Annotated in this window: 55 protein-coding genes and 1 tRNA gene (1 of these 56 running past the window's edge); 27 read left to right on the top strand and 29 right to left on the bottom strand. The window is 45.4% G+C overall.

The window, feature by feature from the left end; genetic code table 11:
• From R3D86_10955 to R3D86_10965, 3 genes are all read left to right on the top strand, one after another.
• A partial coding sequence (locus tag R3D86_10955; protein MEZ5758728.1) for an ATP-binding protein occupies positions 1 to 171 on the top strand: 171 nt, incomplete at its 5' end.
• Between the two features lie 140 nt (positions 172 to 311).
• Entirely contained in the window at positions 312 to 1,001 is a 690-nt protein-coding gene (gene phoB / locus R3D86_10960; protein MEZ5758729.1) for a phosphate regulon transcriptional regulator PhoB, read from the top strand.
• A gap of 408 nt (positions 1,002 to 1,409) precedes the next feature.
• Positions 1,410 to 1,655, top strand: coding sequence for a hypothetical protein (locus R3D86_10965; protein MEZ5758730.1), 246 nt, complete (start codon positions 1,410 to 1,412; stop codon positions 1,653 to 1,655).
• 19 nt (positions 1,656 to 1,674) lie between these two features.
• Here R3D86_10965 and R3D86_10970 read toward each other — a convergent pair whose 3' ends face one another.
• The 7 genes from R3D86_10970 to R3D86_11000 all read right to left on the bottom strand — a co-directional run bounded on the left by R3D86_10970 (position 1,675) and on the right by R3D86_11000 (position 9,552).
• Positions 1,675 to 2,712: a FemAB family PEP-CTERM system-associated protein gene (locus R3D86_10970; protein MEZ5758731.1), complete on the bottom strand. Its 1,038-nt coding sequence runs from the start codon at positions 2,710 to 2,712 to the stop codon at positions 1,675 to 1,677.
• A complete protein-coding gene (locus tag R3D86_10975) occupies positions 2,713 to 3,606 on the bottom strand; it encodes a DUF3473 domain-containing protein (GenBank protein MEZ5758732.1) in 894 nt (297 codons plus the stop codon). It lies immediately after the preceding gene.
• A gap of 23 nt (positions 3,607 to 3,629) precedes the next feature.
• Positions 3,630 to 4,703, bottom strand: coding sequence for an XrtA-associated ATPase (locus R3D86_10980; protein MEZ5758733.1), 1,074 nt, complete (start codon positions 4,701 to 4,703; stop codon positions 3,630 to 3,632).
• Positions 4,704 to 4,711: 8 nt separating this feature from the next.
• A complete protein-coding gene (locus tag R3D86_10985; GenBank protein ID MEZ5758734.1) occupies positions 4,712 to 6,142 on the bottom strand; it encodes a TIGR03016 family PEP-CTERM system-associated outer membrane protein in 1,431 nt (476 codons plus the stop codon).
• 34 nt (positions 6,143 to 6,176) lie between these two features.
• Positions 6,177 to 7,127: an XrtA-associated tyrosine autokinase gene (locus tag R3D86_10990; GenBank protein ID MEZ5758735.1), complete on the bottom strand. Its 951-nt coding sequence runs from the start codon at positions 7,125 to 7,127 to the stop codon at positions 6,177 to 6,179.
• A gap of 21 nt (positions 7,128 to 7,148) precedes the next feature.
• Positions 7,149 to 8,741 carry a GNVR domain-containing protein gene (locus tag R3D86_10995; protein ID MEZ5758736.1) on the bottom strand — a complete coding sequence of 531 codons (1,593 nt, stop codon included), beginning with the start codon at positions 8,739 to 8,741 and terminating at the stop codon, positions 7,149 to 7,151.
• A gap of 154 nt (positions 8,742 to 8,895) precedes the next feature.
• Positions 8,896 to 9,552, bottom strand: coding sequence for a polysaccharide export protein (locus tag R3D86_11000; GenBank protein MEZ5758737.1), 657 nt, complete (start codon positions 9,550 to 9,552; stop codon positions 8,896 to 8,898).
• A 665-nt stretch (positions 9,553 to 10,217) separates the two neighbouring features.
• On the opposite strand from R3D86_11000, the gene wecB reads away from it, so the two are divergent.
• Entirely contained in the window at positions 10,218 to 11,315 is a 1,098-nt protein-coding gene (gene wecB / locus R3D86_11005; protein ID MEZ5758738.1) for a UDP-N-acetylglucosamine 2-epimerase (non-hydrolyzing), read from the top strand.
• A gap of 49 nt (positions 11,316 to 11,364) precedes the next feature.
• Entirely contained in the window at positions 11,365 to 11,910 is a 546-nt protein-coding gene (locus R3D86_11010; protein ID MEZ5758739.1) for a hypothetical protein, read from the top strand.
• Positions 11,911 to 11,975: 65 nt separating this feature from the next.
• Here R3D86_11010 and R3D86_11015 read toward each other — a convergent pair.
• Positions 11,976 to 12,049, bottom strand: a tRNA-Gln gene (locus R3D86_11015).
• A gap of 161 nt (positions 12,050 to 12,210) precedes the next feature.
• Here R3D86_11015 and R3D86_11020 point away from each other — a divergent pair.
• Positions 12,211 to 13,029 (top strand): YdcF family protein, encoded by an 819-nt coding sequence (locus R3D86_11020; protein MEZ5758740.1) that lies wholly within the window; start codon positions 12,211 to 12,213, stop codon positions 13,027 to 13,029.
• 33 nt (positions 13,030 to 13,062) lie between these two features.
• Here R3D86_11020 and R3D86_11025 read toward each other — a convergent pair whose 3' ends face one another.
• The 7 genes from R3D86_11025 to R3D86_11055 form a co-directional block, all read right to left on the bottom strand.
• Complete coding sequence (locus R3D86_11025) at positions 13,063 to 14,352, bottom strand: nucleotide sugar dehydrogenase (GenBank protein ID MEZ5758741.1); 1,290 nt, start codon at positions 14,350 to 14,352, stop codon at positions 13,063 to 13,065.
• 99 nt (positions 14,353 to 14,451) lie between these two features.
• Positions 14,452 to 16,863 (bottom strand): YjbH domain-containing protein, encoded by a 2,412-nt coding sequence (locus R3D86_11030; protein MEZ5758742.1) that lies wholly within the window; start codon positions 16,861 to 16,863, stop codon positions 14,452 to 14,454.
• Positions 16,864 to 16,914: 51 nt separating this feature from the next.
• On the bottom strand, positions 16,915 to 19,026 hold the full coding sequence (locus R3D86_11035) for an SLBB domain-containing protein (protein MEZ5758743.1): 2,112 nt from the start codon (positions 19,024 to 19,026) through the stop codon (positions 16,915 to 16,917).
• Positions 19,011 to 19,709 carry a polysaccharide biosynthesis/export family protein gene (locus R3D86_11040; GenBank protein ID MEZ5758744.1) on the bottom strand — a complete coding sequence of 233 codons (699 nt, stop codon included), beginning with the start codon at positions 19,707 to 19,709 and terminating at the stop codon, positions 19,011 to 19,013. Before R3D86_11040 ends, R3D86_11035 begins: the two co-directional genes overlap by 16 nt.
• A 146-nt stretch (positions 19,710 to 19,855) precedes the next feature.
• Positions 19,856 to 20,707: a 4-(cytidine 5'-diphospho)-2-C-methyl-D-erythritol kinase gene (locus tag R3D86_11045; GenBank protein MEZ5758745.1), complete on the bottom strand. Its 852-nt coding sequence runs from the start codon at positions 20,705 to 20,707 to the stop codon at positions 19,856 to 19,858.
• Positions 20,708 to 20,728: 21 nt separating this feature from the next.
• Positions 20,729 to 22,432 (bottom strand): tetratricopeptide repeat protein, encoded by a 1,704-nt coding sequence (locus R3D86_11050; GenBank protein ID MEZ5758746.1) that lies wholly within the window; start codon positions 22,430 to 22,432, stop codon positions 20,729 to 20,731.
• A gap of 63 nt (positions 22,433 to 22,495) precedes the next feature.
• Positions 22,496 to 24,145 (bottom strand): electron transfer flavoprotein-ubiquinone oxidoreductase, encoded by a 1,650-nt coding sequence (locus tag R3D86_11055; GenBank protein ID MEZ5758747.1) that lies wholly within the window; start codon positions 24,143 to 24,145, stop codon positions 22,496 to 22,498.
• Between the two features lie 135 nt (positions 24,146 to 24,280).
• Here R3D86_11055 and R3D86_11060 point away from each other — a divergent pair, with 135 nt between their 5' ends.
• A complete protein-coding gene (locus R3D86_11060; GenBank protein ID MEZ5758748.1) occupies positions 24,281 to 25,303 on the top strand; it encodes a D-cysteine desulfhydrase family protein in 1,023 nt (340 codons plus the stop codon).
• On the top strand, positions 25,300 to 26,208 hold the full coding sequence (locus R3D86_11065) for an MBL fold metallo-hydrolase (GenBank protein MEZ5758749.1): 909 nt from the start codon (positions 25,300 to 25,302) through the stop codon (positions 26,206 to 26,208). Before R3D86_11060 ends, R3D86_11065 begins: the two co-directional genes overlap by 4 nt.
• 3 nt (positions 26,209 to 26,211) lie before the next feature.
• On the opposite strand, the gene R3D86_11070 is transcribed toward R3D86_11065, so the two are convergent.
• Positions 26,212 to 27,348: a DUF819 family protein gene (locus tag R3D86_11070; protein ID MEZ5758750.1), complete on the bottom strand. Its 1,137-nt coding sequence runs from the start codon at positions 27,346 to 27,348 to the stop codon at positions 26,212 to 26,214.
• A 101-nt stretch (positions 27,349 to 27,449) separates the two neighbouring features.
• Here R3D86_11070 and R3D86_11075 point away from each other — a divergent pair, with 101 nt between their 5' ends.
• A complete protein-coding gene (locus tag R3D86_11075; protein ID MEZ5758751.1) occupies positions 27,450 to 28,418 on the top strand; it encodes a dipeptide epimerase in 969 nt (322 codons plus the stop codon).
• Between the two features lie 5 nt (positions 28,419 to 28,423).
• Positions 28,424 to 29,065 (top strand): N-acetylmuramoyl-L-alanine amidase, encoded by a 642-nt coding sequence (locus tag R3D86_11080; GenBank protein MEZ5758752.1) that lies wholly within the window; start codon positions 28,424 to 28,426, stop codon positions 29,063 to 29,065.
• Between the two features lie 76 nt (positions 29,066 to 29,141).
• On the opposite strand, the gene R3D86_11085 is transcribed toward R3D86_11080, so the two are convergent.
• Positions 29,142 to 29,267, bottom strand: a complete 126-nt coding sequence (locus R3D86_11085; GenBank protein ID MEZ5758753.1) for a hypothetical protein — start codon at positions 29,265 to 29,267, stop codon at positions 29,142 to 29,144.
• A 36-nt stretch (positions 29,268 to 29,303) separates the two neighbouring features.
• Entirely contained in the window at positions 29,304 to 29,585 is a 282-nt protein-coding gene (locus R3D86_11090) for a metalloregulator ArsR/SmtB family transcription factor (protein ID MEZ5758754.1), read from the bottom strand.
• A gap of 150 nt (positions 29,586 to 29,735) precedes the next feature.
• Between R3D86_11090 and R3D86_11095 the strand changes: the two genes are divergently transcribed.
• Positions 29,736 to 30,287 carry a hypothetical protein gene (locus tag R3D86_11095; protein ID MEZ5758755.1) on the top strand — a complete coding sequence of 184 codons (552 nt, stop codon included), beginning with the start codon at positions 29,736 to 29,738 and terminating at the stop codon, positions 30,285 to 30,287.
• Positions 30,288 to 30,314: 27 nt separating this feature from the next.
• Here the strand turns inward: R3D86_11095 and R3D86_11100 are convergent, their stop codons facing one another.
• A complete protein-coding gene (locus R3D86_11100) occupies positions 30,315 to 31,250 on the bottom strand; it encodes a cation diffusion facilitator family transporter (GenBank protein ID MEZ5758756.1) in 936 nt (311 codons plus the stop codon).
• A gap of 116 nt (positions 31,251 to 31,366) precedes the next feature.
• Between R3D86_11100 and R3D86_11105 the strand changes: the two genes are divergently transcribed.
• The 3 genes from R3D86_11105 to moaB are packed head-to-tail and all read left to right on the top strand — an operon-like array spanning position 31,367 to position 34,530.
• Complete coding sequence (locus R3D86_11105) at positions 31,367 to 32,185, top strand: uracil-DNA glycosylase (GenBank protein ID MEZ5758757.1); 819 nt, start codon at positions 31,367 to 31,369, stop codon at positions 32,183 to 32,185.
• 1 nt (position 32,186) lies between these two features.
• Positions 32,187 to 34,019: a lytic transglycosylase domain-containing protein gene (locus R3D86_11110; GenBank protein MEZ5758758.1), complete on the top strand. Its 1,833-nt coding sequence runs from the start codon at positions 32,187 to 32,189 to the stop codon at positions 34,017 to 34,019.
• Positions 34,003 to 34,530, top strand: coding sequence for a molybdenum cofactor biosynthesis protein B (gene moaB / locus R3D86_11115; protein MEZ5758759.1), 528 nt, complete (start codon positions 34,003 to 34,005; stop codon positions 34,528 to 34,530). Before R3D86_11110 ends, moaB begins: the two co-directional genes overlap by 17 nt.
• Before the next feature lie 30 nt (positions 34,531 to 34,560).
• Here the strand turns inward: moaB and R3D86_11120 are convergent, their stop codons facing one another.
• From R3D86_11120 to R3D86_11135, 4 genes are all read right to left on the bottom strand, one after another.
• Positions 34,561 to 35,724: an isoaspartyl peptidase/L-asparaginase gene (locus tag R3D86_11120; protein MEZ5758760.1), complete on the bottom strand. Its 1,164-nt coding sequence runs from the start codon at positions 35,722 to 35,724 to the stop codon at positions 34,561 to 34,563.
• Between the two features lie 96 nt (positions 35,725 to 35,820).
• Positions 35,821 to 36,672, bottom strand: coding sequence for a hypothetical protein (locus R3D86_11125; protein ID MEZ5758761.1), 852 nt, complete (start codon positions 36,670 to 36,672; stop codon positions 35,821 to 35,823).
• A gap of 79 nt (positions 36,673 to 36,751) precedes the next feature.
• Positions 36,752 to 37,315 (bottom strand): TIGR04282 family arsenosugar biosynthesis glycosyltransferase, encoded by a 564-nt coding sequence (locus R3D86_11130; protein MEZ5758762.1) that lies wholly within the window; start codon positions 37,313 to 37,315, stop codon positions 36,752 to 36,754.
• The gene (locus tag R3D86_11135) at positions 37,315 to 37,953 is read right to left on the bottom strand and encodes a glycosyltransferase (GenBank protein MEZ5758763.1); all 639 of its coding nucleotides are present in this window, start codon (positions 37,951 to 37,953) and stop codon (positions 37,315 to 37,317) included. Before R3D86_11135 ends, R3D86_11130 begins: the two co-directional genes overlap by 1 nt.
• Before the next feature lie 39 nt (positions 37,954 to 37,992).
• Between R3D86_11135 and R3D86_11140 the strand changes: the two genes are divergently transcribed.
• Positions 37,993 to 38,631, top strand: coding sequence for a ribonuclease HII (locus R3D86_11140; GenBank protein MEZ5758764.1), 639 nt, complete (start codon positions 37,993 to 37,995; stop codon positions 38,629 to 38,631).
• Positions 38,632 to 38,685: 54 nt separating this feature from the next.
• Positions 38,686 to 39,840, top strand: a complete 1,155-nt coding sequence (locus tag R3D86_11145) for a site-specific DNA-methyltransferase (GenBank protein MEZ5758765.1) — start codon at positions 38,686 to 38,688, stop codon at positions 39,838 to 39,840.
• Positions 39,841 to 39,957: 117 nt separating this feature from the next.
• Here R3D86_11145 and R3D86_11150 read toward each other — a convergent pair whose 3' ends face one another.
• The gene (locus tag R3D86_11150; GenBank protein MEZ5758766.1) at positions 39,958 to 40,800 is read right to left on the bottom strand and encodes an alpha/beta hydrolase; all 843 of its coding nucleotides are present in this window, start codon (positions 40,798 to 40,800) and stop codon (positions 39,958 to 39,960) included.
• Between the two features lie 263 nt (positions 40,801 to 41,063).
• Between R3D86_11150 and cysK the strand changes: the two genes are divergently transcribed.
• Positions 41,064 to 42,041, top strand: coding sequence for a cysteine synthase A (gene cysK / locus R3D86_11155; GenBank protein ID MEZ5758767.1), 978 nt, complete (start codon positions 41,064 to 41,066; stop codon positions 42,039 to 42,041).
• 1 nt (position 42,042) lies between these two features.
• On the opposite strand, the gene R3D86_11160 is transcribed toward cysK, so the two are convergent.
• Positions 42,043 to 42,828 carry a hypothetical protein gene (locus R3D86_11160; protein ID MEZ5758768.1) on the bottom strand — a complete coding sequence of 262 codons (786 nt, stop codon included), beginning with the start codon at positions 42,826 to 42,828 and terminating at the stop codon, positions 42,043 to 42,045.
• A gap of 128 nt (positions 42,829 to 42,956) precedes the next feature.
• Here R3D86_11160 and R3D86_11165 point away from each other — a divergent pair, with 128 nt between their 5' ends.
• The 9 genes from R3D86_11165 to R3D86_11205 all read left to right on the top strand — a co-directional run bounded on the left by R3D86_11165 (position 42,957) and on the right by R3D86_11205 (position 51,953).
• Positions 42,957 to 45,620 (top strand): DUF2339 domain-containing protein, encoded by a 2,664-nt coding sequence (locus tag R3D86_11165; GenBank protein MEZ5758769.1) that lies wholly within the window; start codon positions 42,957 to 42,959, stop codon positions 45,618 to 45,620.
• A gap of 45 nt (positions 45,621 to 45,665) precedes the next feature.
• Positions 45,666 to 46,010 (top strand): RidA family protein, encoded by a 345-nt coding sequence (locus R3D86_11170; GenBank protein ID MEZ5758770.1) that lies wholly within the window; start codon positions 45,666 to 45,668, stop codon positions 46,008 to 46,010.
• Between the two features lie 12 nt (positions 46,011 to 46,022).
• Positions 46,023 to 46,415: a hypothetical protein gene (locus tag R3D86_11175; protein ID MEZ5758771.1), complete on the top strand. Its 393-nt coding sequence runs from the start codon at positions 46,023 to 46,025 to the stop codon at positions 46,413 to 46,415.
• Positions 46,416 to 46,460: 45 nt separating this feature from the next.
• On the top strand, positions 46,461 to 47,384 hold the full coding sequence (locus R3D86_11180; protein MEZ5758772.1) for a glyoxylate/hydroxypyruvate reductase A: 924 nt from the start codon (positions 46,461 to 46,463) through the stop codon (positions 47,382 to 47,384).
• Positions 47,385 to 47,478: 94 nt separating this feature from the next.
• Positions 47,479 to 48,042 (top strand): elongation factor P, encoded by a 564-nt coding sequence (efp, locus tag R3D86_11185; protein ID MEZ5758773.1) that lies wholly within the window; start codon positions 47,479 to 47,481, stop codon positions 48,040 to 48,042.
• Positions 48,042 to 48,863 carry an inositol monophosphatase family protein gene (locus R3D86_11190; protein MEZ5758774.1) on the top strand — a complete coding sequence of 274 codons (822 nt, stop codon included), beginning with the start codon at positions 48,042 to 48,044 and terminating at the stop codon, positions 48,861 to 48,863. The genes efp and R3D86_11190 overlap by 1 nt, the downstream gene beginning before the upstream one ends.
• The gene (locus tag R3D86_11195; protein MEZ5758775.1) at positions 48,863 to 49,348 is read left to right on the top strand and encodes a hypothetical protein; all 486 of its coding nucleotides are present in this window, start codon (positions 48,863 to 48,865) and stop codon (positions 49,346 to 49,348) included. The genes R3D86_11190 and R3D86_11195 overlap by 1 nt, the downstream gene beginning before the upstream one ends.
• A gap of 173 nt (positions 49,349 to 49,521) precedes the next feature.
• Positions 49,522 to 50,856 carry a hypothetical protein gene (locus R3D86_11200; protein ID MEZ5758776.1) on the top strand — a complete coding sequence of 445 codons (1,335 nt, stop codon included), beginning with the start codon at positions 49,522 to 49,524 and terminating at the stop codon, positions 50,854 to 50,856.
• Positions 50,856 to 51,953 carry a peptidoglycan -binding protein gene (locus R3D86_11205; GenBank protein MEZ5758777.1) on the top strand — a complete coding sequence of 366 codons (1,098 nt, stop codon included), beginning with the start codon at positions 50,856 to 50,858 and terminating at the stop codon, positions 51,951 to 51,953. The genes R3D86_11200 and R3D86_11205 overlap by 1 nt, the downstream gene beginning before the upstream one ends.
• Position 51,954: 1 nt before the next feature.
• On the opposite strand, the gene R3D86_11210 is transcribed toward R3D86_11205, so the two are convergent.
• The 3 genes from R3D86_11210 to R3D86_11220 form a co-directional block, all read right to left on the bottom strand.
• Entirely contained in the window at positions 51,955 to 52,812 is an 858-nt protein-coding gene (locus R3D86_11210) for a DMT family transporter (GenBank protein ID MEZ5758778.1), read from the bottom strand.
• 72 nt (positions 52,813 to 52,884) lie between these two features.
• Positions 52,885 to 53,514 carry a pyridoxamine 5'-phosphate oxidase family protein gene (locus tag R3D86_11215; protein MEZ5758779.1) on the bottom strand — a complete coding sequence of 210 codons (630 nt, stop codon included), beginning with the start codon at positions 53,512 to 53,514 and terminating at the stop codon, positions 52,885 to 52,887.
• Between the two features lie 101 nt (positions 53,515 to 53,615).
• Entirely contained in the window at positions 53,616 to 54,797 is a 1,182-nt protein-coding gene (locus R3D86_11220; GenBank protein MEZ5758780.1) for a DcaP family trimeric outer membrane transporter, read from the bottom strand.
• Positions 54,798 to 55,076: 279 nt separating this feature from the next.
• On the opposite strand from R3D86_11220, the gene R3D86_11225 reads away from it, so the two are divergent.
• Positions 55,077 to 56,498: a PLP-dependent aminotransferase family protein gene (locus R3D86_11225; GenBank protein ID MEZ5758781.1), complete on the top strand. Its 1,422-nt coding sequence runs from the start codon at positions 55,077 to 55,079 to the stop codon at positions 56,496 to 56,498.
• On the opposite strand, the gene R3D86_11230 is transcribed toward R3D86_11225, so the two are convergent.
• Positions 56,481 to 57,671, bottom strand: the 3' portion of a protein-coding gene (locus R3D86_11230; protein MEZ5758782.1) for an ABC transporter transmembrane domain-containing protein. 603 nt of this gene lie beyond the right edge of the window; only the last 1,191 of its 1,794 coding nucleotides appear in the window; the start codon falls outside the window, past its right edge — the gene reads right to left on this strand; it ends in the stop codon at positions 56,481 to 56,483. The two genes, R3D86_11225 and R3D86_11230, sit on opposite strands and share 18 nt — an antisense overlap.

Below are 57,671 nucleotides of genomic sequence, written 5' to 3' on the forward strand. Positions count from 1 at the left end.
ACTGAACGGTTTTACAGGGTTGATACTGCCCGCTCCCGAAGCCTTGGAGGCACCGGTCTTGGACTTGCCATTGTTAAACATATTATCCAGCGCCACGAAGGAAAACTTAAAATCGAAAGCGAAGTCGGGCACTATACGAAAGTGACAGTTTTGTTACCAGAAAAGCAGTAAATAGTTTTTGACGGGAAGTATTAAGCCTTAGCACCTGTCATATTAATGTAACAATTATATTGGCTGAATGTCATATTAATGTAACAATAAAATGGCATACAGACACCGTAAAAAGAAACCGATTGACAGAGTATTAAAGTATGTCTGCAAAAATTCTTCTTGTTGAAGACGACGCAAGCCTGACCGAACTTATCAGATACAATCTGGAATCAGAAGGCTATGATGTTATGGTTGAAGTTGATGGCGAACAGGGGTTACTGAGTGCCATTGAAAATACACCTGACCTGATCCTGCTGGACTGGATGCTGCCAAACTTATCCGGCATTGAAATCTGCCGCCGCATTCGTCGTGATAAAAACACTCGCAACACACCGGTTATCATGCTCACTGCCCGCAGCGAGGAAAATGACCGTATTCGCGGCCTGGATACAGGCGCCGATGACTATATCACCAAACCCTTTTCGCCCAAGGAACTGATCGCTCGCATAAAAGCCATGTTCAGACGCATCAGACCGGCCCTCAGTGAACAATCGCTTGAATATGGCGGCATCGAAATGGACCTGTCCATGAGAAAAGTCTGCCGTGATGGCGTGCCAATTCATCTTGGCCCTACTGAATTTAATATCCTGAAATTCTTCATGGAAAATCCGCAAAGGGTATTTTCCCGTGAACAGCTTCTTGATATGGTCTGGGGCAACGATATTTATGTGGAAGCCAGAACAATTGATGTTCATATCCGCCGCCTCAGGAAAGCCCTGAACGACGGGAACAAGAAAAATATTATCCGTACTGTGCGCAGTGCCGGATATTCACTTGATACAAATATTTAATATTAAGCTGTAAAATTATAAAACCCTCCCAACAATCAGGACTGTGCTGATGATATTTTTCAGCACGGTCTTTTTGTATCTGGTCAGCAAATCGTGATTTTAACCATAAAATAATTAAGAAAAGAGTGCCATCAATAAGCCACTTTTATCCATTATTATATATACTTATGCCACATTTCTAACTGTCAGCATTAAGAAATGCTTGCAATTAAGATATTAATATGTATGGTTAATTTTAATTAACAAATATAGTTAACATATGGTTTATCTTATAAGTTATTGTAAAATAACAATAAAATTACAATAAACGTATGAATATGAATCATAGTTAATGGGCTGTTAACCATTTTCGTTAATACTTTAAAATAAAAATAAGCAAAATTGGGTGTTAATAATATGGAACTCGAAATGAGAGAGAAAAAACAGATTTTTGAAAATGATTCATCCAAATTATCAGCCAGAATGTCTGTGTTTGCCTGGATCATTTGCGCGATGCTGGGCTGGGCCCTCGCCTTTACATCCTTTTCTTCCCTAACGGGGGGCGGCGATGACGAAACCACTACCATTACTGCTAAGAATGAACCAAGTGCAGAAGAGGCAGCGTCAATGGAAAATATTCTTCCGGCTGCCGGGAAAAAGCCGTCTAATCAATAGACTTATTTATTGGAATAAATCAGCCGAGTGAGCGGGCAATGAATGGGCCGACGAAGTTTGCCACCGGTAACGGCAGCTTCTGCCAGGTTTTAATCATCAGCTGATATTTAGGGTTCAGCGGATTAACTTCGGGGATGTCGTCCCCTTCCCTTAGATAATATTCATATTCAAGTGGTGTTGGATCAAAACCCCAGTTTTTCTTGAAACTAAATGCCCCTGTGCCATTTTTGCTGCGACCGAAATCAAACAGGGTAACACCGCGCGCTGAAACCGCATGTTCCATGACGGACCAATACATAAAATCATTGGCCGCATAGGTGCGTGCATCCACCCCGCCACCACCGTAATAGGGGATAATTTCATTTTTAAAATAAAAGCTCATAACGCTGGAAATGGCCTTTCCTTCCGGTGAACAAACCGTGAGAATTTCGCAGTCATCCTTAAATTCATCTTTTAACGCTTTAAATAAAGCTATTGGAAAGACCGGAGTGCCAAGGTTCCGGACACTGGTTGAATAGAGATGATATAGCCTGTCAACCGTCTCATCGATTTCATATGTCAAACCGAAATTGATGCCTTTTCGCACCATAGCTCGCTGTTTGCGCGGAATTGCCAGCATATTTTCTTCGTTATCTGCGCTTAAATTTTTCCGAAAAGTAGAATATGTTTCCGCCTTGATCGGCCAGTCATCATGACATCTTTGGACCTGACGGTATTCCATGGCATCAACAGCCAGATCATCCGCAATCTTCTTGGCATACGCATCCAATAGCTTTAGTGTTTCAGCATCATCAAACAATGGTCCGCCACCGACGGAAAATGCCACAGAAACCAGTGAATTGCCAAACAGCCGGCTTTTAATGTGAATAAGCGGCAGAATACCACAGATTGCCCCATCCTTTTCAGCATAAAGATAATAATAATCGTGGCCCATACTTTTATGGACACTCCGCCCCCAGGCCGATAGGTGAAAGACGCTCCCATGATCATGCATCATCACATAACGATCCCAGTCCGTGCAGCCGGCCAATATGTTTAAGCGTTTAATTTCAGTCACTTATACATTGCCTTTAAGAAAAATATCGTCCATTCGTCCCCATTTGAAATCAAGAAGCAATTGTTCAATCTTGCTTTCCATTACTTCAAGGTTTGTATAATGACGAAATCTGGATTTGAAACCGGCCTGCTCCTGTCTTGGCTGGTCCGGGTCAATTTCCCACGGGTGAAAATAAAATATACAGGCCTGTTGATCACGATTATTGACCCTGTCCATAGCCATTTTTGAAAGGCCATAGGGCAATAGCCGGAAATACCCGCCACCGCCACAGGGGAATTTCTTATTCATGACCTCGAATGTGGTCACAGGCATTTCCAGAAAATCACTGCCGTTAATCGGCTTAAAAGCAAACCGTGGCGCATTCGGCATACCATAATGATCGTGACGGATCGGGTAAATACTTGAACTGTAAAGATAGCCCGCTTCCTTCAGGCAATCCAGTGCCCAGATATTACGCTCGCCGATTGAAAAGCTTGGTGCACGATAGCCTATAACAGCCGCACCGATTGTATCTTCAAGCAGTTTTTTTGACTTTGTAATATCCTCAACAAATTCCTTGCGGGAAAGATCTGTCACACGGTGATGACCAATGCTGTGACTGGCCACTTCATGACCCTGATTATGAATTTCCCTGATCAGCTCCGGATACCGCTGACACACCCATCCCAGCACAAAATAGGTTGCTTTAACGCCATAATTATCAAACAGCTCAAGGGTTTTTCTTGTATTTCTGTCAACCCGGCATGGCAGATTATCCCAGTCATCCCTGGAAATATCATTTTCAAAAGCGCCAACATGGAAATAATCCTCCACATCAACGGTCATGGCGTTGATAATGGCAGATGATTGTTCTACTGGTTTTTCTTCTGATATAGCCGGCGCTGGTGAGGCCATAATAAATCCGATCCTCTCTTGAGTTAAGCGTCTAGCAAATCTTCAACTATTCCGATGGTCCCTTTAATGGTCCTGTCATGAATTTTGATATTCTTTTCAAGACGAACGACCCGTTTTCTAAGCTTAATCAGCTCGGCAGACGCTGTCAGTCCTGCTTCCTTGGCTTCTTCGATCGCTTCTTCAGAAATATTGATTTGGGCACCGTTATTATAGGATCCGTTGCTGTTCCCGTTTGATCCAAGCGTGCCGTTCTGGGCCAGTCGCGCACTTGCAGAAGCGGCATAATTATCCTGCTCCATATCCTCAAGCACTTCTTTAACCACTTCCCCGTCAATAACGTCCAGTTCCTCTATTGCCCCAAAAAGCAACAGACGGGTACAGAGTGTATTCAGTTTACGGGGAACGCCGCCGGAATATTTATATATTTCTGCGTGTCCATCTTCTGAAAATGCAGGGTTTCCCTGCCAGTTAACCAGACTGAGACGGTGTTCAATATATTCTTTGGTTTCCTCGGCTGTCATTGGTGACAGATGATGGGTGGCAATCACCCGCTGGCGCAACTGTTCCAGTGCCGGGTCGAACGCCCATTTATCACGAAATTCAGGCTGACCAACCAGAAAGCTCTGCAGGAGCGCTTTATTGCCTTCCTGAAAATTGGACAGCATACGAAGCTCTTCAAGGGCCTGTGTCGTCAGATTCTGTGCTTCATCAATAAGAAGCAGCGTGGTTTTCCCCATTTTATTATTGTGACGCAGAAATTTTTCAATTTCAGTAATCATAATGGCTTTATCCGTAACTTTAATGTCAATGCCAAAGGCGGCAGCCACCATTTTCAGAATATTATCCGCATCAAGTTGAGATGTCACAATTTTTGCCGTGACAAATTCGGCTGGATCCAGGCTTTGCAAAAGCCGCCCGACCAGGGTTGTTTTACCCGACCCGATTTCACCGGTAATGATAATGAACCCCTCACCCTGACTGATACCATAGGACAGATAAGCCATCGCTTTATGGTGCGTGCTGCTGTCAAAATAAAAGTTTGGATCAGGCGTTAGCTGAAACGGCTTACCAGTTAAATTATAAAATTCTGAGTACATGTTTATTCCTAGAAAGTAACACCAATGGCGACACTAACATAATTTGACATGCGGGGAACATAGTTAAAAAACAACTGATTACGTTTTGTATGAATATACTCAATTGTTCCTGTTATATTCTGGGAAATGGTATAATCAAATCTGCCGCTATAAGCGATAAACACGTCCTTGCCAGGGTCCGTGAAAAAGTCATCTTCCATCAGATTGGCCGCTGCGTTAAATGATAATCTTGGGCTTAATCGTCTTGTCCAGTCAATACCGATAGCACGGCGAATATAGGTTGAAGCCACATCGTTGGATGTATTTTTGGAGTAGCTTGCACTTACACCAATCGTTGAACGTCCTCTAACACCGACAATACCGGCATTCCACTGCTTTTGCCTGTTAAAGTTATTGTTAATAACGTCCTGCTGAACGGGAACAGACGGGTTATTATCCCCGTTTATTACGTTGTTAAGGGCAATATCCTGAAATGAGCTGTACCGGTCAAAATAGTTCACAGTAAGATCAATTCTGTCTGTCAGACGATAGCTTCCTGAAAAATTGAATGTATTTCCGTAAAACTCTTTACCATAAGTCGCGGTAAGTACGGTTCTTGGCCCTGGTGTCAATCGACCACCAGCACGCCAGATGACACCGGAAAACGTCCCGCCGGCAAAGTCCGAATTCCGCTTAAGAAAACCGACCTGACCGATAAAGGCAATCTGTCTTGTCCACTGATAATCACCACTGGCCAATGAAGTATAGATATCATTGTCCGTTGTATTACTACCTCTCTCACGACGGAAAGAGTTGGCCCAACTCCAGGTGAATTTTGTAAATCTGGTGCCACTGGCCAATGTTGAGGACACTTCATGAAACTGGGCGGATGATTCACCAAGATCAACACCGGTAAGGGTTATGTTCCGTGAAAGATCAATATAACTATATCTGTATCTGTTTGTCAGAGTGGCAAAATTACCGTTAATTCTGTTTACCGTATATGGAGAAACATCAATAATCGATAAAGTACCCCTGTTTGTTGTCCGGGCAAGGCTGACTGTGGAGAAAGCCGCTCTACGGTCAATAAACTGTTCAGTCATCGACGCATTAAAATCAATAAAAACAAAATCACGGACCAGTTCGGACCCTGCCGTCGCCTGTAGGTTATGACGGAACTCATCCTTATCACCCGACAGGCTCGGATAAAACAGATGGGTAAGCCCATAATCCAGATTAAGGTTGAACCTTGGGCCTGTCGTATCAATTCTGGTACCGACAGTGGTCTGGGTCACAAAGTCACTTTGCGCAAACGCAGCATCAAGATTAACGTCATCCGTATAAATCTCGGCAACGTTAAGATAAGGCGTAATTTGCCAGTCTGCCGCAAATGATGTTGAAGTGCTCCCAAGGGCTCCTATTGCCGCTGTTACTATGGCTGTTCCGACTTTATTTTTCATTTTTATAGTGTCCTGACAGTTCTTATTATCTTTGTTATTGATTATACCCGTAACCGTAATATGAACCAAATCTCTTATTTCCGGTATGGATCTGAGCCTTATTGAGAATCAGATTAATATTTTTACAATTTTTGATCAACTGCAGCGCTTCCTTGACTTCCTCTTCAGAAGTTCTGTCAGCTTCAACAACAAATAAAATCTGTCCCACATGCATCGCCAACACGGATGATGCACTGCTTGCCAGAACAGGCGGACTGTCAATGACGATAACACGGTCATGATAGCGCTGGGCAAGTTCATCAATCAGATTACCCATTTTTTCACTGGCCAGAAGCTCTGTCGTAAAGGAATGTTTCTTACCAGCCGGCAGAATGCTCAAATTCTTAATGTCGGTTTTCAAAATGCATTCGGCAAGATCAATACTGTCATCTCCGATAACATCTATCAGGCCTTTACCACCTTTAACCCCGACCGTGTTCATAACATCCGGTTTGGCAACATCAGCATCAACCAGAAGCACATTAAGGTCTTTTTCCTTTGCCATACTCAGCGCAAGACTTAGGGCGCAATATGTTTTCCCTTCATCTGGCTGCGAACTGGTCACCATAATAATATTGCCGTTTTCGATAGCATTTTCACCACCCGTAAATGCATTGATCAGAAGGCTTCTTTTAATCAGACGAAATTCCTCTGCAACGAGCACATTATCATTATTCAGGGTCAGAATATTTTTCTCGTTAAGCCGATCATGATCAATTTTGATTGCAGGATTGATCTCTTTCAAGCTTTCACGGGAAGTATCTTCACGCTTCAATGTAGGTTCCACCTTATTATCCCGAACACTGTAACTGGCCGGTTTAACAAGTTCGCCATTCGCTGCTTTTGTCTGAGACTGAATGTCAGGAGCCTGTTTATTGTCTGCAAGTTTTCTTGCAGCACGCTCAACAAGGCTTTCCTTTGTTTTCTTTTTTTCGTTCACGTTCATATTCAAATCTTCTTTAAAAAGTTAAACTACACTAGCGTTCATTCGTTCAAGAACTATGTAAACAAAGACACCAGCAACGAACAGTCCTCCAAACATGACAGAGGACGCGACCATGCTACGTTTACGCAGAATTTCATCCTGCTTAGATAAAATCGCAGAGACACTTCCCAGAACCGGCAGATTAAAGACATCACGCAGTTTCTGTTCGGAAGAGAAAGTGCTGTGGAACTGGTTCATAATGAACGCCACACCACATCCGGCAATAATGCCAACCACCATACTGACAACCACCAGGAACAGACGGTTCGGGCTGGCAGGCGACGTTGGCATTGTCGCAGGTTCAATCAGGCTATAATTAATGCCCTGTGAGGTATCTTCAAGAACCTGTGACATACGTGTTTCTTCACGTTTGCTGAGAAGCGTATTATAATTGTCTCTCAAAATATCATAATCACGGTTAAGTCTTGTCGCTTCTGCCTCAACTTCAGGCACACGCTGTGAAAGCGCCAATAGATTGCTTACAACGGCTTCCCGCTGAGCTTTACGGGCATCAAGTCTGGCCATTTCACCATCAATATCAACAAGTTTAATACTGAGCTGGTCAAACAGCGGGTTTGGTCTTAAGCCATCCATTGATGAAAGGGCAGATGTATCACCGTCATTCATCGCTTTTGCAAGACCTTCTTTTTCCTCAACAAGCTGATCCTGCAGCGCCTTGATCTGATTTTGCAGGATGACAACATCAGGATGCTGTTCTTTATATCCTTTGACATAAAGCTCATCCAGCTGTGTAACCATTGACGCAATTCTGGTTTCAATCGTTACGCGCTGGGCACCGCTGATCGGTCCTGCACCAAAGGATGAAACAAATGGCGGCAGTTCATCACGATACTGAATGATCTGATCTTTTTGACTTTTCAGTTCGTCTATCTGCAACTGAACATCGGTGACTTCCTGTCTGGCAGCACTCAGGCTTTGCATATATGACTGACCGGAAGTGGACAGGAAGGACATATTGGCCTGTTCAAATTCGGAACGTCTTTTTTCCGCTGCTTCCAGTTTCACTTCAAGATCACTGAGCTGCTTCTCAATGAATGACATAGCTCCTGACAGTTCGCTGGAACTGTCAATAAGCTGACCGCCCATAAACGCATCAAGGAAGCCCTGAACGACACCATGTGCAAAAACAGGATTTTCGCTTGCATAAGACATGCTGAACAGGGTTGTTGATTCGGGTTCAATCTTGAAGTTGTTGGCAATTTCCCTGACCATGCCATTAAGCTGGTCATCTGTAAGTTCACCGGTCGGGCTGACAAGATTTTTGATATTTGTACCCAGGATAACCTTCTTTACATTATCAAGTCCAAGAAGCGTCTCACGCATACCCAGAATCTGATTGTAAATATTGTTATTGACTGTCAGATCTGACATCAGAGGCGTAAGCACACGGTCAGAGTCAAAATGCAGTCTGGCTTTTGATTCATACTGGTTTGGAATTTGCGATACATATAGCCAACCTAAAATTGACACTCCCCATGCTATAGCAAGTGCAACTTTTCTGTTGCGCCAAATCCCGTACAAGATTGATATAAACTGAGTATAAATTTCGTTCATCTTTGTGTACTTTCAATTAAAACTCTATTGCCTTCAAATCAATTCTTCTTAACCTGACCATCGCAGTCATAACTATCCATCAAGAAAAACTTACTTCATTTCCATCTACCCGGTCGCAACACGACCGGGGTCATTTATATAAAATTTCTAAAGCCTAAAAGAAGCTTTCAGGAACGATGATAACGTCACCTGGTTCAATTTTAACGTTCGCTGATACATCACCATCTTTAAGAAGGTCATCAAGACGAACTGTATATTCTCTCTGGCTGTTATTTTCGACACGTGCGAGTGTTGATCTGTTCCCTGCGGCAAATTCTGTTAGTCCACCGACAGCAATCATAACATCAAGTAGAGTCATATTTGCCTGATACGGTATTGCCTGAGGAGCAGTCGCAGAACCGACAACACGTACCTGTTGTGCGAATGGTCCCTGAAAGCCGCTGACCAGAACAGTCACAATCGGGCTTTGCAGATATTGATCAAGACGTGCTTCAATATCACGGGCCAATTGTGTTGGTGTTTTCCCTGTAGCAGGCATATCATCAATCAATGGCATTGAGAAGCGGCCATCCGGACGGACAGTAACCGGTCTTGATAGCTCCGGGTTTCTCCATACGAAAATTTCAAGTGTGTCTAGCGGGCCGACAATATACTGTGGACCAGGACCTTCATTAGCCGTCACAAACTGAGCTGACGGAAGTTCACCTGAGCCTCCCCCACCACATCCGGCGACAACAAACATACAAAGAGATAGACAAATCTTAGCAACATTTGCTGCTGTGTTATTCATATTTTTCAAAAGGCTTTGCACGATTAAATTCCTTCTTTATTATTTTTAATATTAAAACCCGCACCATTTTCAGCTAAGGTAATACAACTGTTATTAATCTAACTTTCTTAAATCTTTATAAATTTTTCAAAATTCACGCAGATTTATTTTAAAATAAGATCTGATGATGTTACTTTGCATAAATAATAATATTTTGTTAAATGGTTGCTGAATGTGATTTTCGGATAATATGACGTCCGTTTTTTTCACGACATCATTCTTCGATATCAATTATGGCTCTCAGTCAATTCACCCAAAAACTGCAAATAAACCATATGTCATCTAACTCAACTCAAATACTATTACAAACACCAGGAACACCCCGTCCTTATTTTTTGGCAGAATACTCAAAGTTTTCTAATCTGCCGCGGAATATAAAATACCATAATTTCATGCTTAATGCAGGAATTAGCTTAAAATAGCAAAAAAAAATATTTTGTTAACCATGTTTTGTGCCATTTTGGGAATTTAACCTATTTTATTAACCATAAAGAACGTAAAATATTTTTCAAAAAAAAGAATCACTTCAAAAAAACATATTTTTTTAACCCTTAAATGCCTATAACATTAAAGTAACAATAATCAGGTAATTCTTAGGAATTCTCCTATGAAATATACCGATAAATAAACAAAGGAAATGATAATTAATGCCTCATAACATCCATCTCATCGCGGCGGCGCGGCCTAATTTTATGAAAATTGCCCCACTCTATCATGCGCTTGCCGATCAGGACTGGTGCAAGGTCAGCATTATACACACAGGGCAGCATTATGATGCCAATATGTCCGATGATATATTCGCCGATCTTATGTTGCCTGAGCCGCACTTTCACCTGGGCGTCGGGGGTGGCACTCATGCGGAGCAGGTCGGCAAAGTGATGATGGCGTACGAAGATATCTGTATGAATGTTGAAAGACCAGATCTGCTGATTGTGGTGGGTGATGTAAATTCGACAGCCGCCTGCGCAATGGTGGCAGCAAAGCTGCATATAAAGGTTGCCCATCTGGAAGCGGGACTGCGTAGTGGTGACCGCTTAATGCCGGAAGAAATAAACCGCTTGGTGACCGATGCCATTTGTGATTATTTATGGACCCCTTCCCCCGATGCTGATGAAAATTTAAGACACGAAGGTCATCCGGAAAGCCGGATTATCAGGGTCGGTAATATTATGATGGATTCATTTGAACTGCTGCGTGATAAAATCGATGCTGAAAATGCGCCGGCGAAATATGGTCTCGAACCAAAAACATATGGGGTAGTTACCCTTCACCGTCCATCCAATGTTGATAATCCTGGCATACTTAAAAAACTGGTTGATGGTTTGGTTGAAAATTCTAAGAAAGTAAAACTGATTTTTGCTGTTCATCCAAGAACGAAAAAAAATCTAATTGCTAATAAATTATGGAATGATTTTCAGATGCATGAAAATCTGATCCTGATTGAACCGATCAGTTATGTTCCCTTTATGAGCCTGGTAAAATCGGCAAAACTCGCCATAACAGATTCAGGCGGCATTCAGGAAGAAACAACCTATCTTGATATTCCCTGCCTGACTTTGCGGGATAATACAGAACGTCCAATCACGGTCACAGAGGGAACCAACAAACTGATCAAACCTGAAGCACTGTCAGAAAATGTGGACAAAGTCCTTTCCGGTGACTGGATACACGGAACCAAACCCGATAAATGGGACGGAAATACGGCCAATCGTATCAGGGACATCATTTACAATTTATTAAATTGATTACTGTAAATTTGTGCCATTAACCTCAGGAAATGAGATACGAATTAAAATGATCAGAAAACTGTTATTACTGTCTTTCACTTTTTGTCTGTCTGTTATATTGCCAATATCATTGGGCTTAACAGACACCAATCGCCGTTTTCCAAGCGAAGATGGTGCCTTTACAGCAGGCCCATATTACAGCAGCACGACAAAAAGCTATTTTGAACTGATCCGCAATAACGGTCAAACCTGGAACGATGCACAGGCACTGGCGTCTGCCCATAAATTTAAAAACACGTCCGGGCGGCTTGCGGTTATTGACCGGCCGGAAGTACACCGTTTCCTGGTGGGGAAATTCGCATTTATGCAGGATACATGGATCGGCCTGCGGTTTTTTTGTGAAGATTCTATTCTTGTCTGGACAAATGGAATTTCCGGAAAAGGCAGTTATTTTTCCAACTGGTCTCAAACCACTCAAAAAACAAATCTTTCCTGCCCACAGACCGGCTATCTTTATACCTATATCAATGAGAATGCTTTTGACTGGGATCTGGCCAACTGGCAGAAAACAGCAAATTACGTCCTGATAGAATATCCGACCGGAAAGAAATAATTTTCTGACTTCGCGAGTAAGCCAAAAATTTATGATCTTCTAAAATGAGGAAAGTCTGAAACTGTTGGCTGGGGTGCCAGGATTCGAACCTGGGATCACGGGATCAAAACCCGATGCCTTACCGCTTGGCTACACCCCAAAAATGAACAGTTTTCTTCAAGGTGGTGCGAACATAGTGAGTTTCAGTTAAACTTGCAATAATGTTTTTTACTTATTTTGCTTTTTTTTGACTTTAAATTTATCTGATAAATACTTAGGCTTTTAAATCAGTCGCATAAGATACATATTTAGGATGACAAAGTGGCAATCGATAACCTGATTTCAAGAGGCATATGGATCATATTACAGCCAGGCAATTTTCTGATCCTGTTGTTGATAACCGGACTTTTTCTTGTTCGGCTCAGCCACATTAAGCAAAGCTATCGAACTGTAGGAATAGGTTTAATCGGTACAGCAACAATTTTGCTCACTGTTATCGGCTTTTCAAATTTATCAAGCTGGGTCATGTGGCCGCTGGAATGCCGGATGGATGATTTTCGCAACAAACTGGATCAGCAGCCCTATGCCGGCATTATTGTCCTTGCCGGCTCTGAAAAACCATCCATCAGTACAGCATCCGGACAGCCAACCTTAAATCACGGCGGCGAAAGGTTATTCGCCGCTGCCTATCTTGCCAGAAAATATCCCACTCTACCCATCATCCATAGCGGCGGTACTCGCTTCGCAGACAATGACATGAGTGAAAATGATGTCGCAAAATTATTTTTTGAGCAGGAAGCAATTGATATTTCTCGACTAAGGTTTGACAGTAAATCCTATAACACCAGCACCAATGCCATAGAAAGCAAAGCCCTTATAAAACCGGGAGAAACCGGTAAATGGCTACTGGTGACCAGTGCTTTTCATATGCCCCGCGCCGTTGGTGCCTTCCAAAAAGCGGGCATAAATTTTCAACCTTATCCGGTAGATTATAAATCGACGCTTAAATATGATGGGTTATTTGAATTTAGTTTTTCAGAAAATATGATGCGATTTGATCTGGCTATACATGAATATATTGGGCTTTTTGCCTATTATATTACAGGACGCTCAAGCAGCTTTTTTCCGTCCATGCCATAAAAAAGGCCGGATGATCCGGCCTTTAGCATCATTTTATAATTGCCATTTTCTGATATATTTTGGCTTCTCAATATTTTGCCACATTGCTTTAATATCAGCAATAAGTCCGCCTGGCTCCAGCAACCGTTCAAATTCACTGCCCGGTATATCCTTATAGCTGTCATGGGCGACGACACCGACCACCGCCGTATAGGAATGATCTTTAAGATCGGCAAGGTTCGGTTTTAGGTCAATATTGAAAAATTTCTTGGCTTCGACCGGGTCAGCTGATGCATCGTGAACATCAACCTGAAAACCACGGACTTTTAAGCCCGCAATCAAATCAATCGCTTTTGTGTTGCGAAGATCTGGACAGTTTTCCTTAAAGGTAAGACCAAGAACAAGAATTTTACCGTTTCCTGACAGTTGGGCACAAATTCGTTCTGCGACAAAATCCGCCATTCCGTCATTAATGGCCCGGCCCGACAAAATGATTCGTGGATCGTGATTAATCTGTTTTGCGCGTTCCGCCAGATAATAAGGATCAACACCAATACAATGTCCGCCAACAAGGCCCGGCGTAAATTTCAGGAAGTTCCATTTTGTCCCGGCCGCTTCCAGCACATCGTAAACGGAAATACCAAGTTTTTGGAAAATCATGGTGATCTCATTGACGAAACCGATATTAATATCGCGTTGGGCATTCTCGATAACTTTGGCAGCTTCCGCAACACGGATGTTTGCGGCTCTGAACACACCGCCGGTTGTCACGGCACAATAAAGCTCATCAAGCACATCCACCACTTCCGGCGTTTGGCCGGAGATCACTTTGGTAATTTTATCCACTGTGTGAACTTTATCGCCCGGGTTAATCCGTTCAGGTGAATAGCCCAGGAAAAAGTCTTCACCGCATACAAGTCCCGATTTTTCAGCAAGGATCGGACCACAAATTTCATCAGTCACACCTGGATAAACTGTACTTTCAAAAACAACAATGCTGTTTTTGCCAATGACTGGCCCAACAATTTCACAAGCGGAGCGAACCGGCGTCAGGTCAGGTTTATTTTTCTTATCAACCGGTGTTGGTACGGTGACAATATAAACGGCAGCATCCTTGATATCTTCCACAGAACTTGTGACTTTGAGCGTACTGGCGACCAGACGTTCCCGTTCTATTTCTTCAGTACGGTCAAACCCGTCTTTTAGTTCAGAAACACGCTGTTCACTGATATCAAAGCCAATCACATTGAATTTTTTTGCCAGTGCCACGGCAAGAGGAAGACCCACATAGCCAAGCCCTACAACAACAATTCGTGTTTCAGGTGTTAATTTTAATGCTGACATTTATTATTCCACTTTTCTTTATTATTAGAATTTAGCCCGAAGCTATCCCAAAATTATTAAAAAATTTATAAGATATTATGATAAAACAAAGAAATAATCTTATTCCAGTATTCTGCCCCAGCCGTTTCTTATTTTATATGGCCGACTTGAGGATAAAAGGTCAAAAAGATTTGTATTATGATCCAGTTTCTGACCACCATTTTTACCCAGCCTTCTGAAATCAAATCTAAATTGTTCACGACTTTGTCGATACCAGAAGAAATCAAACGGTATCGTCATATAAATTCCTTTATCAAAACTGCCCCGGCCATAATCACTGTAGCTCATATCCGTGAAAGTTGCATAAGCACCAATTTTTATTCCATTGCCAAACTGCCGGGAAATATCGATTGTTGTGCCCCAGTCTTTTGCCAGATATCTGCCAAAGCTAACTTTGCTGGTAATATCATATTTTTTATTCACATAATAGATGGTTCCGTGGCCAGTAAGGGTTTTATAGTCCCGCATATCCAATAGTTGATCATAACCACGCTGTTTCACATAATTTAAATCCAGACCGAATGAAAGACTGCCTTCAAATGTCTGATAAAGAATTTCGCCACTGATACCGGAATACATTGCTTCAAGATGCCCTGCGGTCAGTCTTGTATAAATATTTCTGACCGGATTTTTAATATATTCAAGGCTTAAACGCTGAATACTCGTTTTTCCCTCCGCTGCATATAAACCGATATCACTTCTGACATGAGGCACATTGGGGTTATCCGAGACCGGCAGTTGATCAAGATTACCTACGATGTTCTGCTTTGCTTCCGCATAAAACTGTAGATCATCTGTAATATTAACCCGTCCAAATATTTTTAAATTTAAATCACCTTTAAAATGGTCATCTTTTACTGAGCCAAAATGTGTTTCGATATCCGGTAAAATACCAAAGTCAAAATTCGGATAACTATTGTAACGCTCACCACCAAGTGGACCCAAGTCCGGTTCTTCAATCGTTGCATCAGCCAGAATTTCTTCGGGGCTGCTGTTATAATCGGCAATCTTCTCAAAATCCTTACGCAAAACCGACACTTTTGATACGTTGATCCCCCGCTCCATTGAAATAATATTAAACCGGTCCACATCGTCTGGTGCTTCCACCGTTAATATTCTGGCAGTGCGACCGACATTAACCGGAATATCGGTAAACGGTGAAATATTTTTAGTTACCCAAACTTCATTCTCACCAACAACCACTTCTTCAGGCATCAGTTTTCTGTCCGACATTCTGTCCATAATTGAATGCGCAATTCGCTGTCTGTCCGTTTCTGTCACATTGGAAAGCTCGCGACTATAAAAAGCTGTAGACCTGAAGGCATTCAAGGCCAACTGCCCGTCAGCATTATCCTGCTCCCCTTCCAAAGCATCATCAGGAAAATTGATCCTGACCTTTTCATAATTTTCAAGCACTGCCCCCAATACCAACTGTCTGTCTTGTGCAGGAAGCTGGTTGGGTGCTACATTAATTTCAATAAGATTATCATTAAGACTAAGCGACGTTATGTCAAAGCCCATCTGTTGAAGTCTTTCAAAAATTATATCTTCGTCTGACTTATTTTTATAATCAGTGGCATTAACCGCATTTAATTTAAGTTCGCGTGACCTTATTTCATCAACCGGGGGGCCGCTGGCAAAGCCGAGCTTCACTGGCTTATGCAGATTTTGTTTTAGTGTCAGCTGTAAAGCGATCTGATTGCCATGAAGCAGGCCACCACCAACTTCCATCCATTTATTTACTTTATAATTTAGGCCAAAATTAAAGGCCGTCTTGCTTTCATAGTCTTTAAATATATCAATCTGTGAGCGATCAACTGTTGAATATTCAAGCTTGGCTGTTAAGCCCTCAATGGGAGTTTTATATTCCAGTCCCCAGAAAAAGGCCATTTTTTCACCGGAATAATAATTGCCGAAACGCAGTTTTTCCGATTCCGGATCATTGAAACTGCGCCTGCTGAACCCGTCCCCGAATATGCGCATGATGTTATAAAGACGGTCACGGCCTGCCAAGTTGCCAAATCCAAACCCAACACTGACATCAAAATTATAGACTTTTTTGCTGGCAACAATATATTCACCACTGAATACGCCGTCCCCGAGCAAATCCTGAAGCCCTATGGCAATAGATGGTTTATAATTTCCTTCTTCAAGCAATCTGACCTTTATATCCAGCCCTTTATCTATACCATCATTGGGTTTATTATAATCAGAAAATCTAAGTGTCGTTTCCAGCCATGGCGTCGCCTGCCACGTGGCATAATAATTCTGGCCGCCATAAATATGGTCAATGCCGACAGCAAGTTCCCCATCTTCTGAAAAACGGGCATTACGCATTTCCAAAAGACCAACGCCACCGAAAGACCCGAATGATCCACTATCCCGATCAGATACATAAGATAAATCTTGGGCCTTAACAGTAATGGGAGTAAGCAATAATGTCGGCCAAAGGGCATATTTGAAATATTTCATGTAAATATGCCTTTCAGCCTTTCATTATAGAAATTCTTTCAAACGTCAGCATTAATTTCTGACAAGAACCGCGATCGATGCTGCTGAAACCGCCAGATTTCTGAATATGTCGCCGATTTCGCGCACCAGAGTCAGGCTGTCATACGGGCTGAGGTCTGTAGGCACCACAATGGCCGAACCCGGCGGAATACTTAGGTTCCTGTCCCCGCCCCATGACGCCAGGCTGATTGGTTTGGCAACTCCATTAGGATAAACAACAAACACCCGATCTTCGTCAGCAGCACGGGTAAACCCGCCCACTTCCTCAAGATAGCTGCTGACGCCTTTTCCAGGAACAAACTGAAGCGCACTTGGATTTAACACATCACCGACGGTAACAATGAAATTCGGTCTTTTGGGCATAAACAGACTGTCACCTGCTTCAAGGACGATATCCTTGCTTGGATCAAGCCCCAGGACAACCGGGTCAGCCTCAATAACAACGCGTCCCAAAAATTGCTGATCAGCCATACCGTTAATCATCCGTTGCAGGGCAATGGCGCCATTTGGATCAACATTCTTTTTCACGGAAGCGGAAACCATCGCCGACTGTAATCTCTGGGCCGTCTGCTGCATCTGCTGACGCTGCATGGTTTTCACCCGGTCTCTGGTAAAAATGGCGCCGTAGGGATAGGCCTGATCAGTAATGCCACCGGCTCTGGCAATAAGTGATGAAAGCTTCTCCCCTTTGCGGATGGTATAAACGCCGGGTTCAACAAATTCGCCGGAAAGAAGCACCGCCCCAGATTCAAAATTGGTATAAACACTGCTTACCCGCACACCACCACCAGGATTAACGGTCACTTTGTTAAGATTGGAAACTGAACTATCGATATATTCCCAGTTCATCACAAGGTTGCCGTCTTTTGCCTGCTCGCGGTAGCTGGTAATTTCAATTCTGTTCATGTTGGCATCATTTGACGTGCCGCCGGCAACAGACAACAGGAGATCAACCGACGTTTCAGTGGTAATCGGAAACACGCCTGGCAATCTAACCGCACCATCAACAGAGATAATATGTTCCAGAGTAAAGGAAAGAAGGTTACTCACATCCTGATAAATCCTTGGGCAATTGGAATAATCAACAACTTCCTCTTCCCCTTCCATATCTTCATCGGCTCTTTTATTCAATTCCCTTACCGCCTGATCGGTCGGAACGGCATTTAAGGCGAGCAAAGATTGGCGGCGCTGTTCATTGAGCAGCGCCAATTCACTATCATCAAGTGTTAATTCCCTGTCTTTATCCTGTTCCTGGGTGCTTTCACGGCGTACGAAAACAGCACGGATAGCGGTTGCAAAGCGGTCTGACTGTGTATCGGCGATAATACTGGCAAGATTTTTTACAGGTTCACAATATTTCTTGTTAATATTACCGTTGGGCAACAGTTCTTCTTCCAGATATTCACTGGTAAAAACCGCCTGACGGATTGCATCGGATCTTAAAAATTCAATATCATCACTGCCATAAATGATGACTTTATCTTCATCAATTAAACTAACATTTTCATTTCCATAAAGAACTTTCTGTGGATTAAAGGGGATCAAAGTTCTCGTTCTGGTCAAAGGATCTGTGCGTTCAATAACGCCGAAAAGCAAATATGGGTTATCGGTCAGATTTTTAACCGATCCAATCAGATCTTTAACCGTAGAATATGTACTTACCGACCGAACACCCGGGGTTGTCACATGCCCGGTCAATGTAACCTTGCCAACTTCAGAATTTTCAAGCAGGTTTACAACGACAATTTCACCGCCAGCGATATCGGATCTCATATCCAGTTTTTCGAAATTGGAACGGCCATCATTATCAAAGCGCATATGGGTTATGGCATTTCCCCGCGATCTAATGGTTCCACCGGCAAGTGAAAGGGCTTCTTGGGCAGAAATTTTTGACTGTCCGCCCGGTGCTTCATAAATTCCGGGCCTGATAACATTACCGTATATGGCCACTGTTGCGCCAATGGTCGGAACTATCAACCGGTCGCCATCCTGCAAATTGATCAGTTCTCCGCTGGATCCTTCAATAACATCATATAAGTCTACGGGAATTTTCTGATCCCCTCTTTGTAGAATTATATTTCTGAGAGAGCCGGTTTTTTTAACACCACCTACATGTAACAGCACTTCAATCGGGTTGACAGACTCGTGGTATTGACAATTGAGGGATTTTCTACTTCGCCCGCAACAAGAACCGAAATCTGACGCAGTGTTGCAACAGAAATATAGGCCTCGGTTCCGATCATACTTTCAGAAACCTGAGCTTCTAATGAATCCTTAACCTCACCCAGCGTTAAGCCGGAAACATTCATCGGATTGAGTGACGGGATAATAAGACGGCCTTCCCGGTCAATCTTTACAGAAATAACTTCTTCTCTCGAACCTTTAAAATTGACAATCAGATCATCGCCCACGCCCAGCTTATAACTGTCCGGAACAGTACCGGTCATGATCTGGTTCATCATCGGCAGTCTGTCAAATATAGTATATCCAAACTGTGTCAGTTCTTTATTGTCTTGTTCTTCAATATCCCCCAGACGCTCATTATAATCTTTTTCAATGATCGACGGACCCGCATTTTTCCTTCTTTCAAGCTGTTCATTAAGTTTATCTACATAGTCCTGTTGACGGGTCTGATCCAGCGGGGATCGAACAGTGGTTGCATCAGTGGTAGAGCCCGTTTGCCGTTTGATCTGATCAAATATAGACTGTTCCAGTCCTGACTGCGCAAATGCAGAACACATACCTGCAATTTGCACAACAAGGAAAAATGACAGTATTTTAAGGACGCTATTTTTTCTTCTGACCATTCTCTTCGAAACCCTGACTATAAATCCTAAACATAAATATTAACCATATACTTTAAGCATAATGGCGAATTTAGCATAAAGGCAAAGAAGCGCAAGTATTACATTTCTGTATCATTTGACTTCAGGATCCAATCCTATAGAAACCTTTATATTATTTTTGTTTCCCTAACCCACCAGCTTTTATTAAATTCCCTTATTTTTAAGGCTGCTGCGGCACAGTCCTCTTTTGTGCGGTAAAGCGAAAAACAGGTAGCTCCGCTTCCCGACATTCGACTGATTAATGCCCCTTCTGTTTTATTGAGTGCTTTTAAAATGTCCTCAATCTCACTTTCAAGAGCGCAAGCCGCCTGCTCCAGCGAATTTGTGCTGTCTTTTAGGATATTCAGCATTAACTGAATATGAACCGGACCTTTAGCGATTTCTCTTTCACTTTCAAAATCCTGACCCGAATTGGCATAGGCTTTAAAGACATCTGCAGTACTGACCGATTTTAAGGGATTAACAAGCAACATATATATGTCATCCGCTATTGTAATTGGCTTAATTCTCTCACCAATACCACACATCTGCGCTGACTGGCTGTAGAGACAAACAGGAACATCCGCGCCAATTTCAAGGGCTAATGCCATTATTCTTGTTTGGCTGATTTCCGGCTTATATAAATCCATTAATAATCTGATGGCGGCAGCTGCGTCAGCAGACCCACCACCAATTCCGGAAGAGACCGGTAGATTTTTTATGAGCTTAAAATTCACATTTGGTGAAATGGCCGTTTCTTTAAAGAATAGCTGTGCGGCTTTTATGATAAGATTATCAGGCCCATAGTCCAGTCCATCAGAAAAAGGCCCGCTAATTTCGAGAGTTAGCCCCCTTCCAGTCTCAACTGTCAGTATATCTCCGTAGTCAGCAAAAACAACAATACTGTCAAGCAGGTGATAACCGTCATCACGACGGCCCGTTATCCGCAAATCAAGATTAATTTTAGCCGCTGCAAGCACATTTTGCCTTTAACTATAAGATTATTTTTTCTGATAACCGTTTTTAATTTTGTCTTTTATACCGTCAATTTTATCTTCATCCGGTTTTAAAGACAGGGCATGACGCCATTGAAAGCGCGCTTCATTTTTCCGCCCGACCACCCAATATATATCGCCCAGATGGTCATTTATGGCCCAATCCTGCGTTTGAAGCTGTGCTGCCCGCTCTAACACCGGAACCGCTTCTTCAACATCGCCCATTTTAAAAAGCGCCCAGCCAAGGCTGTCAACGATATATCCATCATTGGGTCTAAGCTCAACTGCACGTTCAAGCATGGCTTTTGCTTCTTCATAATTTTTGCCGCGATCAACCCACGAATAGGCCAGATAATTCATCACCATCGGTTGTTCGGGTCTGATTTCCAGGGCTTTCTTGAAATCCCCTTCCGCTTCGTCCCAGCGTTTAAGCTGATCCAGCACTATGCCGCGCGTATAATAAAGGATCCAGTCCCTTTCCGTTTCCTTATCCACTGTCGCAACAACCTTGTCATAGACACCGATTGCGTCCTGATACTGCTCGTGGGTACGGTAAAATTCAGCCAGGGCATTAAGCACTTCCCGATTATCAGGATACTGTTTTTCCAACGCCTTAAATGCTTCAAGAGCCTTATCAGAAAGAGCCATCTCGTTATAAAGCCATGCTTTTTGCAGGTTCGTCTGGAAATAAAGCGGACTGTCGCTGCTGATGCGGTTTAACTGCTTCTCCGCCCCTTCAAAAAACTTGTCATCTTCGAAAATCTGAGCCTGAAGGAAATTGGCCAGCGGAAAATCCGGTTTAAAATAGAGAGCATATTGCAGATAATTTGTGGCGACCCGCCTGACATTATCCTGCATCAAAATGGTGGCGACTGAATAAAAAAGCTCCGCATAGCCATCATTTACGTCACTGATAAATGGCGCCAGCTTCCCGCCTTTTTCAATTTCATCAAGGGCCGCTTTTATTTGCACATTTGTCGGCGCTTCATCTAGATACCCCTGCAACACATCAACGGCCTGATTTTTATCGCCCATACGGGCAAGAATTTTTCCGTAAGCTTCGATTGCCCGGAGGCTCGGTGAGCCACCCTCATTCAGTGATTTTGAATAATACAGCTTAGCCTGTTCAATATCTCCCAGATATTCATACATCAGGCCTGCCTGAAAATAATTGAAGAAATTAAAACTGGATGCTTCATCAAATGTCGCAACAATGCCATCCAGTGACTGTCTGTCTTTCTGACCCGCATAAATCCAGCCTTTGAAAATCGGCTTGATCAGGTTCAAAATGCCACTATTCGAAATGGTATCAACATCCTCAAGGGCTTTTGCATACGACTTCTGCTTTACATCGTTAAAAAACAGAATAAGTTCGGAAAGATCACTTTTCTGGTCAAGGCCCTCAAGTTTTCTGGCAATTTTTATGGCATCTTCAAAGCGGCCGTCCGTCACCAGAATACCTAAGGTAAACTGATTAAGCGACACATTATCAGGATCATATTCAAGCGCTTTCAGGTAATTTTCGGCGGCGACATCATACTGATTGTTTGAAAGGGCGTGTCTTCCGGCAAGATATTCACCAAAGGGCAGCTCTTCTTTGTCCTCCGAAACCGCCTGACCGGACGCCGAGACAAAAAAAGAGACAACGACCGATGCCATTAACACCACCAACGTCATCACGGTGAACAGTCTGCTCAATATATAATTCATTCTTTAAATTGCCTTTTACCTGATATTTTTTTCTAACATACACATGATTATACTAATAAAATATTACATATTCGGATAGTTAGGCCCGCCGCCGCCTTCCGGTGTCACCCAATTTATATTCTGGTTTGGATCCTTGATATCACAGGTTTTGCAGTGAACACAGTTTTGTGCATTAATCTGTAGTCGCGGTTTTTCGCCGTCCATCAGAAATTCATAGACCCCTGCCGGGCAGAACCGTGCTTCCGGCCCGTCATATATTTCATAATTAACAGCGACCGGCACATTTTCATCTTTTAATTTTAAATGGCAGGGCTGATCCTCGGCATGGTTGGTATTGGACAGAAATACCGAGGAAAGTTTATCAAACGTCACAACCCCATCCGGTTTTGGATAATTAATTTTTTCGCATTCCGCCGCGGGTTTAAGGCATTCATTGTCGCGGTCATGGGAAAAAGTCCAGGGCAGCAAAAACCCAAGACCAATATTATTCATCCACATATCAAAGCCACCATATAGCGTCCCCCAAAACGCCCCAAACCTATGGATAGCAGGTTTGGCATTACGGACCCTTTTAAGGTCCTTATAAATCCAGCTGTCCTTAAAGGCCTGCTCATAGCCGTCGAGCGCCCCTGAAGCACCATTTTCAAAGGCTTTGAAGGCTTCCTCCGCTGCCAGCATTCCGCTTTTCATGGCATTATGGGTCCCTTTAATGCGCGGCACGTTAACAAACCCGGCAGAACAGCCAATGAGCGCACCGCCCGGAAAGCTAAGCTTCGGCACCGATTGTAGCCCGCCTTCATTAATGGCGCGCGCGCCGTAGGAAATCCGCTTTGCCCCATCAAACAAACCTTCAAACAACGAGTGGGTTTTATAACGCTGCATTTCATCAAACGGCGATAAATAAGGATTAGCATAATCAAGACCGACCACAAATCCGATCGCCACCTGATTATTGTCCAGATGATAACAGAAACCACCGCCAACTGTATCATTTGACAGCGGCCAGCCCTGGGTATGGATGACTGTTCCCTCTTTATGCTTTTCACTTTTAACTTCCCAGAGTTCCTTGATGCCGATGCCGTATGTCTGCGGTTCCCTGTCTTTTCTTAAATCAAATTTTTCAATCACCTGTTTGCTGAGTGATCCGCGCGCCCCTTCGGCGAAGAATGTATATTTCGCATGAAGTTCCATACCCGGCATATAGCTGTCCTTATGGCTACCGTCTGCCGCCACACCCATATCACCGGTGGCCACCCCTTTAACCGAGCCGTCATCATGATAAAGAACTTCCGCAGCCGCAAAACCCGGAAAAATTTCAATCCCCATATTTTCGGCCTGTCCGGCGAGCCAGCGGCTTAAATTGCCAAGACTGACAATATAATTTCCCTTATTGCTCAGCAGCGGCGGCATTAAAAAATGGGGAAGTGACGTTTTGCCCTTTTCGCTTAGCATATAATGCTTGTTCTCAGTCACCTCAACCGTGACGGGGGCATCCATATTCCGCCAGTCAGGAAACAGTTCATTAAGGGCAATAGGGTCAATCACCGCACCGGAAAGGATATGGGCGCCAATTTCCGATCCTTTTTCAAGAACACAAACGCTATAATCCTTCCCCGCCTGATCAGCCAGTTGCTTGAAACGGATTGCACTGCTTAGTCCGGCGGGACCACCACCGACAATCACAATATCATATTCCATAAACTCGCGTTCCATAATGCCCCGCTCCTTTCGGTTCTTTATCAAGCAATACCCGTAAAACCATTGTGTCGTCAATGAAACTAATCGTTTATTTCACCTGAAAACTATATTAAATATGTCAGAACACTATTAAAAATTAGAGGCAAAATTATGAAATTCGAACAAGTCGCCCGCCTGCCGCTGACCAGCCTGCCCACGTCATTTTATGCAATGGCCAACCTTAGCGCCGCATTGGGCGGCCCGAATATATATATCAAACGTGATGATGTGATGGATCTTGCCCATGGCGGCAATAAAACCCGGAAACTCGAATATGTTTTTGCCGATGCCGTGAATAAAGGCGCCGATACTATTCTGACCATGGGTGGCATACAGTCAAATCACGTGCGCCAGACCGTTGCTGCAGCCGCAAGATTTGGTTTTGAAAGCCATATTTTTTTAAACAGCCCCGTTCCTGAACGAAAAAAGGCCATGTTATCCGGCGGCAATTACCTGATGGATAAAATCATGGGCGCTCATGAAGTGATCATTGATGGGGATGATGATGCAGTTGCTGCCGCCATGAAACAAACAGAACAGGACCTGATCCGACAGGGTAAAAAGCCCTATGTGGTGCCAATGGGTGCTTCAAATGGCCTTGGCAGCCTTGGATATATGCTGGCCGCCCGTGAAATGATGACCCAGTGGGACAATATGGGCATCAGCCCAAGCCATATTTTCCTTGGCACCGGCAGCGGCGGCACCCATGCCGGGCTATTAACCGGCCTTCGTTATTTCGGCAACCGGGATATTAAAGTTGTCGGAATTTCCGTCAGCCAGCCGGAAGAAATCAAAAAACAGACTGTCCGTGATGTCTTATCCCAAATCAGGGACGTAATCGACATCCCTGATACTCTGGTCACGGAAGACGACATCATCATTAGTGGTGATTATTATGGTAAGGCATATGCCTACCCGACCGATGCCGCCAATGATGCCATTAGACTGCTTGGGGCAACGGAAGGAATTATACTTGATCCTGTCTATACAGGTAAGGCTATGGCCGGGATGATTGATATGATCAGGAACGGCAAACTTGAAAACGCCCGGGATGTCGTCTTTCTCCATACCGGGGGTGCGCCCGCCATTCACACATTTGCTGATCTTTTTCTTGATATGGAAAATAAGTCATGATCAGAGCTTTTGCCATCGTTCTTACATCAGTCCTTTTGGCCCAGCCTACTTTTGCTGAAGGGCTAAAAGTCGTAATGCTCGGCACCGGCACACCAATGTCCTATCCAGACCGGTCCGGCCCCGGTGTTGCGATCATTTCCGGTGGTGAAACCTATATTATTGATAGCGGTGCAGGAATTTTCCGTAAAGCCCGCGAAGCCGAAGCTATGGGTATAATGGAACTTGCCCCACCGAAGCTTGATAAAATATTCCTGACCCATCTTCATTCGGACCATACAACGGGGTTGGCCAATATGATTTTGGCACCCTGGGTTCTGCGCCGTGATCAGCCGCTTCGGCTTTACGGCCCGCCCGGAACAAAACATATGGCTGATCATATTCTCGAAGCTTACTCAGAAGACATTGACATGCGGCTACATGGTTCACAACCGGCAAACCCGAACGGTTATAAGGTTGAAAGCCATGAATTTTCAATTCCCGGCATTATTTTTGAGGATGATAATGTCATGGTTGAAGCTATTAAAGTCCCCCATGGCAGCTGGAAATATGCCTATGCCTATAAATTTACTGAAAAAAAAGGCGGTAAAACAGCGCTGATCTCCGGCGATACAGCCAAAAGCGAAGACCTGATGAAAGCGGCAATGGGTGTTGATATTCTGGTCCATGAAGTCATTTCCGAAATCGCCCTGAACAAAAGAACGGAAGATTGGCAGGTATATCATCGCGCGTTTCATACGTTACCGCAGGAGCTGGCCGAGATTGCCAATAAGGTCAAGCCCCGGCTGCTCGTGCTTTATCATCAGCTATACTGGGATAAGGCCGATGACAATCTGGCAGAGGAAGTCAAAGCCGCCGGCTATCATGGTAAAGTTGTTTCCGCCAATGATCTGGATATATTTGAATAAATTTTAGCCAAGCATCCCGTAAAGCGTCACCCCGACAAAATTGGCCGTTGCGTAACCGAATGTTCCGGTGAGTACCGCCGGCGTCACCAGTGTCCGCCAGCCCATGGCCCCCGCCATCGCCGCCGCCGTTGGTGGCCCCAGAATACAGGCGTTGGAGCCAACAAGAACCTCCGGCAGCCCGATTTTAAATAACTTTGATAAAGTCAGGATTGTCACCAGATGGGTTGCCAGAATAATGAAAGCAAAAAGCGCTAGCAGCATACCACTTTCAATCATGGTCAGAATATCAACCCCGGAACCGATCATAAACAGGAACATATACATAACGGCAATACCGATCGGGAATGCCTCAACAAGGCCGCTGACTTTTTCGTGAAAGGCTGTTGCCATCGCCACAGTAATCGCGGTCAGGATTAGCAGCTGCGCTGCCTGAAAACCGATCAAATCAGAAATGGCCCCGCTGATCCAGACGATCAGAAATGAAATCCCCAGTGAAAGAATGGCCCGCTCAATTGAAAAGGGCTTTTCCGCCTCCTCTTCCAGTTCCGACTGATCATCAAGATATTTTGTCCCCCCGGCATCATAGCCAAAGGTTTTTGCCATAAATTTCATGGATGGAATGGCAAGCAATAGCACCATAAAAAGCGTGCCGACCACATTATCTGCCGCGACACTGGCCGCAAGCAAATTGCTGTCATCAAATCCAATCGCATTGGACACCCCGACAAAATTGACCGACCCGCCAATATAGGTCGCGCTGAATATCCCGGCCAGCTCAGGGGTTTTCTCGCCAAGCGGAAGTAAAGTTATGCCCAATAGCACACCAAGAAATGTTCCAAACGCGCCAAAGGAAAAAGCCACAAGGGTCCAGCCGCTTTCCATAAATATTTTTTTCAGATTGGCATTAAACAGGAGAAGGACAATCGCCACCGGCACACCCGTGCTGTTTATGGCGCCGAAAACATTATTTGATGGAGAAATAATATTAAAATTGGCAAGGACCGCCCCGGTTACCAGGATCATAATAGTAGCAGAAATTTTCTGACCGAGCTCTGTTTTTTCCAGTCTTAACACCAGGCCAACCATAAGCAGCACCACGGCCCACATTGCAAAATCATTATCCGCCGGAATAAGTGACATATTTTTTCTCCTAAAAAATACCCGTTCCCCAAAAAAATCTTGTCTTGACCCTATCTGATATGATTAGCTGTTGCCAACATTTTATTTTTTGAGAGTAAGTGATGCATTTTAAAATTGAAAAAAAATCATATCCTTTAAAATCGCCTTTTGTCATTACCGGATATACGTTTAATGACTCAAACGCCGTGCAGGTCACTATAGAAAAAGACGGACATATCGGTCGCGGGGAAGCCAACGGCATTTATTATGTAAATGAAACCCCGGAAAGCATGGCCGCCCAGATTGAAGATGTGATCCATAGCCGCCTCACCCATGAAGAAGTAGGCGACCTGCTGCCCCGTGGTGGTGCCCGCAACGCGCTTGACTGCGCATTCTGGGACCTTCGCGCCAAGGAAAGCGGAAAAAGCATCTGGCATCTTTTGGACATTAACCCCCATCGTCTGGTCACTGTTGCCACTGTCGGCATTGATACACCGGAGCTTATGGCGGCCAAGGCCCGCGAATATTCAAAATATCCCAATCTGAAAATCAAGCTGTCCGGGGAAAGCCCCATTGAACGGCTTGAAGCAATCCGCGCCGCCCGCCCTGATGCCACCCTGATCACCGATGTCAATCAGGGTTGGAGCTTTGAAGAACTGAAAGACTATATCCCCCATTGCAAAAGACTGGGGCTTGCCATGATCGAGCAGCCCCTGGCCCGAGGCGGTGATGAAATGCTTGAAGGCTTTAAATCGGATGTGCCCTTAGGCGCCGATGAAAGCTGCCTTGACAGCAGTGAATATAAGGAAAATGCAAAACGCTATGATGTGATTAACATTAAGCTTGATAAATGCGGCGGGCTTACGGACGCCCTGAAAATCGTAAAGCTGGCCAAGCGCGACGGCAAAGGTCTGATGGTCGGCAATATGACCGGCTCATCGCTCGGCATGGCCCCAAGCTCCGTGGTCGGGCAGTTCTGCCAGTTTGTTGATATTGATGGCCCACTTTTCCTTAAGCAGGATATCCAAAACGGACTTGAGTATGCCGATGGCGGTATTGCCAGCCTGCCAACACCAAAATTATGGGGATAGGATAAATGAAATCGCGGATCATCATAGCCTTTTTTGCCATTCTGACCCTCTCCGGCTGCGGCTGGTTTGGCTATCATGAACCGCTTGATATTGCCGATAATAAGCTCCCCTACTGGCTGAAACTGAATGCGCGGACCACGGACGAACTGAATATGGTGGTTATTCACGCGACCGAACTTTCCGATATGGCGGAAGCGCGTGAATATGGCGAACGCATCCTTTATGAAAGCGGTACCGGGGCCTCCGGTCATTATTATATCGACCGAGATGGCAGCATTGAACAATATGTCCCCGATAACCGCATTGCCAATCATACATCGGGCTGGAATTCACGGTCTTTGAGCATCGAACTGATCAATAAAGGCCGCTATCCCGACTGGTATAAATCCGACCATCAGGTAATGCAGGAACCATACCCGAAGGCCCAGATTGATGCGCTCATCAAACTGGTCAGGGAACTGCAAAGCAAATATCCATCCCTGAAATATGTGCAGGGCCATGAGGACCTTGATACACGGATGATGCCGGCGGAAGATAACCCGGACATTGAAATTCACCGTAAACTGGACCCCGGCCCCTATTTTCCCTGGCCCCGTTTTCTTGCCGCCATCAATTTAAAAAAAGAAACACCACCGCAGGACAATTGATCCCCTCAAAAATAAAAAGCTGCCGGATTGAATTTTAACCCGACAGCCAGTATACTATAGTTTCCAATAAGCCGTTTTATAAACGGTTTGGGCGTTTATCATCGTGCCTGATGATAAGCGCCTTTTTATTGCTCATCGCAACATTGACAGTCGCATTTTGAACAGTCGCAACCGCCTTCACAGTCGCAGCTTTTTTGTTCATTGACGTCCTTTTCTTCAGTTGTCATTTTTTCTCCTTTCATGAACAACATGTTTTTTCGATATTTGCCGCTGTTTGTCTTAGAAGCGCGGCGACTTCCTTCCTGTTGACATGGTAAAAGACTTCCTTACCACGCTTGGTTGCCGATACAATTCCGGCATTTTTCAGGATTGCCAAATGACGACTGACCACCGAAAGGTCAACCGTGCAGCAGCCGGCCACCTCGCCCACATTGCAGGCGCAGTCCCGGCTGCATAAATTATTCAGTATTTTCATCCGGTTCGGATCGGCCAGTGCCTTGAACACCTGTTCCGTTTTCATCAAATCACCTCATATGTATATTTGCACAATAATGCAAATAATAACTTAATGCAAGTATCCTTCTCACAACAATAAGATTTAAAATAAATATTGCGGTCAAAAAATGGATAAGTCATACTTAAATAGATTTAAATGTAGGGGGAAAGAAATATGAAAAAGAGGCCTAAAAAAACAAGAAAACCTAATATACAAACCAATCCCAATAATACCCCCGAGATTCCAAAAAAATCATTTTTTGATGGAAAGTTTAAACCTTTTATATATATTATTTCTACATCTACTGCCCTATATATGGCATGTTTAAATGGCCCCCCAAACATTTCAATTGATAGAGTAATAAACGGATCAACTAATTCTGATTCACGACTAATTATAACAAATTTAGGTCTTCTTCCCGCTTATAACGTAGATGCAGATGTTGAAAAGTTAAATGTACTTATAGGATCAAACAGAATTGTGAACGGAAAAGGGAAGCACGTAGGAGCATCAGCCACAAAAATATCCTTTAATGAAACTACACAGATTGAAGCCTGCACAGATACTTACTTAGATCCGGGCTTAAAATATGATAAATGCAACTTCATTCTTGTTCTTAGATATGACTTAAAAATTTTCAATTGGAAGCACGAATATAAAAAAAGGTACTTTATAGAATTAAGAAACACGGATGATAATTTTGAATGGACTTACACGATGATGTAATATTAAAAAAAATTAGTTTTTCTTCACTCACCCAAGGTTCTGGTTGGCGATGTGGCCCTGGCGGCTTTGCACTTCGATAAAAATTCTGCGGATACGGGGATGGAGTTTTTTGATTTTGATCTCATTTTCGGAAATTGTTCGTTCAACTTCCCCCGCCGTTATATCGTCCCTGAAATCAAGGCTGAGATTAAGCAGCACATCATTAGGACCCATATGCATGGTCAGGATTTCATTAACATTGATAATCGCCGGGTTGCCCTGAAACAGATTTCTTATACTACTCACTATATCCGAACTGGCCGCCTCACCGATCAAAAGACCTTTACATTCATAGGCCAGCACACAGGCGGTCGTTGCCAGAATAATCCCGATAATAACGGAGGCAAAACCATCCGCTTCCGGAATATTGAAAAAATCGCCCAGGAAAAGACCAATAAGCGCCGCAAAAAGGCCAAGCATGGCTGCGGTATCTTCAAACAGAATGGCAAACAGGCTGGGGTCTTTACTTTTCTGGACCGCTTCAAAGAATTTAAGCTTGCCGCGGCGCTGGTTAAATTCATCATAGGCCAGTTTCCATGGATATGCTTCAAACAGCAGCGCAACCCCAAGAACAATATAATTAACCCTGATATTGCTGATTTCCTGCGGCTCAAGAATTTTATGAACCCCTTCATAAAGGGAGATACCGGCACCTACAGCAAAAATCATCATCGCCACGCAGAATGACCAGAAATAAAGTTCCTTGCCATAGCCGAACGGATGGTACTGATCCGCTTTTCTTGACGATTTTTTAATACCGTAAAGGAGCAAGACCTGATTTCCACAATCAACAATACTGTGGATTGCTTCTGAAAACATTGCTGATGAACTGGTATAAAGAGCTGCTGCTAGTTTACTAAGAAAGATAAGAAAATTCCCGAACAGTGCCGCGAATATAACTTTTTTAGACGAGTGTGCTGACATTAAGTCATATTATCCTAAATTTGCCTTGTTATCAGCATATTACTGACAACATAAAAAAATACAAAAGAATTCATAATCTAATTAATTTTTTAATTTCTCTGTTATATAATTACCATATGGAAATAGAACAATACCCATCTGCCGACTTAAATGCTCTCGCCACCCTTAAATGGTATGTGGATTGCGGTGTCGATGAAACTGTGTCCGACACCCCGGTTAACTGGTTTGAAAATTCTGAAAAAAATGATCAAAACCAAGATGTTACCATCAAACCCGCCTCGCCCGTAAAAACATCGGCAAATGGCCCGCTTTCATCAAATCGTGAAATCATTGAAACGGCCGAAAAGCTAGCCGCTGACGCCATGACGCTTGACGAACTCAGGCAGGCGATTCTCGATTTTGATGGATGCAGCCTGAAAAATACGGCTTCAAATACTGTTTTTTGCGACGGAAACAGTCAAAGTAATATTATGCTTATCGGCGAAGCACCCGGTGCCGATGAAGACCGGATCGGAAAACCTTTTGTCGGGCAGGCCGGACAACTGCTTGACCGGATGTTTGCCGCCATCAACATGACCCGGGAGGATGATTTTTATATTACCAATATGCTGCCCTGGCGGCCGCCGGGCAACCGCAAGCCGACCGACGGGGAATGTGCCATGTGTCTTCCCTTCGTCCGGCGCCATATTGAACTTTTCAACCCTAAAATGATAATCCTCATCGGCGGCACGTCTGCCAGTGCCCTGCTTAATGTCCAGACCGGGATAACAAAACTGCGCGGCAAGTGGGTTGATTATAAAATCGGCGATCAAATGATCCCGATGATGCCGATATTCCACCCGGCTTATTTATTGCGTCAGCCGCAATTTAAAAAGCAGGCATGGCATGACCTGCTACAAATCAAGGAACGGTTAGAGAGTAAAGTGAGTAAATAGTATGTTTAAAATCAGGTTGTTCTTCAGAATTCTCATCCTTTTGGCCTGCCTGGGCGTTGCGCCATCATACGCACAGGACAGTTACACGGACCGGCTAAATCTTTCGCCCTTAAGCGCTGAAGATGTCGAAAATTACCGCACCATATTTTATGAGCAAAACCGTGGTCGCTGGAAACAGGCGGACCGTGCCATCAAGAAAATCAGCAATCCGATCCTGATGGGCCATGTCTGGTATCAGCGCTATATGCACGCAACGGCCTATACGTCCAGTGTTGACGAACTTAAAGTCTGGATGAAAAATTTTGGTGACCTTCCCGGTGCCGAACGCATTTATGATCTTGCCAAACGAAAAAATGGCGGCAATACAAACGGTATTCTGCAACCCATGACCGGAACCGCTTATTCATTCCCGGCTGAAAAACCAACACCGCCATCACGCGCCGAATTGGCCGCTGCCGAAGCCGCCAAACCGGAACCGAGCGAACCAACAGAAGCCCAGCTTCGAAAACGTCAGGAACGCCTTGATGTGGCCGAGCTGAACCGTGTCATCAACCGTTATCTGCGCCAGCATAATGCCGCGCGCGCCGAAAAAAGATTATGGGCCTTTACCGAACGCGGCCTTTTGACCAGTCAGGAAATTGACAATCACCTCTCACGCATTGCCAATGAATATTACCTGACCAATTTTGATGATAAGGCCTTTGCCCTTGCCCAACTGGCCAGCCGTTCCCGCGAACATATTTCGCAGGCAGACTGGATCGCCGGTCTTGCCGCATGGCGCCTTGGTGACTGTGCAGTCGCCGCTGAACATTTTGAACATGTCGCCAATTCGGCCGTTGCCGGTGACTGGACCGCTGCTGCCGGTGCCTTTTGGGCCGCACGGGCCTATCTCAATTGCCGTCAGCCGGAAAAGGTAAGCCCGCTTCTTAAAAAAGCCGCCTCATTCAAATTAACTTTTTATGGTATATTAGCCGCCCGCCAACTTGGCGTTGATGTTGATCTTGACTGGACGGCTCCGGAATTCACCGAAAGGGATTATCGGGAACTGCGCGATCTTTCCAGCGTGCATCGCGCCATCGCCCTTGCCCAGGTTGGCGAAAACACCCTCGCCGATCAGGAACTTTCAAACGCTTGGGGCCAGACCCGGGACAGCCAACATCTGGCGCTTCTCGGCCTTGCCGCGCGCCTTGGCCTTGCAGCAACCCAGCTTCGGATCGGACGCGTTGAAGAACAGAAACGCATCGCCGCCCTGGACAGCACGCTTTATCCGATCCCCTATATTACTCCGGAAGGAGGCTATACCCTTGATAAAGCCCTTCTATTCGGCATGATCCGTCAGGAAAGCGGCTTTAACAGCTGGGCCAAAAGCGGCGTTGGTGCCCGCGGCCTGATGCAGTTGATGATGGGAGCAGCTGGTGATATGTCCCAAAACAGCAGCCTGCGCCGCATCAAGCTGGACGATCCGCGCTATAATATGTATCTGGGCCAGAAATATATGAAAACCATGCTGGAACAGTTTGCGGAAAATAATCTCTTTAAATCCCTGACCGCCTATAACGCCGGACCGGGCAATATGCAGAAATGGGTCAAGCAAACCAATTTCCAGGATGATCCGCTTCTCTTCATTGAAAGCATCCCTGCCCGCGAAACCCGCATTTATATTGAACGGGTCCTATCGAACATGTGGATTTACCGGATGAGAATGGGGCAGAAAACCCCGACCCTTGATTATGTTGCAGAAGGAAGGTGGCCGATTTATACGCCGCAGGATAAAACAAAATCAGCCGAAAATAACAATAATAAAAAGGCGGAAGACTATGCCAATCGATCCTGATCGGGAATTTTTACCGTTAAATATTGCCATCCTGACCCTGTCTGACAGCCGCAGCCTAGAAAATGATATTTCCGGACAGGTGCTGGTTGATAAGCTGACTGAAGCGGGCCATAGTCTGGCTGACCGCGCGATCATTAAGGACGATAAAGACGCCCTTCGCGCCCAGCTTAAAAAATGGATAGCGGATGATCATATTCAGGTGATCATTTCAACCGGCGGCACCGGCCTTACCGGCCGCGATATAACGCCGGAAATTTTCCATGAATTTTATGATAAGGAAATAGAGGGTTTTGGTGAAATATTCCGCCAGATATCCTTTAAGATTATCGGCACAAGCAGCCTTCAAAGCCGGGCCACCGGTGGTGTCGCGAACGGCACCTATATGTTTGCGGTTCCCGGTTCCCCCGGTGCCTGTAAGGATGCCTGGAACCATATATTTGCCGAACAGCTTGATATCCGCTTCCGGCCCTGCAATTTTGCGGAAATGATGCCCCGCCTCAAAGAAAAGTAATATTTCCTGATCAGCGGGGCTTAACGGCTTTTAATCCTGCCAGAAAATACTTTCCATCACTTCGTGACGGCCGCCATTTTCATCGGCGACAGCGAAATAATGATCCTTGGCACCGCGCATGGAAACCCCGGCATACTGGTTCTTCTTATCAAGAATATAAAATTGCAGATCAAAGGCAATTTCCCCCTTGTCATTGACATAACGGGGATTGTTGATTGAGCTGTCCTTGACCCGGTTCAGGGCATACATTCCCGCATCTTTCGGATGCATTCCATCGCGCATTTTTTCCACAATCAGATAGGAACAAAGATGATAAAGGTTCATTTCACCAAGCCCGGTTGACCCGGCGGCACCAACCTCATTATCAACATAAAGCCCTGCGCCCAAAATAGGGCTGTCACCAACCCGGCCCGGCACCTTGAAACTGCGGCCAGACGTGGTGGTGTTGCCGCAAATTTCGCCTTTATGATTGATGGCGTTACAATTGATGGTCCCATGAAGATGCTCCATACTAATCAAGCCTTCCTGGGCCATCTGGTAAGCGACTTCAAAGCCTTTCTGGTCAATAAATTCAGGACTCAGTTCGGCGAAGGTGCGATTATCGCCTTCTTTCTCAACCCGCGCTCTCCATTCAAGATATTGTTTAAAGGAATATTCGCTGTTCAGATCCCCGACAATTTCATGTCCATTGGCGCGGGCAAAATCAGTCGCCCCCTGCCCGGCAATCAGATGATGATTGGTTTTCATCATCACATCCTTGGCGACATGGGATGGTGCCTTGACCCCCTGAATATAACAGACACCCCCGGCCCGCTTCATCGGCCCGTGCATGCAGCAGGCATCCAGCGTCACATCGCCATTGGCATCCGGCAGTCCGCCGTAACCGACCGAGCTGTCCTCGGTTGAATTTTCCGGCAGATTGACACAGGCAATGGTCGCATCCAGCACATCCGCCCCTTCGGTCAGCATTCGGAAAGCGATTTCAACCCCGGTTTCGCCGTTTTCATTTTTTAGCCGGTGACCGTTATTGGCCGCAACCACCCGTGGTTTATAGCTGCTCATCATGGCGGGCGCCTGGCCGCGGGCACCGCTGGCAAAGGTGCTGACCGTTGCAACCGCTGCCGCCGCCCCCAGCACTTCGCGTCTGTTCAGTCTGTTACCGCTTGATGTTTTGATTTCTGATTTTTCTGACATGATTTCTCTCCCTATATATTTAAGATCCCCACTCTTAAAATCATAATGAACAGAAAATTATATTGAGTCAAATACTGTTATAAATGACAACAAATTTCAGAAAGTCACACCGGGACGAAGAACAAACTGGAAGAAAATAAGCGTGAGAATGAGGGCAATTGCCGGTCCCCTGACCTCGGGATTTTGCTGGTCCAATCCCCCCTTGTTAACAAAAGTCGCTCCCAAGATGAGCCAGGCAAGCCCGACAAAATTGACAAAAAACGGAATTAAGCCAACCTCAATGATATTTCTGGGCACCCGAAATGGAATAATCAGAATGATCGACACCATAGTTACAATGATCATCAGATAGGCAAATGAACGGTCATATTTACCTGCACTGCCCATAGTGCTGCCGGAATAAAGCCGTGCCAGCCAAAGCCCGCAAAGGGCCATGGCGAGCACTGTCAGCACCAGCAGACTTTTTTTCGTCATATCCCCCATTTCAAGATAGCTGAGCGCCCTACCCACATCATTTCCGGTGAGTAAGGTACCTATTGCCAGTTGGGTTAATGACTGAAAAAGCCCCTGAAACGCCATCCAGAAGAAAAATTGCCGCCATGTCGGTATATTGGCCCCGATAAATTTAATTCCCATGGCAAATAAAATACCACTGGCCAGTGTGGCAATAGCCCCTGTGCCCTGCAACAGTTCGGCAATGGGAAGATCACCTGTCCAGTCATGATTATTGTGGTAAAGGGTCGCTTCAAGCCCCGGGGTCAATGCCTTGGGGATCACCAGCCACAATTCCTGCCAGAAGAAAGTCAGATTAAATCCAAGCGCACAAAGAAGCACTGAACCAATCTGGCTCTTTAATCCAAGGGAACCGGATGCCGGCTTTAACCGATAAAGGCCGATCAGCAATGGCAATAGCCCAAGCATAACAATCAGAATGTAAAATATCTGCATTTAATCCTCTTCCCCTGTCCCTGATGCAATAATTAATTACTTGAAAATCAGTTTAATTAAAACTGCAAAAAATTAATCGTTATAAATCATCTGCCGTGTCGACATCACTGAGCATATCGGTGAAGGTCACATGGGCGCGAAGGTCAATGTTATTGACCGTATCAGAAAGCGCATGTTCGCTTGACCAGCGCACATTTTCAAATGGGGCAATGCGCGCACGGCTGCGGCGCATACCGACCAGCCAGTAGCCGCCGTCTGTGGCCGGGCCAAAGGTTACATCACTTGATTTCAAGGCTTTAAACGCGCGGCTTATATGATGTTTCCGAACCGCCGGAATATCGCCACCGATCAGCACCACCCTGCCCGATGGCATCTGATCAAACACCCGCTGCATCCGCTGCCCGATATCACCGTGGCCCTGCGGCATGATCGGCAGGCGCGGATCAAAAAATCTGCCCCGATAGTGGTCAGGTGATACCCAGAGCGTGATTTTCCATTTATCTGAGACGAGCTTTTTGATCGTCCGCCTGACCGTCCGCCGATAAAAAAGCCAGGCTTTATAGGCGCCAATATCTTTGGCAAGTCGGGTTTTTACCTTTCCCAATCGCGGTTCTTTTACAAATATCACCAGATGATTTCGCATCAGTAAATCTTCCTGATCAGTGCCGGATCAACCCCAAGCGCATAAAGCATAAGACAGAAGCCATTACGGAACATGCGCAGAATATAGCCATATTTATTATATTTTTCCGCCGATGTGATCATTACCTGATCCGACATTTTAAGGCGCGCCCGGCTAATCCGGCGGATGATGTCCACATCCTCCATCAGCGGCAGTTCATTATAGCCGCCAATTTCATCATATAGCGCGCGGGATATAAAGAGCCCCTGATCGCCATATGGAAGCGCGAAAGCGAAGCAACGAAAGCGCACCCAATATTCCAGAAGGCGGGGATAAAACCCCTCATCATCAAAGCGAAGGCGAAAGGCCAATGCCTTATCCGGATGGTTTTCCATATGATCCACCAATGTGTCGGTCCAGCCTTCGGTCAGGGTGCTGTCCGCATGAAGAAAAAAGAGCCAGTCGCCCGTGGCAAATTTCGCCCCCGTTTTAAGCTGAAGCCCCCGCCCCGGGTTGGTGTTAATGATCATGTGGTTTTTGAAACTGTATGTCTCCGCCCCGCCATTGACAATAATCACATCATCCGGCAACTGCTTAAGCAGCCGTTCAAGCCGTTCATCAAATCCCAGGGTCGGTATAATTATCGTGATGCTCATCATTACCCTTTATTTTATTTAAGCAAAGTTTATAGTCTGCTTATGAAAAAGCAATCAGAGAAACCGGACTATTTGCTGGAACGCGAATATGGCGCGCCGGAACGGGTCATATGCGGTGTTGATGAAGTCGGCCGTGGTCCGCTGGCAGGGCCGGTGATTGCGGCGGCAGTGGTCCTTGACCCTGCCAATATACCCCACCACCTGAACGATTCAAAAAAGTTGAGCGCCAAAAAACGTGAAGAGCTGAATGACATAATCCTCACCACGGCAAGCTTTGGATTTGGTGAAGCGTCATTGGAGGAAATTGACGAGCTGAATATCCTCCAAGCATCGATGCTGGCGATGCAGCGGGCTGTCCAAAATTTACCCTGTAAAGTAGATCATATTCTGGTGGACGGAAATCGCCTTCCCAATTTCGAAGCACCCGCAACGGCGGTGATAAAAGGCGATCAAAAATCACTTTCCATCGCTGCCGCATCGATAATTGCCAAAATAAAACGCGATTTTTTAATGAAAAATCTGGCAAAAATTCACCCTGAATATGGCTGGGAGCGCAATGCCGGATATGGTACCCGGGAACATATGGAAGCACTAAATCTTGTGGGTCCGAGTCGTTTTCACCGAAAATCATTTGCACCAATTCGTGACCTAATGACTCAACAAAACATTATAAACGATTGATTCCAGTTAAAAAAATGCTTGACGCGATTCGCCAAATGATTCATGATTCCGGTCATGACACAAAATATGACCATAAAACAAAAAGCAGCACCAAAAGCGGTTACCAGGAAAAAGACCGCTTCTAAAGCTGCTCAAAAAAGTCTCCCGCTGGATAATATTCTAAAAGGGGATTGCATCGAGCTTATGAACAGCTTACCCGAAAAATCAGTGGATGTGATCTTTGCTGATCCGCCCTATAACATGCAACTAAAAGGCGAACTTCATCGTCCTGACAATTCACATGTTGATGCGGTTAATGACAGCTGGGACCAGTTTTCAGATTTTGAAGCCTATGACAAATTTACCCGTGACTGGCTGACCGCCGCCCGCCGTGTGCTAAAAGATACCGGCACCATATGGGTGATTGGCAGCTATCATAATATTTACCGTGTCGGGTCAATCATTCAGGATATCGGGTTCTGGGTTTTAAATGATATTGTCTGGCGCAAATCAAACCCTATGCCCAATTTTCGCGGCACCCGCTTTACCAATGCCCATGAAACATTGCTCTGGTGCAACAAGGGCGAAGGATTTAACAAATATACCTTTAATTATGAAGCCATGAAAGCTTTCAACGATGATGTTCAGATGCGCTCAGACTGGCTGCTGCCGATCTGCTCCGGCAGTGAACGGCTGAAAGTAAACGGCCATAAAGGCCACAGCACCCAAAAACCGGAAGCACTTTTATACCGGGTACTGCTTAGTTCCACCAATAAGGGGGATGTGGTGCTTGACCCGTTCTTCGGCAGTGGCACCACCGGTGCAGTCGCCAAAAAGCTCGGTCGTCATTTTATTGGCCTTGAGCGCGAAGACAAATATATCAAGCTGGCAACCGACCGCATTAACGATATTGAACCGCTGGAAAATGATATTATTGAAATTACCCCCGCCAAACGGTCCCTGCCCCGTGTGGCTTTTGGAACCCTTATTGAAAATGGCATGATCAAGCCCGGCACAATATTATTCGGCCCCGGCAAGCGGCATGCTGCCAAGGTCCGCGCCGACGGCACCCTGATCAGTGCCGACAGCAAGGGATCAATCCATCAGGTTGGTGCCAGCGTACAAAATGCCCCAAGCTGTAATGGCTGGACATTCTGGAATATTGAAGTGAATGACAATCTGATCCCGATTGATCATTTACGCGCGGAAGTTCGCGCAAACATGAATTAGTGTGAGGAATAAAAATAAAAAACGTAAAATATTATCTTCCCCGATAATATAAACTGTTTTACCTTCTCCGGTGAATAACCCGCTAAGCGCCCAACTTAGCGGGTTAATTGTTTCGGATTATTTATTTTTCTGTAAAAAATCGTCTATGACTTTATGAAGCAGAGCGGGCTTTTCCTGATGAACAAAATGTGTTGCACCCGGCACCACAAATAATTCACTGTTGGGTAAGGCTTCGTGTATTTCTAACGTATGTGATATTGAAATGTCGTAATGATCCCCAACAATGACTAATGTCGGAATATTTATTCCTGCCAGATCATCAGGTATTAAATTTGGCGATGTTGCCCACATCATTGCCATTTCTTTTAAATGAGCTTCGAACCCAGAAAGATCATTTCTACCCAACAGATAATGGTCAATTGCCATGCCGGGAAAATTCGCCGGATCATTTGCCACGTTATCATCTTTATTCCAGGTGATATTTTTCCATGTTTCCTTTTGCATCGCCGGATAGGCCGAATGATTAAAGACAGCACCATGTATGATTAATTTTATAATTCGTTCTGGATGATATAATGACATCAAAAGTGCGGTAATTGCCCCATCACTCTGCCCAAAGAAATGGGCCTGTTTCACTTTAAGCTGGTCAAGGACCCCAAGGACATCTGCTGCCATCAGCTCATATGAAATTTGAGTGTTCGTCGATGAGCTTCGCCCTTGCCCCCTGCTGTCAATGGCGATCACCATATAGTTTTTTGAAAAATGATTAATCTGTGTGCGCATATCCTCGCGCGACATCATACCACTATGCAGCAAAACCAGTGGCTCACCGTTTCCGGTCACCTCATAATCAATAAGCGCTCCATCAGCGGCTTTATATATATCGGCCTTTGCAATATTATTTGAAATCATAAACAGAACATAAACAATACTAACACCAATATAGTCAATAACTTTCATTTTTCTGCTCCTATATAGTGGCTATATAGTGGCTTTTTACTTTTTATAATTCACAAAATACCCGATTCTCAAAAATTTCATATATCAACAGTAAGTCGCACTGATCCAGCTATCCTATCGTCAATATTTAAAAAATAATTCTAACAAAATAAATTTGCTTAAAAAAATATTCATCGATACCTTATAACAAAAAAATAAACTTGCCCTCAATTATTGATATATTCCGCCCGAACCAAAACCCGTTAATTATTGAAAGAAGGCAAATGACATATCAGGCAGACATCCAGAAAGTTGGACGTGGTCGCATATATAATGATGTTTCGGAATTTATCGGCAATACGCCGATGGTACGTCTTTCCCGCCTGATGAAGGCAGAAGGACTGGACGCGGAAATTCTGGCCAAGATCGAATTTGTAAATCCTGCCGGATCGGTGAAGGACCGTCCTGCATTTGCCATGATTGAAGATGCAATTGCAAAGGGGCTTATCGGCCCTGATACGGAAATTGTTGAAGCCACATCGGGTAATAACGGTGTTGCATGCGCCTGGGCCAGTGCCATGCGCGGTATTCCCATTACCATTTGTATGCCGGAGCATATGAGCATTGAACGACGCCGCCTGCTTAAACTTTATGGCGCCAATGTTGTCCTGACACCAAAAGAGCTGGGAACCAAAGGGGCGATTGACAAAGCGGCGGAGCTGCAGGCAGCCAACCCCAATATGATCCAGCTTGGCCAGTTTGAAAATAATGCCAATCCGGCTGCCCATATGTGTGGTACAGCCGAAGAAATCTGGACCGATACCGGTGGTCAGCTTGATTATTTCGTGGCCGGCATCGGCACCGGCGGTACATTTACCGGTGTGGCCAGTTGTCTTAAAAAACGCCTGCCCGACCTTAAGGCTGTTGCGGTAGAGCCTGCCTCCTGCCCAGTTCTGTCCCAAGGAAAATCAGGTGTCCATAAAATCCAGGGTCTATCTTCCGGTCATGTGCCTGATGTGCTTGGTGTTGATCTGATTGATGAAATATTCACCGTTGAAAATGAAGACGCGATTGCCATGGCACGCCGCCTTGCCCGGCTTGAGGGTACAGCGGTCGGTATTTCATCCGGTGCAGCCGCGGTTGCCTGCGTTCGCCTTGCCAAACGGCCGGAGCTTGCCGGAAAGCGGATTGTGACCATATTTGCCGATGGGGCTTCGCGCTATTTCTCAACCGAAATATTTGCCGGGTTTGACGCCGACTAAATTATTGGCGGGATTTTTTGATCACCTCGATTAAATTTTCCGCCATTTCGGTTTCACGTTCGATCATATTTAAGCAAAAGCCTGCATAATTTTTCTCGGCCCGAAGCAGGCCGAGGAAATTTTCATTGTTGGCTTTGGCTATAAAATCGCCAATGGCCAGTTCCGAATTTAATGTCGGCATGACAAAATCGGTAATGTCTTTTTTCTGCCCGTCAGCAAATATTGTGCGCTCCCCCTGCCCGATCATCTGATAAGCACGGGCAGCAAAACCGGGAATGCGGGCATTGACCTCGGCATTTATGGCCAAATTCTTCGCTAAATAATCCTGAATTTCCTGACCCAGCGGGGCATTCATTGTCATCAATGGACTACCGTCAAGCGCAGATTTAATCACATAGCTGGAACGGGGAAGTGGAAATTGCCAGCCATACTGAACAGAATTTTCAAGTCCCTGATAAAAATCAACCTCTTCCTCAAGCCCATCGGCGGAAATATAGGTGAATGTCATATTTTTATTTCCGCTTACTATCATTTCTTCAAGCTGATCAAGGGATGCTATTTTATTGACCACCGTCTGCTTCATCTGCTTTAACTGGTCAATATCCGCGATTATCATACGCTCATAATTTGAAAGGGTCAGTTTCTGTCCTGCCTCGCCCCCTTTACCGACAGTCCAGTCATAAATTTTAAGCCCGATAAAAACTCCAAGCACAATAACAACAAACTCGAGAAAGACCCTGAACCAGTTCTGTTCCTTAAATGCGCCTGATAGCCTGCTGATAATCATTTAGCCATGTCCTTTTTATCATTTACCCTAATCTGAAAGTAACCAGATTGCACTGCTTGTGATTTTCAAAATATACTGATACCTTTATAATAATAAATATAACAAAGGGAAATTATTGGGGATTAGGCATGATATCATTGCTAGCTATAATTGTCATTTTTGCAGCGATTTATTATTTAATCAAATTGAATGGCGAAAATAAGGAATTCAGAAGACAGTTAATGTGGCTTACTGACAGGGTGAACGCTCTGGAAAAAGACCTGTCTACAGAAAATGTTAGTGAAGAGACCAAATCCGAAACAGCAAAAAGTGAACCTTTAAAAACAGAAGAACAGGTTTTTAGGGAAACTATTGAAGAACCTGTTTATGAGCAACCTATTTCACAAACAGAAAATATTACCGAAGAAACTATCCAGCCCAAAACATTTATAAACATTGAAAAAGATTTGTCATCCCGCTGGATGATCTGGTTGGGTGGGGTTGCCTTCGCCATAGGCGGAGCATTTCTAGTTAAATACTCCATTGATGCAGGATTACTCAGCCCGGCCATAAGAGTGACGCTAGGTACAATTATTGGTCTGACAATGGCCGTTACCGGTGAAGGCATCAGGCAGCGCAGGGTTAAAATCGGCTTTTTGAGTGAATTTCCTGATTATGTACCCTCAGCAATCTCGGCAGCCGGTCTTTTTACTGCCTTTGCCGCCATTTATGCTTCATACGCAGTATATGCCTTAATTCCACCACTTATTGCATTTGCCGCGCTTGCCGCGCTCTGTTTCTTTTCAACCGGGCTTGCATATTTTCATGGGCGGTTTTTTGCCTATCTCGGTATTATTGGTGGATTGGTTGTCCCGGCTATGGTGGCGTCAAATTCGCCGAGTGCCTGGACATTATTTCCTTATCTGCTCGTCGTGATTGCATCTTGCTTGTGGATTAGCCGAAAAAAAGCATGGGCAGATACTGTCGGCGTTTCTTTAGTCTTCTCTATGATCTGGGCGATACTGTGGATATTTAGCAACTGGAAAATGGGGGACATCATCCCTGTTGGTATATTCCTGTTAATTCTCGCCACGTTAAATATGCTTCTTTTAAGTGGGGCCAGTCCTGCCAGATCGTCGGACATGACCTTAAATGGTCTGATCCCCAGTCACCCCGTTACAATTATGTCAGATGCCGTTACACTGATTTCCATAATTTTACTGATTTCCATTGTAAGGCTAGAGCATTATAGTACGGCGGGTATGATTTTAATTTCTCTGGGCTTAATCGGTCAGGCTTTCGCCGTGCATAAATCACCAGAAAATGATATGGGCGGCGTAATCAGCATTTTCGGTATTTTATTTCTTCTCGGCAGTTGGCATATTCCGGATATTTTTGAAATTCGAAACCTTTTATCGGATGCACAGTCGAGACAATTTATCTGGTCGCCGATAACACCACCCGGCTTTCAGACATTTACAACGGCCTGTGTGACCTTTGGCGGCATTACCAGCCTGGCAATCTTTTTTAGGCTGCCGTGGCTTAAAAGACAGGCACTTTGGGCTTCAATTGGTAACTTGCTGCCATTAGCTATCCTTATCATTTCATATTGGCGCGTTAAAAATCTTGATACAAGTTTGATTTTCGCGAGTATCGCCGCATTAATTGCCTTATTCCTGACATATGGCACAAAATATATCAGTGATAAATCCAGCGGCAATGCCAGCGCACCGATCGCTGCATATGCTGCGGGGGCAACAACGGCCATTGCGCTGGCTTTAAGTATGGTACTCAGAGAAGCATGGCTAAGTTTTGCGCTGGCTCTTGAGCTTGTCGCCCTTGGTTATATTTGGCAGAAAACGTCTGTTGACGGTTTAAGAAAACTGGCTCTATTACTGGCGGTAATTGTACTGGTAAGACTTTTCTTAAATGCTTCAGTATTCGATTATTCACCCGGGTCTCTTCCCATTATTAACTGGTTATTTTACGGATATGGCCTGACTTCCGCTCTCTTTTATGTTGCATCCAAAATATTTTACGTTCCCGAAAAGGAAGATCGTTTAATGACAGTTTTAAATGCAGGATGGATCATCATTCTTGTTGCATTTATAACATTGGAAATCAGAGTTCTGTTCAGTAAAGGGGGAGGACTTTTATCAGACCCAAGCAATCTTGAAATCGCCCTTCAGACAATAAACTGGTCAATTGCAACTACTATTCTTATGTGGCGGGAAATAAAGGACCGGGACGAACTCATTGGAATATTAAGACGGTTTATGACCCTCTTATCATTTCTTGGGCTTATAATCGGGGGTGGACTAGCCAATAATTCATTTGCGAATAGAAGTAACATTGGGCCCCTTATAATTTTCAACTTACAATTTCTTCAATTTTTTATACCGGCCCTGCTCTATGCTTCTAAAGCTTATCTGGCACAACTCGCTGAAAAACCCCGCAGTTTTAAAATATATTCAGGAGCCGCTTTTCTTACTTTTTGGTTCTGGATTTCAGCAGAAGTACATCATGCCTATCATCCGTACGGCGGTATATATTCAGCCAGTAACTGGGAAGGATATACATTTTCACTGGTATGGCTGCTTTATGCAATCGCCCTCATTATTCTTGGATTATACAAAAGGATAGAAAAAATAAGAATGGCTGGCCTGGGCGTATTATCCATTGTCGTTCTAAAAGTATTTATTTCCGACATGAGTGGGCTTGAAGGACTTGCCCGGGCATTATCATTCATGGGACTTGGTGCTGCATTGATAGGTATTGGCTATCTTTATCAAAAAATGAAGACAATCGACTAAGAGTGAAATATAAAACACAAAAAAAACAGCTACAGGAAAATAAAAATGGAAATCAAACGTTACAATAAAAACCACAGAATGAGCCAGATTGTCACCCATGAAAATTTAATTTATCTGGCCGGACAGGTCGGCTATGGCGATACGGTGACGGACCAGACCAAAAGTGTTCTGGCCAGTATTGATGAACTTCTGGCTGAAGTGGACAGTGATGTATCACGCATACTCTCCGCCACTATATGGCTGGCCAGCATGGATTATTATGACGAATTCAATGCCGTCTGGGACAAATGGATTGATCCGGAAAATCCGCCGGCCCGCGCCTGCGGCGAAACGCGTCTGGCCACTGATGATTTTCTGGTTGAAGTCATCATTGTTGCTGCAAAAAAATAATGCGGAATTTTAATGACTGATTTTATTGATGATGCCATTAACGCGGCGGACGTCACCATGACGGTAAGCGATCTTGGTGACAACCGCTATAAATGTGAAATGGTCAGCAAACACGGACAAATGAGCCGCACCATCACCATGGCTGAAGGCTACGGCGCGCCGCAGCTTGGCAATCTGATTTATTATTATGCCACTGAAATTCAGCTTTATGAGGACTGCGAGGATATCCTTGAATGGTCGGACGACATGGGTCTTAACCCCGGCGATCATGAGACCCGCAAACGGTATGATCAGATTGCCACCGATCATAAGGATTTAAGGCTTTTATTCGGGGAGCTGACCTTTCAGATGCTGATGAGTGCCCTTGCCATCAGTCAGGCCGTTGCCGCCGCCGAACCGGGCTGACATCATACACTTTTAACGAAAGATAATTTTGGGATAACAGACACTATGGCCATCTTAATCATTTTAAATCAGGCGGACCCGCATCTGCTGGAAAAAAACCTGAAATCCCATCCTGACTGCCCGGAGGTGCGCATTTATCCGGATGTGGGAAATCCGGGGGATATTGACTGCGTGATTGTCTGGAAACACCCGGCTGGTGTTCTGAACAATTATCCGAACCTGAAAATGATCGCATCCTACGGCGCGGGGGTTGAAAATATACTAAGTGATCCGTCCCTGCCCGTCGGGGTGCCGATCACCCGCTTTGTTGATGATACACTGTCGGATCAGATGGCGGAATTCGTATTTGGTGCCATTCTTAATCATCGCCTGCACCTGACAAGATACCGTGAATTCCAGGCCGCATCCAAGTGGCATTGCCTCGATTTCATAAAGGGGCGGAATGTCACCATTCTCGGCCTTGGTGAACTGGGGTCCACCACCGCGAAACTTTTAAATAAGAATGGCTATGCGGTCAGCGGCTGGAGCCGCTCGGAAAAAAATATTGATGGTGTCAAAAGCTATTTTGGGGAAGATCAGCTTAAAAAATCCGTTGCCGATGCGGATTATGTCGTCTGTCTTTTACCATTGACCCCGTCCACAAAACATATACTGAATAGTGATTTGTTCGGCGCCATGAAAAAAGGCAGCTATCTGATTAATGTCGGTCGCGGCGATCATCTGGCCGAAAATGACCTGCTTGACGCGCTTCATCATGAAAAGCTTTCCGGTGCACTGCTTGATGTATTTTCGACCGAACCATTGCCGCAGGATCATCCGTTCTGGAAGCACCCGAAAATCCATATCACACCGCATATTTCCAGCCCGACGGATAAGGCTCAGGTCGCCCGTCAGATCCTTGACAATTATGCGCGGCTGATAAGCGGTAAACCACTTCTCAATCAGGTTGATCCGAATAGGGCCTATTAAATAAATAAATCAGGTGTGATAAACATTGCATCAAATGCCGCTTGGTGCTAATTTCCGCGCAAATTATTAAATAGCTCTTTAAAACAGGTGAAACATGAAGATACCCGGCAATACGATCCGACCCGGTAATGTTATTGAACATCAGGACAGCCTTTGGGTTGCCGTAAAAATAGCCCATACCCAACCCGGAAAAGGCGGTGCCTATCTCCAGGTGGAACTTAAAAACCTGCTTGACGGTCGCAAGCTGAATGAGCGTTTCCGTTCCTCTGAAAAGGTCGAAAAAGTCCGTCTTGAACAGAAAAATTATTCATTCCTTTTTGCCAACGAGGACGCCTATACCTTCATGGACGGTGAAACATACGAACAGATTGAAATTTCCGGCGATTTTCTAGGTGAAAAAGCCCAGTATCTTCAGGACGGAATGGAAGTGGTTGTTGAATTTTATGAAACAACCCCGATCGGTGTTGAACTGCCGCCAACTGTTGAACTGACCGTCGTTGAAACGGAGCCGGTTGTGAAGGGCCAGACCCAGAAATCATCAAATAAACCCGCCCTCATGGATAATGGCATGCGGGTGATGGTCCCGACATTCATCAGTCAGGATGACCGTATCAAAGTAAACACTGAAGATGGTACCTACTACGAAAGAGTAAAATAATGGCCTTACAATCCGCCCTCATTAACGTGATGGAAAAAGCCGTCAAAAAAGCAGGCATCCGACTGGCCCGCGATTTTGGTGAAGTTGAACATTTGCAGGTATCAAAAAAAGGGCCTGCCGATTTCGTCTCAAAGGCGGATTTAAAAGCCGAAAAAACCCTTGTCGAGGAGCTAAAGACTGCCCGTCCCCAATTTGGCTTCATTCTTGAGGAAGGCGATGATATCCCGCCACAGGATGGAAATAACAGTGTCTGGATCATTGATCCGCTCGACGGAACAACAAATTTCCTCCATGGCATTCCCCATTTTGCTATTTCCGTTGCCCTTGAACAGGGTGGTGAAATTACGGCGGGCGTGGTTTATAATCCGGTTACGGATGATATGTACTGGGCCGAAAAAGGGCGTGGCGCATACCTTAATAACCGTCGTCTCCAGGTATCCGGCCGCAAAAATCTGACCGAATGCCTGCTGGCAACCGGTATTCCGTTTCATGCAAGCCCCCATCAGGATACGTTTATCACCAACCTTGAACATATTATGGGTGAAGTGGCCGGTGTGCGCCGCTTTGGCGCTGCTTCACTTGACCTTGCGTGGGTTGCGGCAGGCCGTTATGACGGCTTCTGGGAAGAAGGACTGTCCCCCTGGGATATAGCTGCCGGAATGCTGCTTGTCCGTGAGGCACGCGGCATGGTCAGTGAATTTGACGGTCGCAGCAAAATGATGCAGACAGGCCAGATTCTGGCAACGAATGGGACTATACATGGCAGCGTAACAAGGTTATTATCAAATGCACGCAAAGCCCATAAGGAAAAAATGAAATAATGAGTCCATTGCCTCTTTCAAATTTAGCGATCACCTCGGCGTTATGGCTAAGCTTGTTACCGGTTATGACTCATGCCAATGAAATTAACGGCCTTGCCGAACATGCCCCAAGTGAGCAGGCAAAAATATTCCTGAATGCAGGCAACCTGACAACGGTTGAGCCGCTTTTTATCAGTTTTCATCCGCAGCAGATTAAGCTCGAGGAAGAAAATTTGAAATCATTAAAAAAATGGATTGCCGAGGTTAAAAAAGCCGAAGTGCCCATCCATATTTACAGCTATGCCAGCCCGCCGACAGCTCGCATGGATATGACGGATAAATCAGCCCTTCACATGGCGATCAGAAAAGCATTCAACCGGGCGCTTGATGCCCGCAATGCTATTGAAAATGAAGGTATCCCCGAGCGACTCATCGCCCTTCATGCGATTGGTCCGGCGGATGTGAGCCCATCTGATATGCTCAGAATCACCATAAGAAGCAACTGATTTCACAAATAAAACCCTTTTCCGCCATAATATTGCCAACTAATTCTTAGACTCTTGCGTCCAGCCCTGATAATATTGAATAAGTTCGCGTATATCAGGGAAAAATATATAAATAATAAGGGGCTATGCATTTTACTTAGAGATGCGCATTAAGCCAGGGAGCTTGGATATAAATGATCAATCTGCAAAAATATTTAAACAGAACCATATTTTTTCTCATTGGTGTGATTGCCATTGGGGCCTATCTGTTTCCGACATTACAGAATTCATTTACTGCCAATATCGGCTTAAACGGCGTCATTCTGCTAGTTCTTATGATCGGTATAATCTTTTCCATGCGTCAGACCTATATGCTGATCCCTGCTGTCGACTGGCTCGAAAATTTCAAAAAAAATGAAAGCAGCGGCGGCAAAAACGAAGCCCCCGAGCTACTTGGTGCCATGGCCACCATGATGGAAGAGCAGAAAACCCGCAAAATGGCCCTTTCCACCATGTCAATGCGCACTTTGCTTGACGGTATTGCCGCCCGTATGGACGAAGGACGCGAAATCACTCGCTATAATATTGCCCTGCTGATCTTCCTTGGTCTTTTGGGGACATTCTGGGGGCTTTTGACCACAATCGGCTCCATCGGGGATACCATTGACAGCCTTCGCGTAGGCAGTGGCGATGTCGGCCTGATGTTTGAAGATTTGAAAGCGGGTCTTGCCGCGCCACTTGGCGGCATGGGGACGGCGTTCAGCTCATCGCTGTTCGGTCTGGCCGGTTCCGTCATTCTCGGCTTCATTGACCTTCAGACAGGACAGGCACAGGGCCGCTTTTTCAATCATCTTGAAGACTGGCTTTCCGGGATCACCAAACTTTCCAGCGCCGGATCAAACATTGCTCTTGAAACCGGGGATGCTTCTGTCCCCGCTTATGTCAGCGCCCTACTTGAAGGATCAGCAGACAGCCTTGATAACCTGCATAAAGTCATTGCCAAGTCAGAAGAAAACCGGTCACAGGTCAATCAGGCCATTACCAATCTGTCCGTACAGCTTTCAAGTCTGGTTGATCATCAGACAGAAATGCGCTCAGTGATGAAACAGATGGTGACCGCCCTGACCGCGGGAAAATCCGGCAGTTCCGATGTCAGCGAAAAACATTTGCGCAATATTGATGTTCAGCTAAAAGCCCTGACCGATGAAACCATCAAATCGCAGGATAAATTTGCCTCAAGCCTGCAATCGGAAATTAGACTGCTTGCGCGGACACTCGGCGCCATGGTTGATGGCAAGGCCATCCCGACACCTCCTCCTGCGGCCCCGGCAAAGCCGTCAACAACGACAACATCCTCAGCGCAAACATCCGCATCACCGGTAAAAACGGCAGCTGCGCCGGTAAAAGCCGCCGCACCGGAAACTCCGGAAAAGCGCAAGCTGATCATTGAGGAAGGTAATTACACCATGCCGGAAGTAAACCCGAAAACCGACAAGAAACCTGCGCTTACTGCGAAAAGGGATGATTAATGGCTCTGCTTAGAACAGGACGGCGTCCGGGCGGCACCCGTGATAATACCTGGCCGGGATTTGTTGATGCGCTCAGCACCCTGCTTCTGGTGATTATTTTCCTGCTGTCCATTTTTATGCTGGCTCAGTTTTTCCTTGGTCAGGCCCTCTCGGGCCGCGACGAAGCACTGGACAAGCTTAGGACACAGGTCCTTGAGCTTAGTGATCTTTTAAATCTGCAGCGTCAGGCCAATGACGATCTTCGTGCCAATGTTACGCAGCTTTCCGCCTCGCTACAGGTGGCGGACGGTGACCGCGAACAATTGCAGCGCCGCATTCAGGAACTGGAAGCAGATATCGCCGAAGCGGAAGGCACAAATGGCCGCGTGGCCCGCTCCAGTGATGAACAGCAGCAGATGATTGCTGATCTTCAAAGCCGCTATAATGTGGCAATGGACACTCTGAATAAAGAGCGCAATATGTCAAAAGCCGCCCGCGACGAGGTGGAGGTTCTAAACCAGCAGCTTGCCAGTTTGCGTCAGCAATTAGCCGCCCTTAATGTCGCGCTTGAAGCGTCCGAGGCCAATGACAAGGAACAGGAAGCCATCATTAAAAATTTGAGCGAAAGGTTGAATACTGCCCTCGCCTCAAAAGTGGCGGAACTCAACCAGTTCCGATCTAACTTTTTTGGTAAACTGCGTCAGGTGCTTGGGGATCGTTCAGACATCCGCATTCAGGGCGACCGCTTTATTTTCCAGTCAGAAGTGCTTTTTGCCTCCGGCTCCGCCACCCTTGGTGAGGGCGGACAGCAGGAAATGGACAAGCTCGCCGATACGCTTTCCAGTATTATGCAAACGATCCCCAAAGATGTTGACTGGATTTTACGTGTTGACGGTCATACCGATGTGTTGCCGATCCGTACCACTCAGTTCCCGTCAAACTGGGACCTTTCAACGGCACGGGCATTATCGGTCGTGAAATATCTGATCAGCCGCGGCATTCCTGCGGAGCGGCTCGCCGCCACCGGCTTTGGCCAGTTTCACCCGCTTGACCCCAATGACAATCAGGATGCCTACCGCCGCAACCGCCGCATTGAAATGAGACTGGATCAGCGTTAAATCAGGCTGTTGCCAGCAGGGCCACACCACTAATGATTACCGCGGACCAGATCAGCCGTCGTTTGAGATGCCCCTCGCCGAGCAGGATGCTGCCCATCAGCACGGAAATCAGCACACTGGTTTCCCGCACCGGGGCCAGTAAGGTCACTGGTGTAAAGGTAATCGCAAACAGGAAAAGGATATAGGCCAGCGGGCTTAACAGGCCAATCAGTAAAACCCCGAGCCTGTGATCGCGCCAGTATCCAACCACAATTTGCCGCCGCCGAAACGCCACGGGGGACAGCAGCCCGGCGCGAAATATGTTTGATGCATAATCAAGCAGCACCGGGGAGACCAGCACGATCGATACCACATAGGCATCCCAGGCCGTATAACTGCCGATACAAAGCCCGACCATCAGGCCGTAAATGATGGAGGTCGAGACATGCTGTGCTCTTTTCTGAAAACCACCAGTCAGGAAAAAGATTCCGAATATAATAATAAGGCCACCGCTAAGTATCTGGGCGGTGATTGTTTCCCCCAGAAAAAGAACGGCCAGTGCCACGGAAATAATTGGCCCGGTTGACCGTGCCAGCGGATAAACCAGGGAAAGATCACCATTTTTATAACCACGCTGCAGCAGTGTAAAATAAACCGTGTGAATGATTGAACTGATAAAAACACAGCCGATTTCATATAGTCCGAAATTCGGAACCGAGGTCCAGAATATATAGATCACCACAGGCAGATAAAGGATCACCGACAGAAAGGAAATAAGCCAGACCAGTTCAGCGCCACCGCCAATCCGCTTCACATAGAAATTCCATGTCGCGTGACAAAATGCGGCGGCCAGAACAAGAAGCAGTGCGGTAATGGTCATTTATGATAATCACCCCGATGGTCGGTTTGGATTTATGGACAAATGACCAATAGCAGTATCAGAAATGAAATTCTAGCCCATTTTCCCGTAGGACATGGGAAAGCTGTCATCCTTAAGCCATTTTTCATCCAGCGGAGGAAAATCAGGATTAACCGGCGTTTCCTCCTTCCAGTTTTCCTTACCGCTCCAGCTATTGATATCAATGCGGTATGCTCGTGTCCGGTCAAGATCTTCCTGGATAATCGGACTAAAATCCCGGTTCAATTCCATTTCAGAAAAATATTTTTTTATCAGTCCGTAAAAGGCATGTTTCTGTTCTTCTTCGGATGTGACCTCAACCACATCGCCAAAGGCCATGACGGACCGGAACTGCGCCGAAAAATTAAGAGCCCGGTTGCTCGGCAGGAGTCGCCCCATTTCGGAAGCACAAAAGGCAATTTTCTCATGCCGTTTGGTATTGGCATCGCGCCGTCCGATCATTGCCCCATGCATATAAAGGCAATGTTTATCCTCGTCATACCAGAATGTCATCGGATGCACGAATGGCTGATCATCCCAGCGCGTGGCAAAATAGCCAAAAGGCGCCCGTTTGATAAAATCGGTGATCCATTCATCATCCTTGACCAGATGACGACGGCGGGACTGATTTTCCGGGCGGCTTTCAAGATCGTAGCCGCGTTTTTTTGCTCTTGCCTGTGACATAATCTTCACTCACTTTTATTTAAAAACGCGGCCTTTATAATTTGCTTTATGGTTATTTAAAATATCCAGTTTTATACTATTTTTATATGACCACTTCTTATTTAGAATGTATAAAGCACGGAGAGCTGATAGCGGTCAACATTGGGTTTTGTCTGATCGGTAAGCTCGCCAATCAGTTTTTTATATTCAAAGCCGATCATAAAATTTTTGATCAGATCATAAAATATATTCGCATGAAGCGATTTTACATTTTCGATGGCATGCCCTGTCCCCAATGTCTGCTGATTATGACCGGGGTCAAGGCTTTCCGCCCAGGAAACGGCAACAGTTGACCGAAGTTTTTCTGTAAAATGCATGGTGGTGCTGAATGTTGCCCCCTGAATGTCAACTGGGTCAATATATTTACCCCCCTGCCCGTCATCCAGCACGATGCCATCGGCAAAGGCCGAAAATGCCCCGTAATGACCGATTCCGCCGCGAAGAAACTGACCAACTATTTCGAACTTTCCCGGAATAATTTCCTTATGGGCGGTGATGATCACCCCACCTGTCATTTTATGAGCTTCAAACTGACCATTATCAATGCGCAGTTCCCGCATTATTCCGGCAACAGACAAATGGCCCCAGGATGGGTCAAAATCTATCCGGCCGACAAAATCGGGTATGCGCTGATCATCGGTAATATCATAATCGCCAAGGTTTGATGTGGGATTTTCAAGTGCCAGGCGCAGTGAAAATTCCCCCGCACCAAACGTGTAACGCACCATGGGCTGGCGGGCAAAAGTGACTGCGGAATTACCGCCATAATCCAGTATATCCAGAAAGCTTTTTGGATCAATAAATGTGCTGATTGTCTGTCCGATCAGGAAATTTCCCACTTCAACATAGGCATGACGAAGCACAAAGCGGGTATTGCTGGTGCCATAGGCTTCGACGCGGTTACCATCTGCATTGCTTTCAACACCAAAATTTCCTTCAACATAAGCTTTGATTGGGCCAAATGGTGTATCATTTTTATTAATGCCGACATAAAGTCGGGTTTCCTTGGCATTGATGCCAAATCGTGATCCTTTATTTTCGGACGCAAATAATAAATCAGCATTATAAGAACCAGAGGCATCATCAATGCCGTTAACCCCATTTGTTGCGAGGGCCGCATTGACCTTTATAAAGCCCCCAAAATCAACATCCACGCCTTCTGCATTTGCCTGTTTTACACCTATGGACATTGCGATCAATGCAATGATTAAAGCGGCAATTCTCATTTCTTTTAAATATAACATTTTCTTTTGCGCATAATTACTTATGCACACTCACCTGTTTAAGTTTAAGTCTGTGTCGCTGTTTTAATCTTGCAGAGGCCCCTGGTCTTTCCGCTTCTTGTTTTCATATGAATTCTTCGGCGGGATCAAGACGGGCGTATAGTAGCAAAAATACCTGACTATAAAAATACCGTATAATTTTGTTTTACTGTTCTATAATTTTGACTAATTAATTTCTTTTTAAATTCGCTGAATTTTTTGCTATGGTTATACTATCTTTTAATTTTTCTATATTTTCCTATGGCCAGTTTATATTTTGATCTCGACCGACAATCACAGACACCGCTTCACCGGCAGCTGATTGGCCATCTTAAAAATCACATGGTCTCCGGTGATTTAAAAAGGGGTGAGAAATTACCGTCAAGCCGCACCCTCGCCCGGGGTTTAAATATATCGCGCATTGTCACGCTAACCGCCTATGAACAGCTTATAGCCGAAGGGTATCTGGTAACCAAAGCTGGGGCTGGCACCTTTGTCAGTGATAATATCATCACCCCGGGCACTGACCCCGTGAAAGACTATAAAGGACCGGACTGGTTTAATCCGTCCAGGATAAGCTTGCCCATTGATGATGATAATAAAAATAATGCCCGTTTTGATTTTTCCATCGGCCACCCGGCAAGTGAACTTTTCCCGAAAAATAACTGGCGGCGGGCCTGGCGCAAGGCACTTGATCATTCCCAGTCCAATGCCCGCTCGGATCGGGCCGGGGAAAAAACGCTGCGCGAGGAAATTGCCGCCTTTCTGCTCCGGACCCGCAATATCAAATGTCATGCCGACAACATAATAATCACATCCGGCGCCGCCGAAACCTTAAGACTGCTGGCAAAGGCAACTGCCGAATTTGCGCCCATGACCTTCGTTGAGAATCCCGGCTTCAAAATAGCCTGGCACTGGCTTGACGGCGGCGGCGAGCTGACCGCGGTCAATATTGATGAAAACGGGTTGATTACCCGGGATTTACCCAAAAATGTAGGGCGACCGGCTATGCTATTCTGTACCCCTTCCCATCAGTTTCCGCTGGGCTTTCGACTTAGCCTTAAACGTCGCAATGATATCTTAAAATGGGCAACAGAAAATGACGCCCTGATATTGGAAGATGATTATGACAGCGAATTTCATTATGACACTATGCCACTGCCAACCCTTAAAGCCCAGGACGAAAGCGGCCATGTGGTTTATTTTTCATCCTTTTCCAAAAGCATCAGTCCCAATATCAAAATCGGCTATCTGATTGCCCCGGAAAAAATTGCCACAGTACTTAAAAATATTATTGCCGCCGAACATGCCGAACCCCCGCAATTGATGCAGATAGCCATGGCAGCTTTCATTGCTGATGGCTCGCTTGATAAACATATCGCTAAATCTCGTCGTCATTACACAAAGCTTAACAGGATCATGCAGCAAAAGCTCACCGAATTGCCCGCAGGCGTTAAAATTTCCGGCCTTGATAGCGGCATCCACGCATTCATGTCTTTTGATAAAATGCCGCATAAACTGATTAAAAAACTGGAGGAAAGGTCATTTTACCTGTCCCATCAGATCAGCACCGGTGGCTGGCACGGCTTTGCCCTTGGCTATGGGCATTTTAAGGAAAATGAGTTAAGCGTCGCCCTTGATGAACTGGTTGCACAGATTTGGAAATTATACCCCGAACTGTAACCCGGCAAGATGGGCATAAAGCCCCGCTTTGGCAATAAGTTCGTCATGTGTGCCACTTTCAACAATCTGTCCGTGATCCATTACCACAATCCTGTCTGCTTTCTGCACAGTGGCAAGCCGGTGGGCAACAACAAGGGTGGTTTTATTTTGCATCAGTTTTTCAAGAGCCGCCTGAACCAGTTTCTCATTGGCGGCATCAAGTGCCGACGTCGCCTCATCAAGCAATAATATCTGCGCGTCCTGCAAAATGGCCCGGGCAATGGCAATGCGCTGACGCTGCCCGCCTGAAAGACGGGTTCCCCGCTCGCCAAGATATGTATTCATCCCTTCCGGCAGTCGGTCAATAAATTCATCGGCCCTTGCCGCTTTTGCCGCAGCCGCAATCATTTCTTCACTGGCATCCTGATTACCGTAACGGATATTTTCTGCAATGGTTGTGGCAAATATCATGCTTTCCTGACTGACAACGCCCAGGTTCTGCCTGACCTCAACCGGATCAGCATCAATCAAAGCCACACCATCAATGGTTATTCTTCCCTGCTGTGGATCATAAAACCGCTGAAGCAACTGAAACACTGTTGTCTTTCCCGCCCCGGACGGGCCGACAATCGCCACAGTTTCACCGCCCCGAACGTCAAGATCAAAACCGTTCAGGATTTTTTCAGTTGGCCGCGAAGGATAAGCAAAACTGACATTTTCAAAAGCAAGCCGCCCTTCCCGTGATGCAGGAAAATGAACGGGATTTTCCGGTGCCTTGATTTCGGATTCTGTTGATATAATTTCAAGGCAGCGGCCTGCTGCACCAGCGGCGCGCTGCAGCTCCCCATAAACTTCGGAAAGTGCCCCCATTGCCCCGGCAACGAGCACCGCATAAATAATAAAAGCCGTCAGTTCCCCGCCAGTGATATTGCCGGCAATCACATCCCGCGCCCCTAACCACAGCACCAGATCCACCGCACCGAAGACGAGTAAAATAATCAGAAATGTAAGAATTGCCCGCATCCGTGTGCGGTCAATTGCTGCAGAAAAAGCGGTTTCAATAAAGCCCTGATATTTTTTACTTTCAAATTCTTCCTGGGTATAGCTTTGAACCGTTTGCACCGCACCAATGGTTTCATTGGCTGTTGCACTGGCATCAGCAATTTTATCTTGGGAAATTCGCGATAACCCCCG

The sequence above is a fragment of the Emcibacteraceae bacterium genome, from assembly GCA_041396985.1.
Lineage (GTDB): Bacteria > Pseudomonadota > Alphaproteobacteria > Sphingomonadales > Emcibacteraceae > Pseudemcibacter.

Excerpts from the sequence above, each read along its gene's own strand:
- R3D86_11125 (MEZ5758761.1), bottom strand. The coding sequence starts at position 36,672 with ATGCAGATATTTTACATTCTGATTGTTATGCTTGGGCTATTGCCATTG.
- efp (MEZ5758773.1), top strand. The coding sequence starts at position 47,479 with ATGAAGATACCCGGCAATACGATCCGACCCGGTAATGTTATTGAACAT.
- moaB (MEZ5758759.1), top strand. The coding sequence starts at position 34,003 with ATGCCAATCGATCCTGATCGGGAATTTTTACCGTTAAATATTGCCATC.
- R3D86_11160 (MEZ5758768.1), bottom strand. The coding sequence starts at position 42,828 with ATGATTATCAGCAGGCTATCAGGCGCATTTAAGGAACAGAACTGGTTC.
- R3D86_11215 (MEZ5758779.1), bottom strand. The coding sequence starts at position 53,514 with ATGTCACAGGCAAGAGCAAAAAAACGCGGCTACGATCTTGAAAGCCGC.
- R3D86_11010 (MEZ5758739.1), top strand. The coding sequence starts at position 11,365 with ATGATCAGAAAACTGTTATTACTGTCTTTCACTTTTTGTCTGTCTGTT.
- R3D86_11030 (MEZ5758742.1), bottom strand. The coding sequence starts at position 16,863 with ATGAAATATTTCAAATATGCCCTTTGGCCGACATTATTGCTTACTCCC.
- R3D86_10975 (MEZ5758732.1), bottom strand. The coding sequence starts at position 3,606 with ATGGCCTCACCAGCGCCGGCTATATCAGAAGAAAAACCAGTAGAACAA.
- R3D86_11040 (MEZ5758744.1), bottom strand. The coding sequence starts at position 19,709 with ATGGTCAGAAGAAAAAATAGCGTCCTTAAAATACTGTCATTTTTCCTT.
- R3D86_11165 (MEZ5758769.1), top strand. The coding sequence starts at position 42,957 with ATGATATCATTGCTAGCTATAATTGTCATTTTTGCAGCGATTTATTAT.
- wecB (MEZ5758738.1), top strand. The coding sequence starts at position 10,218 with ATGCCTCATAACATCCATCTCATCGCGGCGGCGCGGCCTAATTTTATG.
- R3D86_11195 (MEZ5758775.1), top strand. The coding sequence starts at position 48,863 with ATGAGTCCATTGCCTCTTTCAAATTTAGCGATCACCTCGGCGTTATGG.
- R3D86_11070 (MEZ5758750.1), bottom strand. The coding sequence starts at position 27,348 with ATGTCACTTATTCCGGCGGATAATGATTTTGCAATGTGGGCCGTGGTG.
- R3D86_11065 (MEZ5758749.1), top strand. The coding sequence starts at position 25,300 with ATGATCAGAGCTTTTGCCATCGTTCTTACATCAGTCCTTTTGGCCCAG.
- R3D86_11120 (MEZ5758760.1), bottom strand. The coding sequence starts at position 35,724 with ATGTCAGAAAAATCAGAAATCAAAACATCAAGCGGTAACAGACTGAAC.
- R3D86_11060 (MEZ5758748.1), top strand. The coding sequence starts at position 24,281 with ATGAAATTCGAACAAGTCGCCCGCCTGCCGCTGACCAGCCTGCCCACG.
- cysK (MEZ5758767.1), top strand. The coding sequence starts at position 41,064 with ATGACATATCAGGCAGACATCCAGAAAGTTGGACGTGGTCGCATATAT.
- R3D86_10985 (MEZ5758734.1), bottom strand. The coding sequence starts at position 6,142 with ATGAAAAATAAAGTCGGAACAGCCATAGTAACAGCGGCAATAGGAGCC.
- R3D86_11220 (MEZ5758780.1), bottom strand. The coding sequence starts at position 54,797 with ATGTTATATTTAAAAGAAATGAGAATTGCCGCTTTAATCATTGCATTG.
- R3D86_11225 (MEZ5758781.1), top strand. The coding sequence starts at position 55,077 with ATGGCCAGTTTATATTTTGATCTCGACCGACAATCACAGACACCGCTT.
- R3D86_11095 (MEZ5758755.1), top strand. The coding sequence starts at position 29,736 with ATGAAAAAGAGGCCTAAAAAAACAAGAAAACCTAATATACAAACCAAT.
- R3D86_11085 (MEZ5758753.1), bottom strand. The coding sequence starts at position 29,267 with ATGAACAAAAAAGCTGCGACTGTGAAGGCGGTTGCGACTGTTCAAAAT.
- R3D86_11025 (MEZ5758741.1), bottom strand. The coding sequence starts at position 14,352 with ATGTCAGCATTAAAATTAACACCTGAAACACGAATTGTTGTTGTAGGG.
- R3D86_11055 (MEZ5758747.1), bottom strand. The coding sequence starts at position 24,145 with ATGGAACGCGAGTTTATGGAATATGATATTGTGATTGTCGGTGGTGGT.
- R3D86_11080 (MEZ5758752.1), top strand. The coding sequence starts at position 28,424 with ATGAAATCGCGGATCATCATAGCCTTTTTTGCCATTCTGACCCTCTCC.
- R3D86_11135 (MEZ5758763.1), bottom strand. The coding sequence starts at position 37,953 with ATGATGAGCATCACGATAATTATACCGACCCTGGGATTTGATGAACGG.
- R3D86_10990 (MEZ5758735.1), bottom strand. The coding sequence starts at position 7,127 with ATGAACGTGAACGAAAAAAAGAAAACAAAGGAAAGCCTTGTTGAGCGT.
- R3D86_11150 (MEZ5758766.1), bottom strand. The coding sequence starts at position 40,800 with ATGAAAGTTATTGACTATATTGGTGTTAGTATTGTTTATGTTCTGTTT.
- R3D86_11200 (MEZ5758776.1), top strand. The coding sequence starts at position 49,522 with ATGATCAATCTGCAAAAATATTTAAACAGAACCATATTTTTTCTCATT.
- R3D86_11140 (MEZ5758764.1), top strand. The coding sequence starts at position 37,993 with ATGAAAAAGCAATCAGAGAAACCGGACTATTTGCTGGAACGCGAATAT.
- R3D86_11105 (MEZ5758757.1), top strand. The coding sequence starts at position 31,367 with ATGGAAATAGAACAATACCCATCTGCCGACTTAAATGCTCTCGCCACC.
- R3D86_11210 (MEZ5758778.1), bottom strand. The coding sequence starts at position 52,812 with ATGACCATTACCGCACTGCTTCTTGTTCTGGCCGCCGCATTTTGTCAC.
- R3D86_11190 (MEZ5758774.1), top strand. The coding sequence starts at position 48,042 with ATGGCCTTACAATCCGCCCTCATTAACGTGATGGAAAAAGCCGTCAAA.
- R3D86_10995 (MEZ5758736.1), bottom strand. The coding sequence starts at position 8,741 with ATGAACGAAATTTATACTCAGTTTATATCAATCTTGTACGGGATTTGG.
- R3D86_11130 (MEZ5758762.1), bottom strand. The coding sequence starts at position 37,315 with ATGCGAAATCATCTGGTGATATTTGTAAAAGAACCGCGATTGGGAAAG.
- phoB (MEZ5758729.1), top strand. The coding sequence starts at position 312 with ATGTCTGCAAAAATTCTTCTTGTTGAAGACGACGCAAGCCTGACCGAA.
- R3D86_11100 (MEZ5758756.1), bottom strand. The coding sequence starts at position 31,250 with ATGTCAGCACACTCGTCTAAAAAAGTTATATTCGCGGCACTGTTCGGG.
- R3D86_11175 (MEZ5758771.1), top strand. The coding sequence starts at position 46,023 with ATGACTGATTTTATTGATGATGCCATTAACGCGGCGGACGTCACCATG.
- R3D86_11075 (MEZ5758751.1), top strand. The coding sequence starts at position 27,450 with ATGCATTTTAAAATTGAAAAAAAATCATATCCTTTAAAATCGCCTTTT.
- R3D86_11180 (MEZ5758772.1), top strand. The coding sequence starts at position 46,461 with ATGGCCATCTTAATCATTTTAAATCAGGCGGACCCGCATCTGCTGGAA.
- R3D86_11170 (MEZ5758770.1), top strand. The coding sequence starts at position 45,666 with ATGGAAATCAAACGTTACAATAAAAACCACAGAATGAGCCAGATTGTC.
- R3D86_11090 (MEZ5758754.1), bottom strand. The coding sequence starts at position 29,585 with ATGAAAACGGAACAGGTGTTCAAGGCACTGGCCGATCCGAACCGGATG.
- R3D86_11145 (MEZ5758765.1), top strand. The coding sequence starts at position 38,686 with ATGACACAAAATATGACCATAAAACAAAAAGCAGCACCAAAAGCGGTT.
- R3D86_11205 (MEZ5758777.1), top strand. The coding sequence starts at position 50,856 with ATGGCTCTGCTTAGAACAGGACGGCGTCCGGGCGGCACCCGTGATAAT.
- R3D86_11110 (MEZ5758758.1), top strand. The coding sequence starts at position 32,187 with ATGTTTAAAATCAGGTTGTTCTTCAGAATTCTCATCCTTTTGGCCTGC.
- R3D86_10965 (MEZ5758730.1), top strand. The coding sequence starts at position 1,410 with ATGAGAGAGAAAAAACAGATTTTTGAAAATGATTCATCCAAATTATCA.
- R3D86_10980 (MEZ5758733.1), bottom strand. The coding sequence starts at position 4,703 with ATGTACTCAGAATTTTATAATTTAACTGGTAAGCCGTTTCAGCTAACG.
- R3D86_11050 (MEZ5758746.1), bottom strand. The coding sequence starts at position 22,432 with ATGAATTATATATTGAGCAGACTGTTCACCGTGATGACGTTGGTGGTG.